At 67.9% G+C, this 57671-nt stretch carries 34 protein-coding genes and 1 riboswitch (2 of these 35 running past the window's edge); of the genes, 11 read left to right on the plus strand and 23 right to left on the minus strand.

The window, feature by feature from the left end; genetic code table 11:
• The 4 genes from IB227_RS09440 to IB227_RS09455 all read right to left on the minus strand — a co-directional run.
• On the minus strand, positions 1-534 hold the beginning of the coding sequence (locus tag IB227_RS09440) for a TonB-dependent receptor (RefSeq protein ID WP_192287131.1). The gene continues 2187 nt to the left of window position 1, outside the view; only the first 534 of its 2721 coding nucleotides appear in the window; its start codon is at positions 532-534; its stop codon lies beyond the left edge, outside the window.
• Positions 535-710: 176 nt separating this feature from the next.
• Complete coding sequence (locus IB227_RS09445; protein WP_132863955.1) at positions 711-2432, minus strand: cation acetate symporter; 1722 nt, start codon at positions 2430-2432, stop codon at positions 711-713.
• Complete coding sequence (locus tag IB227_RS09450; protein WP_192287132.1) at positions 2429-2746, minus strand: DUF485 domain-containing protein; 318 nt, start codon at positions 2744-2746, stop codon at positions 2429-2431. The genes IB227_RS09445 and IB227_RS09450 overlap by 4 nt, the downstream gene beginning before the upstream one ends.
• Before the next feature lie 150 nt (positions 2747-2896).
• Entirely contained in the window at positions 2897-4336 is a 1440-nt protein-coding gene (locus tag IB227_RS09455; protein WP_192287133.1) for a DcaP family trimeric outer membrane transporter, read from the minus strand.
• A 239-nt stretch (positions 4337-4575) separates the two neighbouring features.
• On the opposite strand from IB227_RS09455, the gene acs reads away from it, so the two are divergent.
• Together acs and IB227_RS09465 are read left to right on the plus strand one after the other, a co-directional pair.
• Positions 4576-6519, plus strand: a complete 1944-nt coding sequence (gene acs, locus IB227_RS09460) for an acetate--CoA ligase (protein ID WP_132863959.1) — start codon at positions 4576-4578, stop codon at positions 6517-6519.
• A gap of 174 nt (positions 6520-6693) precedes the next feature.
• Positions 6694-7359 carry a response regulator transcription factor gene (locus IB227_RS09465; protein WP_132863961.1) on the plus strand — a complete coding sequence of 222 codons (666 nt, stop codon included), beginning with the start codon at positions 6694-6696 and terminating at the stop codon, positions 7357-7359.
• A 192-nt stretch (positions 7360-7551) separates the two neighbouring features.
• On the opposite strand, the gene IB227_RS09470 is transcribed toward IB227_RS09465, so the two are convergent.
• Positions 7552-10044 (minus strand): methyl-accepting chemotaxis protein, encoded by a 2493-nt coding sequence (locus tag IB227_RS09470; RefSeq protein WP_192287134.1) that lies wholly within the window; start codon positions 10042-10044, stop codon positions 7552-7554.
• A gap of 206 nt (positions 10045-10250) precedes the next feature.
• Positions 10251-10407: riboswitch (yybP-ykoY riboswitch) on the plus strand.
• A gap of 11 nt (positions 10408-10418) precedes the next feature.
• Here IB227_RS09470 and IB227_RS09475 point away from each other — a divergent pair.
• Entirely contained in the window at positions 10419-10997 is a 579-nt protein-coding gene (locus IB227_RS09475) for a manganese efflux pump MntP family protein (RefSeq protein ID WP_192287135.1), read from the plus strand.
• A 223-nt stretch (positions 10998-11220) separates the two neighbouring features.
• Here the strand turns inward: IB227_RS09475 and IB227_RS09480 are convergent, their stop codons facing one another.
• From IB227_RS09480 to IB227_RS09505, 6 genes are all read right to left on the minus strand, one after another.
• Complete coding sequence (locus IB227_RS09480) at positions 11221-14670, minus strand: PAS domain-containing hybrid sensor histidine kinase/response regulator (RefSeq protein WP_192287136.1); 3450 nt, start codon at positions 14668-14670, stop codon at positions 11221-11223.
• 339 nt (positions 14671-15009) lie between these two features.
• A complete protein-coding gene (locus tag IB227_RS09485) occupies positions 15010-16035 on the minus strand; it encodes an OmpA family protein (protein ID WP_192287137.1) in 1026 nt (341 codons plus the stop codon).
• A 10-nt stretch (positions 16036-16045) separates the two neighbouring features.
• Positions 16046-19426 carry a hypothetical protein gene (locus tag IB227_RS09490; RefSeq protein WP_192287138.1) on the minus strand — a complete coding sequence of 1127 codons (3381 nt, stop codon included), beginning with the start codon at positions 19424-19426 and terminating at the stop codon, positions 16046-16048.
• The gene (locus tag IB227_RS09495) at positions 19423-27777 is read right to left on the minus strand and encodes an SdrD B-like domain-containing protein (protein WP_192287139.1); all 8355 of its coding nucleotides are present in this window, start codon (positions 27775-27777) and stop codon (positions 19423-19425) included. The genes IB227_RS09490 and IB227_RS09495 overlap by 4 nt, the downstream gene beginning before the upstream one ends.
• Before the next feature lie 336 nt (positions 27778-28113).
• The gene (locus IB227_RS18610) at positions 28114-28848 is read right to left on the minus strand and encodes a winged helix-turn-helix domain-containing protein (RefSeq protein ID WP_192287140.1); all 735 of its coding nucleotides are present in this window, start codon (positions 28846-28848) and stop codon (positions 28114-28116) included.
• 149 nt (positions 28849-28997) lie between these two features.
• Positions 28998-31142 (minus strand): S46 family peptidase, encoded by a 2145-nt coding sequence (locus tag IB227_RS09505; RefSeq protein WP_192287141.1) that lies wholly within the window; start codon positions 31140-31142, stop codon positions 28998-29000.
• A 210-nt stretch (positions 31143-31352) separates the two neighbouring features.
• On the opposite strand from IB227_RS09505, the gene IB227_RS09510 reads away from it, so the two are divergent.
• Together IB227_RS09510 and IB227_RS09515 are read left to right on the plus strand one after the other, a co-directional pair.
• On the plus strand, positions 31353-33038 hold the full coding sequence (locus tag IB227_RS09510) for an Hsp70 family protein (protein WP_192287142.1): 1686 nt from the start codon (positions 31353-31355) through the stop codon (positions 33036-33038).
• On the plus strand, positions 33035-34522 hold the full coding sequence (locus tag IB227_RS09515) for a hypothetical protein (RefSeq protein ID WP_192287143.1): 1488 nt from the start codon (positions 33035-33037) through the stop codon (positions 34520-34522). Before IB227_RS09510 ends, IB227_RS09515 begins: the two co-directional genes overlap by 4 nt.
• Positions 34523-34616: 94 nt before the next feature.
• Here the strand turns inward: IB227_RS09515 and IB227_RS09520 are convergent, their stop codons facing one another.
• The 4 genes from IB227_RS09520 to glyQ all read right to left on the minus strand — a co-directional run bounded on the left by IB227_RS09520 (position 34617) and on the right by glyQ (position 43559).
• Positions 34617-38396, minus strand: coding sequence for a translocation/assembly module TamB domain-containing protein (locus IB227_RS09520; RefSeq protein WP_192287330.1), 3780 nt, complete (start codon positions 38394-38396; stop codon positions 34617-34619).
• Between the two features lie 77 nt (positions 38397-38473).
• Positions 38474-40273, minus strand: a complete 1800-nt coding sequence (locus IB227_RS09525; RefSeq protein WP_192287144.1) for an autotransporter assembly complex family protein — start codon at positions 40271-40273, stop codon at positions 38474-38476.
• A 305-nt stretch (positions 40274-40578) separates the two neighbouring features.
• A complete protein-coding gene (gene glyS, locus IB227_RS09530) occupies positions 40579-42651 on the minus strand; it encodes a glycine--tRNA ligase subunit beta (protein WP_192287145.1) in 2073 nt (690 codons plus the stop codon).
• Entirely contained in the window at positions 42648-43559 is a 912-nt protein-coding gene (gene glyQ / locus IB227_RS09535; RefSeq protein WP_132863979.1) for a glycine--tRNA ligase subunit alpha, read from the minus strand. Before glyQ ends, glyS begins: the two co-directional genes overlap by 4 nt.
• Positions 43560-43666: 107 nt before the next feature.
• On the opposite strand from glyQ, the gene IB227_RS09540 reads away from it, so the two are divergent.
• From IB227_RS09540 to IB227_RS09555, 4 genes are all read left to right on the plus strand, one after another.
• On the plus strand, positions 43667-45457 hold the full coding sequence (locus tag IB227_RS09540) for a GspE/PulE family protein (RefSeq protein ID WP_318639538.1): 1791 nt from the start codon (positions 43667-43669) through the stop codon (positions 45455-45457).
• The gene (locus IB227_RS09545) at positions 45454-46182 is read left to right on the plus strand and encodes a glutamine amidotransferase (protein ID WP_132863981.1); all 729 of its coding nucleotides are present in this window, start codon (positions 45454-45456) and stop codon (positions 46180-46182) included. Before IB227_RS09540 ends, IB227_RS09545 begins: the two co-directional genes overlap by 4 nt.
• Before the next feature lie 5 nt (positions 46183-46187).
• Positions 46188-46721 (plus strand): 2'-5' RNA ligase family protein, encoded by a 534-nt coding sequence (locus tag IB227_RS09550; protein ID WP_192287147.1) that lies wholly within the window; start codon positions 46188-46190, stop codon positions 46719-46721.
• Between the two features lie 150 nt (positions 46722-46871).
• Positions 46872-47771 carry a BPSS1780 family membrane protein gene (locus IB227_RS09555; protein WP_132863982.1) on the plus strand — a complete coding sequence of 300 codons (900 nt, stop codon included), beginning with the start codon at positions 46872-46874 and terminating at the stop codon, positions 47769-47771.
• A 73-nt stretch (positions 47772-47844) separates the two neighbouring features.
• On the opposite strand, the gene IB227_RS09560 is transcribed toward IB227_RS09555, so the two are convergent.
• The 8 genes from IB227_RS09560 to IB227_RS09595 form a co-directional block, all read right to left on the minus strand.
• On the minus strand, positions 47845-48840 hold the full coding sequence (locus IB227_RS09560) for a diguanylate cyclase (RefSeq protein ID WP_243693976.1): 996 nt from the start codon (positions 48838-48840) through the stop codon (positions 47845-47847).
• Complete coding sequence (locus IB227_RS09565) at positions 48837-49418, minus strand: chemotaxis protein CheB (RefSeq protein ID WP_192287148.1); 582 nt, start codon at positions 49416-49418, stop codon at positions 48837-48839. The genes IB227_RS09560 and IB227_RS09565 overlap by 4 nt, the downstream gene beginning before the upstream one ends.
• Positions 49415-50281 (minus strand): CheR family methyltransferase, encoded by an 867-nt coding sequence (locus IB227_RS09570; RefSeq protein ID WP_132863987.1) that lies wholly within the window; start codon positions 50279-50281, stop codon positions 49415-49417. Before IB227_RS09570 ends, IB227_RS09565 begins: the two co-directional genes overlap by 4 nt.
• Positions 50266-53871 (minus strand): response regulator, encoded by a 3606-nt coding sequence (locus IB227_RS09575; RefSeq protein WP_318639533.1) that lies wholly within the window; start codon positions 53869-53871, stop codon positions 50266-50268. Before IB227_RS09575 ends, IB227_RS09570 begins: the two co-directional genes overlap by 16 nt.
• A gap of 101 nt (positions 53872-53972) precedes the next feature.
• Positions 53973-54725 (minus strand): twin-arginine translocase subunit TatC, encoded by a 753-nt coding sequence (tatC, locus tag IB227_RS09580; RefSeq protein ID WP_192287149.1) that lies wholly within the window; start codon positions 54723-54725, stop codon positions 53973-53975.
• Entirely contained in the window at positions 54722-55171 is a 450-nt protein-coding gene (gene tatB / locus IB227_RS18615; RefSeq protein WP_192287150.1) for a Sec-independent protein translocase protein TatB, read from the minus strand. Before tatB ends, tatC begins: the two co-directional genes overlap by 4 nt.
• Positions 55172-55186: 15 nt before the next feature.
• A complete protein-coding gene (tatA, locus tag IB227_RS09590; RefSeq protein ID WP_132863992.1) occupies positions 55187-55414 on the minus strand; it encodes a Sec-independent protein translocase subunit TatA in 228 nt (75 codons plus the stop codon).
• 73 nt (positions 55415-55487) lie between these two features.
• Complete coding sequence (locus IB227_RS09595) at positions 55488-56387, minus strand: YSC84-related protein (protein WP_132863993.1); 900 nt, start codon at positions 56385-56387, stop codon at positions 55488-55490.
• A 189-nt stretch (positions 56388-56576) separates the two neighbouring features.
• Here IB227_RS09595 and hemH point away from each other — a divergent pair, with 189 nt between their 5' ends.
• Positions 56577-57539: a ferrochelatase gene (gene hemH, locus IB227_RS09600; RefSeq protein WP_132863995.1), complete on the plus strand. Its 963-nt coding sequence runs from the start codon at positions 56577-56579 to the stop codon at positions 57537-57539.
• A protein-coding gene (locus IB227_RS09605; RefSeq protein WP_192287151.1) for an alpha/beta hydrolase crosses the window boundary here: on the plus strand, positions 57536-57671 show its 5' portion. 728 nt of this gene lie beyond the right edge of the window; only the first 136 of its 864 coding nucleotides appear in the window; the start codon lies at positions 57536-57538; its stop codon lies off the right edge, out of view. Before hemH ends, IB227_RS09605 begins: the two co-directional genes overlap by 4 nt.

Genomic DNA, 57671 nt, shown 5'->3' on the forward strand with positions numbered 1-57671 from the left:
GACCAGCTGGCTGTCCAGCTGCACGTTGACCACGCCGCTGACCGCACCCGAGCCCCAGGCCGCCGAGGCGCCGCCGGTGACCACGTCCACGCCACTGATCAGGATCGAGGGGATCGCGGCCAGGTCGTTGTCGCTGGAGAAGCGTCGCCCGTCCAGCAGCACCAGCGTGCGGCTGGTGCCCAGGCCACGCAGGTCGACCGGCGCGCGCGCCGCGTCCACGCCGGTGGTGTGGGTCTGCGGCGACACCGTGCCGCGGAACTGCGGCAGGTCGTTGAGCGCGGCGGCGATGTTGGTGTGGGTGGAGAGCTGCAGTTCCTCCGGCGTCACCTTCACCGTCGGCGTGGGCGCGTTGAAGCCGGGACGGTCGATGCGCGAGCCCGAGGCGGTGACCTTGACGCTGGCGATGTCCACCACCTTGCCGTCGGCCGGCGCCGGTGGCGTGTCTGCGTTCTGGGCCGATACGGCGGGGATCGTTCCGACAAGGATCAGGGCGATGCCCGTGGACAACGCGGTTCTGGCGATACGAGACGACATACGGTTCCTCGCAGACGGCTGGAAGTGGATACGACGGACCTGTGATGCGGAACTCCCCTTGTCCGCATCTTAGGAAGCCGTCTTCCGACCCCGCATCAGGGAAAACCCCCATAGCCGACCCATAAACGACAACGGCCGGCGCAAGCGCCGGCCGTTGTTTCAAACGTTACCAATTATCAGTGCTCGGCCGCCTTGCTGGCACCGATGCCGGTCTCGGCACGCACTTCCTGCGCCGGATAGGCCGCACGTTCCTGCTGTGCGTTGCGGCTCTTGTCCAGCACCGAGAACAGCCAGATGCCGACGAAGGCGATGGTCATGGAGAACAGCGCCGGGCTGGTGTACGGGAACGGCGCGCTGCCGGCCGGGTTGCCCAACGTGTCCACCCACACCGACGGCGACAGCAGGGTCAGCAGCAGCGACGAGGCCAGGCCCAGGAAGCCGCCGATCACCGCGCCACGGGTGGTGCAGTCCTTCCACAGCAGCGACAGGATCAGCACCGGGAAGTTGGCCGAGGCGGCGATGGCGAAGGCCAGCGACACCATGAAGGCCACGTTCTGCTTCTCGAACACGATGCCCAGCAGCACCGCGACCACGCCCAGCACCAGGGTGGTGATGCGCGAGACACGCAGCTCCGAACCCGGCGGCGGGTTGCCCTGCTTGAACACGGTGGCGTACAGGTCATGCGACACCGCCGAGGCACCGGACAACGTCAGGCCGGCCACCACCGCCAGGATGGTGGCGAAGGCCACCGCCGAGATGAAGCCCATGAACAGGTTGCCGCCCACCGCCTTGCCGACCAGCACGGCCGCCATGTTCGGGCCGCCCTGGATGGTGCCGGTCACCGGGTCGGCGTACTCGGGGTTGGTCAGCACCAGTGCGATCGCACCGAAACCGATGATGAAGATCAGGATGTAGAAGTAGCCGATCCAGGTGGTGGCCCACAGCACCGACTTGCGTGCCTGCTTGGCATCGGGGACGGTGAAGAAGCGCATCAGGATGTGCGGCAGGCCGGCGGTGCCGAACATCAGCGCCATGCCGAACGAGATCGCCGAGATCGGGTCCTTCACGAAGCCACCCGGGCCCATGATCGCCAGGCCGGCGCTGGCCGCTTCCTCGGCGCTCTTGCCGCCATTGGCCGCGATCTGGGTCTTCACCCGCACCGCTTCGCTGAACAGCGCCTCGAAGCTGAAGTTGAACTTCCACATCACCATCAGCGCCATGAAGGTCACGCCGAACAGCAGCAGGCAGGCCTTGATGATCTGCACCCAGGTGGTGGCGGTCATGCCGCCGAACAGCACGTAGACCATCATCAGCACGCCGACCAGCGCCACGGCCACCCAGTAGTCCAGGCCGAACAGCAGCTTGATCAGCGCACCGGCGCCGACCATCTGCGCGATCAGGTAGAACAGCACCACCACCAGCGTGCCGGAGGCGGCGAACATGCGGATCGGCTTCTGCTGGAAGCGGTAGCCGGCCACGTCGGCGAAGGTGAAGCGGCCCAGGTTGCGCAGGCGTTCGGCCATCAGGAAGGTCAGGATCGGCCAGCCGACCAGGAAGCCCAGCGCGTAGATCAGGCCATCGTAGCCATTGGCCATGACCGCCGCGGTGATGCCCAGGAACGAGGCGGCGGACATGTAGTCGCCGGCGATGGCCAGGCCATTCTGGAAGCCGGTGATGCCGCCGCCGGCGGTGTAGAAGTCCGATGCCGAACGGGTGCGCTTGGCTGCCCACTTGGTGATGCCGAGCGTGGCCAGCACGAACACGGCAAACATGGTGATCGCCGTCCAGTTGGTCGGCTGGCGCACGGTCTGGCCGATGTCGCCGCCGGCGGCCAGGGCTGCGCCGCTGGCTGCCATCAGCGCGAGCAGCGCGCCCGATCGCAGGAAGGAATGGCTCATCGGGTTTCCTCCACGATCTGCTGGGTCAGCTGGTCGAATTCCTTGTTGGCGCGGCGCACGTAGAAGCCGGTGATCAGGATGGTGAACACCATCAGGCCCAGCGCGATCGGGATGCCCACGGTGGTGATCTTGCCCGCGGCGATCGGCGTAGCCAGGAACGCCTTGTCGAAGGCGATCAGGCCGATGTAGCCGTAGTAGGCCAGCAGCATGAGCACGGTCAGGGTCCAGCCAAGCCGGTTGCGCACCTTGCGCAGGCGTTGGTAGAGCGGATTGGAGGCGATCCGCTCAACACGGGGATCGACGGAAGCATTCATCGGGATTCTCCAGACGTGGGAATACGAGCGCCCCGGCGCGGGGTACGCGCCTCGGCGGTGACATGAGTGCTCCCCGTGGGGGTAGGGAGATGGTACGGACTACATTCCTGCAGACGGTGCCGACATGGCCTGCATGCCGGCACCGCGGGATCAGAAGCTGTACTTGGTGGTGAACTGCAGGCGACTGATGTCGCCCTTCTGGCCGTTCTCGATCTCGCGCACGCCGTACATCAGCTCGGCGCCGATATCGACCTTGGGCATCGGGGTGTAGAACACGTTGCCGCGGATGGACTGCACGCTCTTGGTCACCAGGTTGCCGGTGATCGAGGCATCGTTGTCGTAGTCGCTGCGCGCGTAGATCAGGTTGGTGCGCAGCTTGGGCGAGAACGCATGGCGCCAGCCCACGTAGGCGGCGACCACGCCGGTCGGGTCGATCTCGTCGCGGATCGCGTCGTAGCCGCTGTCGGCGGTGATGCCCAGGCCGATGTAGCGCGAGATGCCTTCGCCACCGGTGAGCTGGTAGTGCAGGCTGTCGCTGTCGCCCATCACCCACTTGCCGCCCAGCGTCACGCCGCCGGCGACCTTGGTGGCATCGGCACCGGTGGCCTGGTTGTCGACCTTGAGCTGGCGCACCAGGCCAGCCACGCCGAACGTGCCCCAGTCACCCTTCCAGCCGTAGCGGGCGGTGAGGTCCGGCAGCGAACCGCGGTCGGAGTTGACTACCGACGGTACGTTCCACTTGCCGGTACCCGGGTTGTAGGTGCCGGTGAGGGTGGTGGTCTCCGGGTTTTCCAGGGCCACGCTGAAGCCGCCGTTGGTGTAGCGGACCTGGGCCTGGCGCACGAACACCACGCCGTCGGTCGGGCCGACGAAGTCCACCGCCTCGGGGATGGACGCGGCATCCATGAAGTTGGACCAGGTCTGGCCGGCCAGCCAGTTGTTCCAGTACATGTAGGCATGGCGCAGGGTCACGCCGTAGGTGTTGGTCGCGGTCTGGTTGCCCAGCGAGTTGCCGAAGAAGTCCATCTCGACCATGGCACCGGCCTTGTCGCCGTTCTCGGCCACGTGGTCCACGCCCAGGTTGAAGCGCGAGAACTTGGCGTGCGCGTTGTAGTCCACGTCCGAGGCCTTGCCCGAGCCGCCGGCACCGTGCACCGGCGTCTGCCCCGGCAGGTACAGCGCGCGGCCGGTGGCGTCGTCGGCGAGCTGGCCGTCGCCGGTGCGCGTGGCCAGGAAGTCGGCCTTGATGAAGCCGCCGAACTTGAACGTGGTGCCCGGCGTCGCGCCCGGGGTGATGCTGGTGACCTGGATCGGCTGCTTGCCGGCCGGCACCGTCGCCGCCGGCCGTGCGGCCAGGTCGGCCTGCGCGGCACGCACCTGGCCGACGTCGGTCTGGGTCTGCGTGATCACGCCCTGCTGTTGCTGTTGGGTGGACACCAGCAACTGCACCTGCCGTTCCAGTTCGGCCACGCGCGCTTCGAGCGCTTTCTCCCTGGCCGTCTCGGCCCACGCCATGCCCGGCGCAACCAGCGCAACCAGCAGCGCGGCGGCGAGCGGACGGCGGGCCGTCTTCAACACGGATGTATTCATTTTCAGTCTCTCTCCCGACTGGCGTTTGCGGCCGCACCAGCTGCACGGTCGCGGCCAGCGTGCGGTCGGCCGGCACGGGGCGGCTATTCGCCATTAGTCGTAAGTCGGCGTGCATTCGACCATCGTCTAATCCGGGGGGCAGCGCGCGGGGGGGTGGATACGGCACACTTGGGTTGTCCGGCCCTGTCGCGCAGACAAGGCCTTTTCATTGGTTACAAGTGCAAAGGTGAGGGGTTGCCATGACTGATGTTTATCCCGTTGATGCCGGGTTCGCCGCGAAGGCACGGATCAACAAGACCACGTACCAGCAGCAGTACCGCGAATCGGTGGAAAACCCCGACGCGTTCTGGGCCAAGGCCGCCGAGCGGCTGGACTGGTACGTCAAGCCCAGCAGGATCCGCAACGTCAGCTACCAGCTCGACGATTTCCGCATCAAGTGGTTCGAGGACGGCGAGCTCAACGTCAGCGTGAACTGCCTGGACCGCCAGCTGGCCACGCGCGGTGACAAGACCGCCATCCTGTTCGAGGCCGACAGCCCGGACAGCCCGGCGCAGAAGGTCACCTACCGCGAGCTGTACGAGCGCGTCTGCCGCCTGGGCAATGCGCTGCGCAACCTCGGCGTCAAGAAGGGCGACCGCGTCACCATCTACCTGCCGATGATCGTCGACGCCGCCGTGGCGATGCTGGCCTGTGCCCGCGTCGGTGCGATCCACTCGGTGGTGTTCGGTGGCTTCGCCGCCAACTCCATCGCCGACCGCGTCGGCGACTGCGGCAGCAAGCTGATCATCACCGCCGACGAAGGCCTGCGCGGTGGCAAGAAGGTGCCGCTGAAGGCCAACGTCGACGCCGCGCTGAAGCTGCCGGGCACCAACACCGTGGAAACCGTGCTGGTGGTGCGCCACACCGGCGGCGCGGTGGACATGCAGGCCCCGCGCGACCGCTGGTTCCACGACGTGGTGGACACCCAGCCGGCCGAGTGCGAACCCGAGCGCATGAACGCCGAGGACCCGCTGTTCATCCTGTACACCTCCGGATCGACCGGCAAGCCCAAGGGCGTGCTGCACACCAGCGGCGGCTACCTGCTGTACGCGGCGTACACGCACGAGGCGGTGTTCGACCTGCGCGAGGACGACATCTACTGGTGCACCGCCGACGTGGGCTGGGTCACCGGCCACAGCTACATCGTCTACGGCCCGCTGGCCAACGGCGCCACCTCGGTGATGTTCGAGGGCGTGCCCAATTACCCCAACACCTCGCGTTTCTGGGAGGTGATCGACAAGCACCAGGTCACCATCTTCTACACCGCGCCCACCGCCATCCGCGCGTTGATGCGCGAGGGCGAGGCGCCGGTCAAGCGCACCTCGCGCACGAGCCTGCGCCTGCTCGGCAGCGTCGGCGAGCCGATCAACCCGGAAGCCTGGCGCTGGTACTACGACGTGGTCGGCGATGCGCGCTGCCCGATCGTGGACACCTGGTGGCAGACCGAGACCGGCGGCATCCTGATCTCGCCGCTGCCCGGTGCCATCGACCTGAAGCCGGGCTCGGCCACGCTGCCGTTCTTCGGCGTGCAGCCGGCCCTGGTCAGCGCCGACGGCGAACTGCTGGAAGGCGCCGCCGAGGGCAACCTGGTGATCCGCGACTCCTGGCCGGGCCAGATGCGCACCGTCTACGGCGACCACCAGCGTTTCATCGACACCTACTTCCGCACCTACCCGGGCAACTACTTCACCGGTGACGGTTGCCGCCGCGACGAGGACGGCTACTACTGGATCACCGGCCGCGTCGACGACGTGATCAACGTCTCCGGCCACCGCATCGGCACCGCCGAGGTGGAAAGCGCGCTGGTCTCGCACCCGAAGGTGGCCGAAGCGGCCGTGGTCGGCTTCCCGCACGACATCAAGGGCCAGGGCATCTACGCCTACGTCACCCTGGTGGCCGGCGAGCCGCAGACCGACGAGCTGCTCAAGGAGCTGGTGACCTGGGTGCGCAAGGAGATCGGCCCGATCGCCGCGCCGGACCACCTGCAGTGGGCCCCGGGCCTGCCCAAGACCCGCTCCGGCAAGATCATGCGCCGCATCCTGCGCAAGATCGCCGAGAACGCCCCGGACCAGCTGGGCGACACCTCCACGCTGGCCGACCCCTCGGTGGTCGCCTCGCTGGTGGAAGAGCGCAAGGTGCGGTAACCGCGGGTACGGGAAGCTGCGTGGCTTCACCTTCTCCCTCAGGGAGAAGGTGCCCCGAAGGGGCGGATGAGGGGAGGCGCGCAGCGCACAACGGGCTTGGCCTGTGTACCCTCTCCCCTACCCCTCTCCCGCAGGGAGAGGGGTTTCACTACTCCGCCAACTCCGATTTCCGCCATGCCTACCCTGCTGATCGCCGATGACCACCCGCTTTTCCGCGAAGCCCTGAAGGGCGCGGTGCAACGCGTCATCCCCGGTGTGCAGCTGCTGGAGGCGGACAGTGTCGAGGCCCTGTACACCCTGGCCGAACAGCATCCCGACGCCGACCTGGTGTTGATGGACCTGAACATGCCCGGCGCGCAGGGTTTCAACGCACTGGTGCACCTGCGCTCGCTGCACCCGCAGCTGCCGGTGGTGGTGGTCTCCGCACGCGAGGAGCCCAAGGTGATGCGCCGCGCGCTCGACCACGGTGCCTGTGGCTTCATTCCCAAGTCCGCCGATTCGGACACCATCGGCCATGCCCTGGGCACCATCCTCGACGGCGAGCGCTGGGCCCCGGCCGAAGCGCACAACGTGCCACCCACCGACCATGAGGAATGCGAGGTCGGGCAGCGCCTGCGCGAGCTGACCCCGCAACAGTTCCGCGTCCTGCAGATGCTCGGCGCCGGCCGTCTGAACAAGCAGATCGCCTATGACCTGGGCGTCTCCGAGGCCACCATCAAGGCCCATGTCACCGCCATCCTGCGCAAGCTTGGCGTAACCAACCGCACCCAGGCGGTGCTGATGGCCGGCAAGCTGGCCATCGATGACGACGCCATCGTCGTCCCGCCGGAAGAAGACTGAGCCGCAACGCCGGTTCGGGGGCATTGCTGCGTTTGTGATCTGCGGCAGGTGATGCTGGGCTTGGGTGTGGAGCAAGAGCAAGAGCGACCCCTCCCCGGCCCTCCCCTTGGCTGCGCCAAAGGGAGGGCTGGGGAGGGGTGACGCCCGACTGCTCGACTGCTCACCGGCTCGCCCCCTCAACCGCTCAACTCTTCACGCTGACCGTCGCAGCCCCCCGTTCCCCGCGACAGTCTTCGCAGCCTCCCCCTCGCCCACCACCACGAAGCGCTCCGCCGCCGCGGCCAGTTCCTGCGCCTGCACGCGCATTTCCGCCGCTGCCTGCGAGGAAGCGCGTGCGACGTTGCCACTCTGCCGGGTGCCTTCGCCGATACGGCGCAGCAACCGTTCCACGTCATCGACCGCGCTCACCTGGCGCTCCGAGCCGGCGTCGATGCGCGCCATCGCCGTCACCACCTGCTGCACCCGGCCGCTGATGTCGTGCATCACTTCACCGCTGGTATCCACCAACCGCGCACCGGCCTCCACCTGCTGCAGCGACGCATCGACCAGCACCCGGATCTGCTGCGAGGCCTCGGCCGAGCGCTGCGCCAGCATCCGTACCTCACCGGCCACCACCGCGAAGCCGCGCCCGTGGCTGCCGGCACGCGCGGCCTCCACTGCGGCATTGAGCGCCAGCAGGTTGGTCTGGAACGACAAGCTGTCGACGGTGGCGACGATCTCGCGGATGTGCCGCGATGACGCGCGCAGCTGTTCCATGCCGCTGATCGCCGCAGCGGTGGCCTCGCTGCCGCGCGTGGCGGCCTCGCTGGCCGCTTCGGATACCGCCGCGCTGTGCCGCGCACTGCCGGCATTCTCGCGGGCCTCGCTGGCCACCGAGCGTACCCGCGCCAGCGCGTCATGCACGTCACTGACCTGCTGCTCGACCCGCCCGGACAGGTCGGCGGTGCCGCTGGCCATGTCGTCCACCGCGTCCTGCACGCTGCCGGCCGAGTGCTGGATGCTGGAGACGATGCCGCCCACCTGCCGCATCGCCACTTCCAGCCCCTGCCGCAGCTGCGCGTAGATGCCGCGGCCGTCATCGCGCATGCGCGCACTCAGGTCGCCGCGGGCGAAATGGCCAATCACGCGGGTGGCGTCGCCCAGCTGGGCCTGCACGCTGTCGAGCAAGGCATTGATGCGCTCGCCGAGCTGGTGGACGAAACCCTGCTTGTCGTCCAGCACGATCCGTCCCTGCAGCTCACCGGCAGCGGCCGCTTCGACCACCGCCGCCACCTCGTTGACGATCACCCGCTCCAGCCGGCGGTCCTGCCATTCCATCACCAGCCCCAGCACGCGCGACTGCTCCAGCACCGGGCTGACCCGCAGCAGGAAGCCGGTGTTGCCCAGCGCCACGTCGGCGTTGACGCTGATGCCTTCCTCCAGCGCCTGCCGGGCCAGTACCTCCACCTGCACGCCCAGTACCTGCAGTTCGCACCCGGCCTCGACCACCCACCCGACATCGGCCAGCGCGAACGAGTGCGCCAGCGCCGGATTGGCATAGACCACCCTGCCCTGCGCATCGGTGACCAGTACCGCGGCGCTGGCCACGTCCAGGGCCTGGCGCACGCGCTGGTTGGCCTGCGCGGCCAACCGCTCGCTGGCGATGCGTTCGCGCAGGCTGGACTGCATCTGCATCAGCGCGGTGGCCAGACGTCCGATCTCATCGTGCGAATTGCGGACCACCAGCCGCCCGTCCAGATCATCGTCGGCAATGGCGCGGGCGAACGCGGCGGCATCGGCCAGCGGTCGCTCCACCGCGCGCAGCAGCAGCACCAGCAGGCTCACCAGCAGCAGGCCGACCACCAGCACGGTGGCGGCGAAGGCGGCGTCCATCCAGCGGCGTGCCGCGGCCTGCTCGTCGCGCTGCCGGGCCAGGCTGCTGCGCTGCGCCTGCTGCAGGCCGGTGATCACCGGCACCACCTGTGCGGCGAGGTCGTCCATGGCCTGGGTTTCACTGTCCGCGCCATACCGCGCGGCGGCATAGGACAGGAATGTTCCCTGATACCGCTGCATCGCCTCGCGCACCTGCCCGCGCACGTCCTCGGGCATGCGCGTGGACTGCAGCAACAGTTCGAACGGCATCACCTGCGCGCTGAGTTCATCGGCGTATTTCTGCTCGCGGCGCAGGATGAAATCCTTCTCGTAGCGGCGCATGGTCAGCATCGACACCTGCAACGCCGGTGCCTGGTAGTCGGCGATCAGGTTCTCCACCTCATGCACGGCACCGCGCAGCTCGCCCTGCATGCCGCTGTCGGCGTCGTGGCCGAGTTCGGTGATGCGTTCGTCCAGCGCCTGCCCGGATTCGACGTAGGCACGCAGCGGCTTGGCCAGCGCCTCGCTCCACCCCGGACCGCCCTTGGCCGGCACCAGCGCGGCCTGCAGGCGGTTGTTGGCAGCGACAAAGGCCTGGCCGGCGGCAGTGGAAAACGACATGGCATATTCGGCCTGCGCGCGCCGTGCCTCGGCAAACGCAGCAGCCAGCGCTTCCAGTTGCGCGGCATCCTGCTGGTAACGTTGCAGGCGCTGGTCGGCGTTGCGCATGCCGACGCTGAGCCAGGCATAGGCCGAGCCGATCACGATCAGGCCGATCACCAGCGCCAACAGGCTCAGGCGCAGTTTCTGGGCGATACCGAGGGGGAACTTCATGGGCCGGTACTCCGGGCGTGGGGATGCCTCGAAATCGGCCAGCAGACGGGTTTCTTGAGCACCCGATGCCGCGGGGCAACCGGGCCGGCGCGCGGCACAGGGCCGGGCGCCCATCAGGCCACACGGCGGTTACAGGGGTATTGCATTGGCCTGTTCGGCCTCGCCTCACGGGCCCGGACGGTGGCCATGCTAGAATCCGCGCTCCCTTGGGGAGTAGCCTGCTTCCAGCGTTGGAAGCGCTCACGTCAACATACTCGGCCAGTGCGCCGTGGCGTGGGCAGCCAGACCCGGTTGGCGAGACCAGCGGCACGCGTGCGCAACGAATGGTTGGGCGCGCCGTGTGCCGTTTGAGTCCGCCCGGCCCGGTACTGAAGATGTCCCCACTTTCCATCCTGCTCGTTGGCTTTGCCATGTCCACCGATGCCTTCGCCGCTGCGGTCGGCAAGGGCGCGGCGATGAACAAACCCCGCTTTCCCGATGCGCTGCGCGCCGGCCTGATCTTCGGCGTGATCGAGGCAATCACCCCGATCATCGGCTGGCTGCTCGGCCGCGCCGCCTCGCAGTACGTGGAAGCATTCGATCACTGGATCGCATTCGTGCTGCTGGGTGCGCTTGGCATCCACATGATCGTCGCCGGCCTGAAGCCGGAGGAGGCCGAAGGCGAGGATTCCGCGGAGAAGCCACGCCACGGCTTCTGGGCGCTGGCGGTCACGGGCTTTGCCACCAGCATCGATGCGATGGCCATCGGCGTGGGCCTGGCCTTCCTGGACGTGCACATCGGCGTGGTCGCACTGGTGATCGGCCTGTGCACGATGACGATGGTCACCGCAGGCATCATGCTCGGCCGCGTGCTCGGCAACCTGGCCGGCAAGCGCGCGGAGATCGTGGGCGGCGTGATCCTGATCATCATCGGCTGCACGATCCTGTACGAGCACCTGACCGCAGTGGGTTGAGTCCGGTGCCGGTGCCGGTGCCGCAGCAACTGCAGGACCCTGCCCTTGCCTGCGGCAAACGGAAGCAGCTGGAGCGGCGTTGCCGTGGTCTGAGCGATCGCATGAAACACCTCCTCCCTTTGCCACAGGCAAGGGCAGGGCCGGTGAGGGGTTACTGCTCGCCGCCACGTGCCGGCACTGAGCACGGCACGGCGCATTCCGCGCTTCGCGGCCGAGGCCGGTGCTACGGCTGCTGGCGCTGGCGCGGGGCGTTCATCGCCATCAGGAAGGCGCGCAGCGAGGCCGGCTTCACCGGCTTGGTCAGCACGCGGTAGCCACGCTCGCGCGCCAGCCGCTTGAGCTCGTCGCGGCCGTCGGCGGTGAGCAGTGCGCCATGCAACGGCCGGCCGGCGGCCTCGCGCAGCGCAACCAGTGCATCCAGGCCGTCCATGCGGTCGTGCAGGTGGTAGTCCACCAGCATCACGTCCGGCCGTTCGGCCAGCTTTTCCAGCGCCATGTCCACCGTGCTGGCGGCGATCACCTCGACCTTCCAGCGCCCCAGCAGGGCGCGCATGCCGTCGAGGATTTCCTGATCGTTGTCCACGCACAGCACGCGCAGGCCGGCCAATGAATCATCCCCGCCGAACGCCGTGGCCTGGCGCGCCTCCACCAGCGGTGCGGCGGGCGCTGCCACGCGCGGCAAGGTGATCGAGAACATGCTGCCGTGGCCGGGCTGGCTGCGGGCATTCAGGCCATGGTCGAGCAGGCGCGAGATGCGCTGGCAGATCGACAGGCCCAGGCCCAGCCCCTGCTCGCCCCAGTCGAACGGCTGCTGGTAGCGGTGGAACTCGTTGAAGATCTGCTGCATGTGGTGCTCGGGAATGCCTGGGCCGGTATCCCACACCTGCAGCTCGACCTGTTCGCCGCGCACGCGCAGGCCCAGCACGATGCGGCCGGTACGCGTGTAGCGCAGCGCGTTGGCCATGAAGTTCTGCAGCACGCGGCGCAGCAGCCGGCGATCACTGCGCACCCACGCCGCGCGCGCGAACACATGCAGGCGCAGGCCGCGGCCGGCCGCGACCGGCGTGTACTGCGCGGCCAGCTCGCGCACCAGCACGCTGGCGTCGAACTCGGTGATGGTCGGGCGCAGCCCGCCGGCATCCAGCCGCGAGACATCGAGCAGGCCGTCCAACAGCTCCTCGGCAGCGCGCAGGGAAGCATCCACGCGTTCGGCCAGGTGCCGCTGCTCGTCGGTCTCGGGCAGGCTGTCGCGCAGCGCCGAGGCGAACAGCCGCGCGGCGTTGAGCGGTTGCAGCACGTCATGGCTGATCGCGGCCAGGAAGCGGGTCTTGGACTGCTGCGCGGCCTCGGCTTCCTGCGAGCGTTCGGCCACGCGCTGTTCCAGCGTCTCGTTGGCTTCCAGCAGCGCCTGCTCGGCCTGTTTGAAGTCGGTGATGTCGTTGTAGCTGGTGACGTAGCCGCCCCCGGGCAGGGCCTGGCCACGCAGCTCGATCACCTTGCCATCGGCGCCGGTGCGCTCGAACACATGCGGCGAACCGGCGCGCATGTAACCGATGCGGCGGTTGATCTGGATCTCGATGTCGCCCTCGCCCAGCTCACCGCGCTCGGCGTTGTAGCGGATCAGGTCGGCCACCGGGCGACCCACGTAGAGCATGCCGTCGGGATAGCCGAACATCTGCTGGTAGCGGCGGTTCCACGCGGTCAGGCGCATCTCCGGGTCGACCACGCTGACCCCGGCGCTGATGTTCTCCAGCGTGGTGGACAGGATCTCGCGGTTGAAGCGCAGCTCCTGCCCGGCTTCGTCGAGCACCGCCACCACTTCGCCCAGGTCCATGCCCGAACCACGCAGCAGGCTGGTCAGCAGCAGGCGCGCCGACGCCGCACCGATGGACGCGGCCAGCAGGCGTTCGGTGAACTGTACCCAGACCCGGTCGGCGGCCGCGGACGGCAGCAGTTCGCGCTGCAACACGATCGCCTGCTCGTTGAAGGCGCGCCGGGCGCGTGCATCACCGATCACGCGCGTGGCCAGCGCCAGCAGGTCGCGCACCTTGACGTGCGCCGGCCAATCGCCGGAGACCACCGGGCGCTTGGCGTAAGGATCCAGGAACGGCGCCGCGCGCAGGCGTTCGGCCACGTCCGGACGCCAGCGCACCGAGATCAGCAGCATGACGCCGGTGTTGAGCAGCAGCGACCAGAAGGTGCCGTGGGTGAGCGGATCCCAGCCTTCCAGCCCGAACAGCTGCTGCGGGCGCAGCCAGCCGATGCCGAACGGGCCACGCTGCAACAGCGAATCGTCCAGCCAGCCGCCGTGGCTCAGTGCCGGCACCAGCAGCGTGTACACCCACACCGCGAAGCCGACCACCATGCCGATCTCCACGCCGCGCCGGCTGGCACCGCGCCAGTACAGGCCACCGATCAGGCCAGGCGCGAACTGCGCCACCGCGGCGAACGCCATCAGCCCGTAGGTGGCCAGCATGGTGTCGTTGTTGCTGACGCGGTAGTAACCGTAGGCGACCAGCGCCAGCAACACGATCGCCAGGCGGCGGATCCACAGCACGCTGGAGGCCACGTCGGCGGCCTCGCGGTGGTCGCCACTGCGGCGCAACAGCACCGGCATCACCAGGTCGTTGCTGATCATCGTGGCCAGGGCGATCGAGGAGACGATCACCATGCCGGTCGCCGCCGAGAAGCCGCCCACGTAGGCGACCAGCGCCAGCGCCACGCTGCCCTCGGACATCGGCAGGGCCAGCACCAGGGTGTCGTCGGAGGCCAGCCCCGTGCCGAACAGCGTCGCCCCGGCGCTGGCGATGGGGATGATCATCAGCGAGATCAGCACCAGGTAGCCGCCGAACATCCAGCGCGCACGGCGCACGTCGGCGGCGCTGCCGCATTCCACCACCGCCACGTGGAACTGGCGCGGCAGGCAGATCAGCGCCAGGAAGCTGAGCAGGGTCTGCGAGACGAAGCCCACCGGCGGCATGCCTTCGAACAGCGTGCGCGCGGACTGCACCACCGACTCGCCGCGGTCGGCGATCAGCAGGTAGGCGAACAGGCCCACCGAGATCATCGCCACCAGCTTGATCATCGATTCCAGCGCGATGGCCAGCATCATGCCGTGGTGGTGCTCGGTGGCATCGACCTGGCGGGTGCCGAACAGGATGGCGAACAGCGCCATCAGCAGCGCCACGTACAGCGCCGGGTCGGTCAACAGGCTGCCGCCGCTGCTGTCGCCGCTGAGTACCTGCAGGCTCATCGCCACGGCCTTGTACTGCAACGCCAGGTACGGCACCACGCCGATCAGGGCGATCAACGCCACCAGCGCCGCCAGCCGCCGCGAGCGGCCGAAGCGCGAGGAGATGAAGTCGGCGATGGAGACCACGTTCTCGCTGCGCGCGATCAGCGCCAGCCGCTCGATGATGCGCCAGCCGAAGGCCAGCATCAGCAGCGGGCCAAGATAAATGGGCAGGTAGCCGATGCCGTAGCGCACCGCTGTGCCGACGCCGCCGTAGAAGGTCCACGAGGAGCAGTACACCGCCAGCGCCAGGCTGTAGACCACCGGGCGCAGCCACAGGCGGTCCGGGTACAGCGGGCGGCGGTCGCCCCACCAGGCCACGCCGAACAGCAGCGCGGCGTAGCCAAGCGATACCAGGAGCAGGATCCAGCTGGAGACCAAGGGCGTACCCGTTTGGAGAAGCCGGTCGAGTTTAGCGATTTCCGTGGGGGGTGGTTTTTCAGGTCATGCCGGAAGGGTTGCTGCGGGGATGGAGGCTACCCCTCCCCAGCCCTCCCCTTGCCTGCGGCAAAGGGAGGGAGCAACAGCGGTGCTGCGACGACCTGACCGTTCACGGGAGCCGCCCCCTCCCTTGCGCAGCAGGGGAGGGCTGGGGAGGGGTGCCGTCGCTCTGCCCGGCCCTGCCCCGTCCAATGCAGCGCCCGGCCAGGCACCTCGTCCAGAAAGCAGAACGCCCCGGCATGGCCGGGGCGTTCCACGTCACCTCGTCCGCGCGGGCGCTTACCGGCCCAGCTCGAAGCGTACTTCCACGCGACGGTTGGGCAGCAGGCATTCCAGCAGCGCGGCGCGCGGCTTGACGCCGTCGCACTGCTGCACCTGCTGGGTATCACCGCGGTACTCGTAGCGGATCTTGTCGGCGGCCACGCCACGACCGATCAGCAGCTCGCGCACGGTCTTGGCGCGACGCTCGGACAATGCCTGGTTGTAGTCGAAGCCGTTGCCCTGCATGCGGTCGGCATGCCCGACCAGGGTGACGCCGGCCAGCTCGCGCTGCTCGCTGCCGATCGTGGCCAGTGCACGGTCCACGCTTTCCAGCGAGTAGGTGCGGATGTCCTTGTAGCCGTCGCGGTCGAACTCGAACAGCACGTTGGCGATCAGCGGGCCCGGCGCCGGGGCCGGCGCAACCGGGCCGGTCGGGTCGGCGACGCCACACAGGCGCGCGGCGGTCTCCGCCTCGTTGACCAGGTCCTCGGCGATCTGGATGTACGGCTTGGAGTGACGCCACTGCTGCTGGTTGAACTCGTTGCCCGCGTGCACCAGTTCAACTTCACCGCAGGCCACCTTCTGCGCGGCGCAAGCAAAGCCCGGGGTGCCGTGGATGACCTTCAGGCGCTGCCACAGGTCGGCACGCAGGTACTTGGCGTTGTTGACCAACGCAGTGTCGGTGGGGATCGGCGAGACGCCGTTCTCCATGTCCACGATCAGCTTCTCCGACTCGGTCAGTGCTTCCTGCGGGAAGGCGCTGCGGTCGTTGCGGGTGTACTCGTGGAAGGAAACGTCCAGCCAGCACTGCGCCTTGGACAGGTGGTAGTCGCGGATCGGGCGACCGCCATCGTTGAGCGCCTGGATGCGGCCCTGGGTGGCCTCGTAGGACTCCAGGTCGGCATGGATGGCCTCGTCGGTGATGCGCTTGGCCTGCGGGTTGAGCTGGGTCTGCTGCGCGGTGGCCACGCCACTGACAGCGGTCAGGACAGCGGCGGCCAGCAGGGTGCGGAACGAGCGGGTTTTCATAGGCGAAAGGGTCATGGTGTCATCCTCAGCGGGCCGGATCGCGGTAACGAACCGGGTCCCGACGGAAAAGATCTTCATCGAACTTGAAGCGCAGGCGCAGGAACGCACCCTGCTGCGTGTACTCGTAACCGTTGAGGTCGCTGTCGCCTTCGAAGCCGGTCCAGTTGTAACCGGCCGACAACCACAGGTTCTGGCGCAACAGGCGGCCCACTTCCAGACCATAGGCGTACTGGTTGGCACCGTACTGGCCACGGAAGGTGGAACCCAGCACGCCGATGTCCCAGTTCTCGGTGATGTCGTAGACCACGCGGCCGGACACCAGCACGGCATTGAAGCTGCTGTTGACGCGGCCACCGTCGCTGTAGGCGAACTGGTCGCGCTGCCACTTGCCGGCGATGCGGCCGGTCAGCCACCACGGACGCGACGGGTGCCAGTCGGCATGCGCCGAGACGATATGCGCGCGGGTGCGCACGTCCTGGCTGGTGCCATCCACCACTTCACCGTCGAGCAGGGTCAGGCCGCTCTCGTCGCGCTCGAGCTTGTACTCATAGCGCATCAGCGCGTTGACCCGGTTGCGGTCGGTGTCGCGGTAGGCCAGGCCGAGCTGGAAGCGATCCTGCAGCACGTCACCACGGTCTTCGTAGTTGGTGGCCAGCAGGTAGTTGCGGCCCAGCAGCGTCCAGTCGCGGCTCAACTTGCGCGCCACCATGAACTGCAGCAACGTGGTGTTGAAGGCCTCGTTGGCAGTGGTGCCCGGCACGTCCTCGGAGATGCGGTGTTCACCGCGGATGGCGCCGCGCCACAGCGGATTGGCGGTGTAGTCCAACGCCAGCGCCAGGCCGGTGCTGTCGCCGGTATCACCGGCCACCACGTTCACCCGTTCGATCGAGCTGCTCAGGCGCAGGCCCTGGGCGATGTCCCAGTTGTTGCGGATACCCGAGGCCGCCTGCACGTCGCGGCCGCTGATCGAGTCACGCATGCGGTACTCGGAGAAGGCCTGCGTGTCGCGGATGTAGCTGCTGTCGATACCGAACACCAGCGCATCGGCCTCGCGGTCGGTGGTGGTGATGCCATAGGCGCTGGTCAGGCCGGTCTGCTTTTCGTAGCGACCGTACAGGCGGCTGCGCTCGAACACCTGGTAGTCCACGCCCGCGGCAACGCGGTTGCGGTCTTCGCCGCTGACGCTCTGTTCGTACTCGGCGCCGCCGCTGAACTTGTCGCTGAAGCGATAGCCCAGGCCGATGCGTGCGCTGTCCGATTCCAGCTTGGTGCCGATCGGCAGGTCGCTGGTGATCGGGCTGCCGCTCGAGGAACCGTTGATGACCATCAAACCGGTGGCCGGGTCCAGTGCCTGCTGGCCGTAGCCCAGCGCACCGCCGCCACCGCCCGTGGCGAAGCCACCGGTCAGTCCGCCGGTCTGGCCGAACGGCGCACCGGACGACCACGGCGAGGTCACGCCGATGGTCTCGCGGATGCTGCGCAGGCCAAAGTCCACGGTCAGACGCTCGGTGGCACCGATGCGCACACCCGCGCCGCCGGCGTCACGCTTGCCGCCATCCGGGTTGCGATCTTCGCTGCGCAGCCCTTCGACGTACAGCTCCAGGCGCGGGCCCACGGCGTAGGCCATGCGGGCGCTGTACTCGCCACGACCGCCATACAACGGCGAGGCGGCGTTGTTGAACTCCGGATCGGTGCGTGCGGCGAACAGGCGGGCGTCGAACTTGCCGCCGTCATGGGCGAATTCCACGCGCCATGCATCGCCTTCCACCTCACCCACCACGTCCTTCAACCCCTGCGAGGTGACCTGGTTGAGCGAGTTGGTGTTGACCTCGCTGCGGGTGTGGGCGAACTCGGCGACCAGCATCGTGTTTTCACCGAAGCGGTAACCGGCGTTGACGCTGCCCATCTTGAACTCGGCGTACGGGTTGCGGTCTTCCACCGCCGAGGCGCCCACTTCGAGCTTGTCGGTCAGCTTGAACTGGCCATCGGCGCCCACCACCCAGAACTTCTCGGTCTGCTGGTCCAGCTCATAGGTGATGCGCAGCGACACCGGGTTGAGGTCGCTGTCGAACGAAGGCAGGAACTGGTTGAGCAGGATGCGGCCGGAGAACGGCTCGAAGCTGTAGTCCACCAGCCGCGCCAGCGGCTTCACCGAAACGATGCGCGTGGGCTGGTTGCGGTCGCGCACGATCATCTCCACGCGCTCGCTGCCTTCCAGCACGGCGTTGTTGCGTAGCGCGTACGGGCCGCTGCCCTGGCTGCGGAACTCTTCGATGATCTGCCGCAGCGAGTCTTCGATGGCGAACACGTTGGTACGCACGCGCTCGCTTTCGAAATGCCAGCCCAGGCCGGTGGCGGTACGGTTGTAGGTGCTCAGGCTGCGCTGCGGGATCGGGCCGCTGCCACCGATGCCACTGGTGGTGGCCAGCGTGTCGCCGGTCTGGAAATCGCCGTACAGCAGGTAGCTGCGCTTGTTGTCGATGCGCACGTACAGGCGTTCGGCCGAACGTGCATCGAAGCCGCGCAGCGACGAGTCGCCGTACACCGGGTAGAACTCTTCCGGCTGGATATCACGCAGCAGGCGGCCCCGCACATCCTTGTCCGAATCGTAGGCGGCGGTGAGCAGGTACTCGCCCTTGATCTGGCCCTTGACGAAGAACGCGGTGCGCGCGGCGGCATTGGCCTTGCCGTTGTTGAACGTCTTCTCCCAGCGACGGATGTCACGGTCGAAGGCGTCGTTGTACTGCACCGGCGAGATCAGGCTGGCGTTGGACTTGTTGCGGAAATTGACGATGCCTTCGATCAGGCCGGTCGCCAGCAGGTCGCGCATTTCCGGCAGGAAGCCGATGGTGCCTTCGGCGGTCTGGCCGCCGGCGGTGATGCGCAGCAGCACATCCTGCGGATCATGCGGCGCGACCAGGTCGAACTCGGCCACGCCGTTTTCCACTTCCACCTGTACGCCCGGCATGACCTTGTCGGCATCGGCCGCGCCCGGACCGAATTCATCGGTGCGCGAACCCGGCAGACGCAGGCGGCCACCGCTGTTTTCGATGGTGGCGTAGCTCTTGCCGGCCAACGGCTTGCCGTCGGCACCGAGCAGGCGCACGGTGATATGCACCGGCGTCTGGCCATCGGCCGGGATGCCGTCGCGGTCCACTTCCACCGACACGCGGTCCACGCCGACGTTGCCGCTGTAGTCAGCCTGGCCCGAACGGGCGGCGACGACTTCCGGCGGCGTATCGGTGGTGACCAGCGAACGCGGATACAACGTGGTGGCATCACCCAACACCGGCGTGAAGCGCGAGCTGGTACCCACGTTCTGCGCCATGGCCGGCAGTGCGGCGGTGGCCAGCGCACAGGCCAGCAGGCTCATGCGCGGCATCTTGCGCAGGCAATGACGGCTCATGGCTGCACCTCCTGCGAAGCGGATGCCGAGGGCGGGTTGGGTCGCGGATGCACGATCGGTCTCTGGTTGGCCGAGTCCGTGGCCTGCTGCGGCGCACGGGCGGGCTTGCTTTCAAAACGCAGCGGCGACTGGCCGGCTTCGGTCTCCGGCGCACGCACCTCGCCCTGGGTACGACGGGCCTTGACCTGTTCCAGCAGCGGGTTGGAGCAGCTGCCTTCGATGAAGTCGGCGCGATGCAGCTCGCCGTTCTTCAGGTCCAGGAACAGGCTGTCGGCATCGCCCAGGTTGCGGTTGCTGCTGGTGGTCAGACGCGAGCCGGCCGGCAGGGTGGACGGATCCACCTTCAGCGTGTGGCTCTGCGGGGTCAGGCCGCAGTAGCTGTACTTGCCTTCCGAATCGGAGATCACCCAGGTGCCGTTGGAGAAGTACAGGCGCACGCCCGGGATGCCCAGCTCTTCGTTGTCCTGCACGTGGTTGTTGTTGCAGTCCACGAACACCTTGCCCAGCACGCAGGCTTCCTCGGTGAACACACCACCGGTGACGCGCACGCGGTACTGCGCCTGGTTGGACGGCACCGAGCCCGGTACCGGCGTCATCGAACCCGGATCGATACAGCCACCGGTGATCGAGCAGCCATGGGCCTGCGCGCGGTTGATGCCATCACCCTGCTGCGCACCGACGCCAACACGCACGCGGTAGGTCAGCACCAACTGCTGGCCGACGTTGATCGGGCCCAGGTTGAAGCCCAGGCGCGGGCCCGGCTTGCCGAACGGCTCATCCAGCGCGCGGCCGCCGACACGGGCAGTGCCGTCGATGTAGGTGAAGCCACGCGGCAGCGTATCGACGATGTTCACCGTCGCCATCGCACTGCCGGAGGTCTGGCGCACGGTGATGCTGTACTGCACGGTGTCACCGATCTCGGCCGTCTGGCGGTCACCGGTCTTGGTGATGACCAGGCCGGTGCCGGCGGAGGTGTCCAATGGCAGGTGGTTGTGGACGATGCCGGCGGTTGCCGAACCGGCAAACACGGTCAGCCAGTACTGGGTGGGCGTGCCCACCGCACCGGTCGGCGCATCGGCCTGCGGCTGCACCAGGTGGCTGGTGCCGGCTGCGCCCAGCGGCGACAGCGAACCTTCCTGCGGCGGAATCAGCGACGACACGAACTGGTAGCCACCCGGCGGCGTCACCGTCAGCTGGAACTCGCAACGTGCCGGCGCGGCAGGGCCGAACATGAACTGGTAGTAGCCGCTCGTACCCACGGTCATCGACACCGCGTTGCCTTCCACGCGGTAGCCACCGGCACCGGCGTTGAGGATGGCGGTCTTCGGGTCGTAGCCGTTGCACACGCCCACCGGGGTCAGGGTCACGATGGAGCCCGGCACCGGATCACGGGTGATGGCGTCGTAGACCACGCCCGACGGATCCACCGGCAGGCTCTGCTGCGGCAGATGCTGGCCGGCTTCGAGCACGACCTGCAGCTGGCTGGTGCCGTTCTCGGTGATACGGCAGGCGCTGCTGCTGCCATCGCTGATGGCACGCGTGGCGTCACAGGACACGCCCATGCCACCGGCGGTTTCCTGGTTCACCGGCCACGCCCACAACACGCCCGACGCAGGGTCACGGAACTGGATGTTCCACTTGATGCCCGGCACCACGTCGCCAAAGCGGTAGCTGCCGTCCACGGCGGTGGTGGTGGTCTTGGCAACCTGGCCGGTCGCCGCATCCAGCAGTTCCACGATCCACGACTGCAGGCGCGTATCGCCGCTGTCGAGGAAGGCATCGTCGCTGCCGATGTCGTACCACACGGTACCGCCGACCGATGCGGACAGCTGCACTTCATTGGGCACGCGGCACACGTTCTGGGTGATGGCCGCATCGCACACCGGCAACTGGGTCACGTCGCCTTCGAACGTGTTGCGCTCGGTGGTGGTCGGGGTGCGGAACTCGTTCTCACCGCCGCCTTCCACCAGCACGGCGTTGTTGACGGTGCCGGCCTGCGCGGCCTCGGCGGTGACGTTCACCTTGACGGTGATGTCCGAGGTGGAGGTCGCACCGGCGTTGACCACTTCCGAACTGCGGCATTCAAAGCGGGCATCGCCCACCGCGCCGGAACAGGTCCAACCATTGCCGGACGGAACTTCCGCTAGGTTCAGGCCAGCCGGCAGGCGGTCCTTGACGATGTACTCGCCCGTGGATGCCTGCTGCCCACCATTGCGCACGCGGATGGTGTACGTGGCGACGTTGTTGACGGTGAACTTCACCGTGTTGGACGACTTGCTCACCAGCATGTCCGGCGAATCGCCGATCTCGCCGAAGTTGTTGTCCACCGACTTGTCGCCCGGCTTGAGCACGATGCCGGTGATCTCCGAGGTGGTCGTCGACGGATTGCCGCCCGTGCCGCCCGTGCTGCCGGCGGTGGTCTTGCCGTTGAGCGTTTCAGCCGGCTGGTTCGGTTCGGTCACCACATAGGTGCCCGGACGCAGGTTCTCGAAGGTGTACTTGCCGTTGGCGTCGGTGGTGGTGGTCAGCGTGACCGGGTTGCCCAGGTCGTCGGTGCCGGTCAACTCGACGGTGACGTTGGCAAAGCCGCCTTCCTCAGGCTGGCGGATGCCGTCGTCGTTGCTGTCGTTGTAGACGTTGCCGGAAATGCTGGCCGCCGGCACTTCGCCGAAGTTGTTCTCGACCGACACCTGGCCCACGCCAACGGTGATCGTGCCGATGAACGACGGGTTCTGTGTGGTGGCGCTGCCTTCCACCGAGCCGGTGCCCATCGGCGTGCCGCCGATGTTGCCCGGCTTGGTCTTGCCGTCATTGGTGCCGGCCGGCTGCTGCTTCTCCACCACCTTGTATTCGCCCGGAGGCAGGTTGAGGAAGCTGTAGCTGCCATCGGCACCGGTGGTGACGGTGATCGGGGTGATCGGGTTGCCGTTGATGTCGGTGCCGGTCAGTTCCATTTCGACGCCGGCAATACCGTCCTCGCCCGGATCGACCACGCCGTCATTGTTGGCATCCATCCACACCTTGCCGGTGATGCCGCTGTTGGTCGGCACCTCGGCGAACAGGTTGTCGCTGGAGAAATCACCCGGCCGGGTCAGGTCGATGTTGGTGATCTTGCTCGATTCCGGTGCCGCACCATTGCTGGCGGTACCGCTGTTGCCCTTGGTGCTGTCCAGCTGGCCTGCCGTGGTCTTGCCCTGCGCGGTGCCGGCCGGCTGGGTCGGCTCGATCAGGGTGTAGGTGCCCGGACGCAGGCCTTCGAAGCTGAAGGTTCCGTCGGCGTTGGTCTGCAACGGCAGGTCAACCGCATTGCCCAGGTCGTCGGTACCGGTCAGACGGATATCCACGCCACCGATGCCGGCGTCGCCCGCTTCCTTCACGCCATTGTTGTTGAGGTCGAAGAACACCGTGCCGGAGACCGACACCGGGACCACTTCACCAAAGTTGAAGTTGGCGCCATTGCCTGCCAGCACGCTGATCTCGCTGATCAGGTCTACATCGGCCGCAGGGCCGGTCGTGCCTTCTCTGGAGACCACGCAGCCCACGCAGGCCGCGCCGTTCACGGTGCCGGCTTTGACCGCGCTGTGCAGGTTGAGATAGGTGGCCGGCAGTTCTTCGCGCAGGGCATAGCGTGCCGACGGCGTCAGGCCGGTGAACAGGTAGCTGCCATCCGGATTGGTCTGCACGTCCTGCGACAGCTCGTACCCCCCCTTGCCGGCGTTCCATACCAGCAGCTCCACCTTGGCCGAGGGAATCGGCGTATCGATCGAGCTGGTGACATAGATGTCATCGCGGGCACGGTCGGCGAACACAAAGCCGCCAATGCTGCGCCCGTTGAACTTCGGGAAATCGAACTGCACGCCGTCGGCTCCGCTGGCGATCACCACGCCTGCAATGCTGCTCTGGGTGGGGGTATTGCCCACGGCGTAGCTGCCGCCAGCCGGCGTGACGCCCGTGCTTATGCCGTTGCGATGCGTGCGCGGCGTGTTGGGCTGCGGCAAGCCATTGTCATAGCCGTTGGTGGTCGGGCCACGCACCTGGACGATGGTGTAGCCAGCCGCGTTGGACGGAGGCAGCGCCGCGAACAGGTAGTCACCGCTGGCATCGGTCTGGGTCTCCAGCGCGATCGGATTGTTGAAAGCATCCGTACCGGTCAACTTCACCGTTACCTGGCCGATGGCCGCGTCGCCCGGGTGCTGGTCGCCGTCGTCACCGACGTCCACGAACACGCGGCCGGCAATGCTGGCAGCACGAATCACCGGCACATCCGCATCGTCTTCGTTGTTGGTGGTAACCGTCTCATCGAAGGTCGGCTGGCCATCGCCGTCCAGACCCGGGCTTACCTTGGCGGTGTTCTTCACCGGCAGGTTGAACGGACCGGTGTACACGCCCGGCACCGGCATTGCCCACAAGGTGATGGCAACACTGTTGGCTGCCCCGGTGGGGAAGGTGCCGTGCAGGTCACAGGTCACTTCCTGGTGCTGGGAAGCATTGGTGATCTGTGCACTGCCGCCAGACAGGAAGCAGACGTTGCCGGTGCCCGCTGCGGGCACACCTGCGCTGACAGTCAATGGTGCATTGACGGCCGCACTGCCATTGGCTGCAGCCGTCGGCTGCTTGCCCGGTGTGGTCAACCACACAAAGCCCTTGGGAAGCGTATCGACCATGCGCAGGCGCGACACGGTGTCGCCCGCGCGCGAGCCACCTGCATCGGAGAAATCATTGTTCACCAGGGTGATCACGTAAGGCACGGCCTCACCTACCTCGATGGCCGTCTGTCCCGCAGGCAGGTTGGTGTCCTTGTTGATGGTCAGGTCCGCCCAAGGGAACAACGTGCCGTTCACACGCGCGGCGTTGTTGTTCTGGCTGCTGACCGTCGGACCACACCAGCCGTTCTTCTCGTAGCCATTGACGCTGCTGGCCGGGTTGTTGCTCTCTGCCGAACAGATCACGGCGATGTTGCCGTAAGGCACACCATTGCTGGCCGTGGCCGTATTGCTGCCCTGGTTGACAAGCTTGAAGCGCAGTTCGAAATCGACCTGCTCCTTGGCATCCAGGTGGTCTTCGCTCAGCGTGCACTCGACCTTCTGCTTGCCCGGGCCGGTGCTGCCTGAAAGCGCACAGGTCGCGTTACGCGCCACGCGGGTGTAGCCGGACGGCAGCGTACCCACGTTGTAGTTCTGACCACTGGTGGTCAACAGCTGGTACTCGTAGCCGATAGCCTCCTCCAGCAGGTAGTCGGTCATGACCACCTTTTCCGCGCGCGTCGGGCCGTTGTTGCGCAGCGTGAAGCGGAAGGTCATGACATCGTTCAGGCGGAAGTCGCGCTGGCCGTTCGGCACCACCTTGATCTTGCCCTGCTCCAGATCCACGTCCGGCGAGGTGACCTGGAAGTCCATCTCATGCCGGTTGTTGCTCTGCGCGCTGGGGTCATTGCAGGCAGCGCTGACGCTGTCGCCGTCGGCGCGCCACTCGCACAGGCCACCGCCCAGCACAGCCGATGCGCTGTTCTTGGCAACCGGGTTGTCGTAGATGGTCGCACCGACCGGATGCGTGATCGCGTTCAGGGCCGGACGCAGCACCCGTGTATTGACGACCACGGGATGCGCTGAGTTGGCGTCAATTTGCTGGGTGTTGATGCAGGACACGCGCGTGTAGTTCGCGCTTGGGGTATTGGCTTGCGTAGTGCATTGCAATGCCCCTGAGGTACCGGCAAACAACTGCGCGGGGGTCCCCGTCAGGTCATACGACGGCTGGCTCATGTCCGCCGTGCCGGTGTAGAAATCGTCAACTACCGTGAATTCGCCATCGTTGTAAATGTGGTACGGCCCACGGTTGGTCGCGGTGATGGTGAACTTGACGGGTTGGCCGATGGCCGGCCTGGACGGATTCACCGTCTTGTTGCTGATCGCCACATCCAGGCGCGGCGCCACTTCGGCCGCGGCTGAGTCACTGACTCGGCCGGTCAGCACGGCGTCCGGCGAGGAGAGCGATGCGGTGTTGACCAGGCGACGGTTGGCCCCGGTACCTGCGACGCTGTCGAGAACACCCAGCTCGCGCTGGACATGCAGACGGATGTTGATCACGGCGCCCGGCTGCACGTCCTTGAACGCACAGCTCAGGTTCTTCTGGCCCGCAGCGATGGTGGCGGGGCAATTGTGTGAGGCGTATCCCGTCGATCCCGCTTCGATCAGCACCGCGATGGCCGGGGTTTTCAGGTGCGGCAGGTTGACGATGCCGGGCACTGCGTCGGTCAGGTTCAACGTCGGAATCGGCAACAGGCCCGGTTCGGTCCCACGCGTGATGCTGATATGCCAGTACAGGTTGTTGTCGAGCTCGGACAGCGTCACGTTCTCGAGCGCAGTGGCGGCAACACCGTCCTTGGAAACGGTCTTGTTGATGGTGATCGCGCCGCTGTCGCCGGTTTCACCCACCGGGGTTCCGACCAGATTGCCGCCGGCTTCCCGGCAGTCGTTGCCTGCGTTGCTGTCAGCCGGATACGGGCGGCCAGCGGTGGGCACGCCCAGCAGGTCCAGCGCGGTGGTACCGGTGCAGGCCTTGTCATTCAACGTGACCGGCGTGGCATTCGGCGCCATGTCGGCAATCGTGGTGTCAAAGCGGACGACAAGCGTCCCGTCACGGACCAGCGTGTTGAAGGAGCTCAGGTCCGAGGCCAGCGCCGGGCCTGCCGCCACGCTTGGGCCGGTGGTCTTGCACACCACCATCTTCGTATGGTTGGGGGACGGCGCCTGGGCCATCTGCGCGCCGGATGCATTGGATACCGTGCAGACCCAGATGCTGGCGTCCGTCACATTGCTCAGCTGATCGTTCTTGATTTCCTCCGGACGGACGAAGTCCACCACCTGGAGCGGTTCGGCCCTGCTGTAGCGCAGGTCGCCGGAACTGCTGTTCTCGTTACGGATCGTCAGCTCCGTGCGGATGGTGGTACCCGGCACCTGGGGGCCGCTGAGCGGGCTGCCAGTGGCGCCCTGTTTGGCCTTGGTCAGCGACAGGTCCGCGATCGGCGGATGGACCGTGAAGTCCACGCTCTTGTCGTTGTTGTTCGGGTCGGCGTCCTGCAGGCTGCTGTCCGGAATCGCCTTCACCGTGATGGTGCCGGTCTGCGGCGCATTCGGATTGGTCAGCGGCGGCATTTCCACCTTGATGGGGAAATCAGCCTTCTGTCCGGGGGCAAGCGTGCCACCCGGAATCACGTCGGCAACCCGGCACACCACCAGTTGGCCCGGCGGTGGCACGTTCGGCACGGGCATGCTGCAACCTGCAGGCACGCTGACGATGGTCATGCCGTCGGGGATGACCGCCTGCACCACACCATTGGTGGACGTCACAGGGCCGTTGTTCCTGAAACTGATGGTCACGTCCGCCTGGTTGCCAGGCAGATAAGGACCCGGCAGCGGCGACACCAGCGCCTCGATGTCAGTACCCCGCTCGGTGGTGTACTGCACATCGTCAGTGTTGTTCGTGTTGACGCGATCAAGGTAGGTGAGCGTCGACTCCGGATAGATCTCAGCCTGGTTGATGAAGTCGCCATCCAGCATCTGCTTGCCGGCCACGCTGATGGTCGTGTTGTTGAAGCTGGCCGCGCTGAAGGGGCCTGCATAGGTACACACGACTTCATGCGCGGCAGCGCTGTACTGGCAGCTGCCGGCGGGGCCACCACTGGAAGTGGCCGTAACCTGCGCGAATTGGCCCTGACCGCCCGGCAGCTTGTCCTTGACCACGATGGTTGCGCCGGCCGGCACATCGGAATCGATGCCGGTGATGCGCGGTTTCAGCTCGAAATGGACCATGCCGCCGGCAATGGCGTTACCGACAGGAGACACCTTGGTCTTGGTGACGGACAGGTCACCGCTGTGGATGATCGAACCGGAATTGCTGGCAGTGGTGGTGTTGGCGTCATCGCCCGTCGCCACCAGGGTGAAGGTCCCCACCCTCAAGCCCCGTACCGGTACCGTCAGCGTGCCACCCGGAATGCCCGTCGCTACCGGGCAGCTCAGAATGGTTGCATTGAGTGAGCAACCCAGTGCCGCCAGGTCAGCCGGGTCCACGGTCAGTGCGTTACCCAGGTCCACCTTCAGTACACCGCCGGAACCGGCGGGCACCGCGGTCCAGTCGATGGTCATGTCTTCAACCATCTGCACGCCCATGTTGTTGGGCGGCTGGATCTCGTCCGGCCTGGCACCTGCCCATGCCGCTACCGGCAGGAACGATGCAGCCAGCAGCAGCAATGCGCCTGCTCTGTGCTTCCAGCACCACCGGGTGCCACTGCGACCCAGCCGCATTTCGTCCATGACGCCATCACTGGCAATGCACTGCTCGATTTGATTGTTCACCGGGAAAGCCTCTGCAAACACTGCGCGGCCGGGCCGCCATGCAGTGGCAGCCCGCGTGTGTACGTTCTTCTTCTGGTTTGGCGACCCGCCCCAAAACGGGTCGCAATTCAGCACCGTGAGGTGCGTGTGACGGCGCGGATTCTCACTGCGCTCTTACGCGGAAACAGTGCCGCCGCGTGACGGATACTTTCACTTCCTCACGTCACACAAATAATGTGATCTGGCTCACATCGCCATCATCTTGTTTTCACAGGGAAATCACGATGCATCCGCGGAATTCGGCTGAATGCGCGAAATTTCAAATCCGTGAATTTATTCTGAACGAAATTTATACATTCAGACCGTCAAGCGGTAGCCACTTCCCCGTACTGCGCGGATCGGCAGGGTATGGCCGGTGGCCATCCGCACGCGGTTGCGCAGCCGGTGGACGAGCACTTCGATGCGGTGCGGGTCGAAGCTCCAGGGCTGGTCGGTCAGGGCTTCGATCAGGCGCTCACGCGCCACCGTCTCAGAGGGGGACGAGAACAACAGGGACAGAAACGCCCGTTCTGCTTCGGTCAGGGCCAGCAGGCTGCCCCCCGGCGCGCGCAGGTCCCAGGCATCGGATTCCAGCATCCAGCCCTGTTCCGGCAGGCGGGCGGCACTGGCCTCCACCACCTGCGCCGGCTCGCCGGGCAAGCGACGACGCAGGCTATACAGCTTGGCCGCCAGCACGTTGGACGATGGCCGCTGCGGCAGGCAGGCGTCGGCGCCGGCCCACAGGCCTTCGGCCACCGCCTCGGGGGTGGCCGGGTCGACCAGCAGGACCACGCCGAGGTCATCGCGACGGCGCAGGTGGGCCACGGTGCGGGCCACGTCCTCGCGGATCTGCGAGGTGTCGATCAGCACGATGTCGCACGGCACGATGGCCAGCTCGCGGTACAGCGCGTCGATGCTGTCCAGCGCATGCACCTGCGCGCCATGCCAGACCAGCGGCTGCACCACATCCAGGCTGCCGACGATCCATATCCGCAGTGGCGCCAGGGCCAGCTCCCGCTCGACGCCCACCATGATGTTGTCCTGTTGCTGCACCGATCACTCCTGTTCGAAGGCATACCATTGCCTACGTATGTCGGATTCTAGCCCAGCGTAATACCAGTTACGGGAGGGTACATGTGTCAGAAGATTAAACAGTAACGGGGCCCGTAGGCCCCGTTACTGTTCTGCCGGTGCGGCCGGGCTTACTGCGCCGGCACGCCCATCTCCTGCAGCAGCGCCGGTGCCGGGTAGACCTTGGCCAGCAGCCAGCGCAGGTAGCGCATGTCCACGTGCACGGCACGCTTGTAGCGCGGGTCGAACCACCAGCTGGCGCTGACCGACTCCCAGTTGGAATCGAAGTTCAGGCCGATCAGCTCGCCCTTGGCATTGAGCACCGGCGAACCGGAGTTGCCGCCGGTGGTGTCCAGGTTGGTCAGGAAGTTGACCGTCTGCGTCTTCAGCGCCGGATCGGCGGTACTGCCGAAGTCACCCTTGGCGATGGCCGCCAGCAGCGGCTTGGGCGCATCGAACGGCACCGTGTTGGTGTTCTTCTCGACGATGCCGGCCACCGTGGTCACCGGCGAATAGCTGACCGCGTCGCGCGGGTGCAGCGCCTCGACCTTGCCGTAGCTGATGCGCAGCGTGCTGTTGGCGTCCGGGTATACCGCCCGGCCCTGCTTTGCACGCCAATCGAACAGGGCCTGCATGTAGGACGGCCGCAGGCGCAGCTGCTCGCCCTCGCGCTCCTTGCTTTCACGCTCGGCGTTGAGCTGCGCCATCACCAGCGCCGACGCCACCGACACCAGCGCGTCGCCCTCGATGAATCCCCCCTTGCGCGCGGATTCAAAGCGCGACAGGCGCTGCGCCTCGTCGCCCAGGCGGGTCTGCGCGTACATCTCGTCCAGGTGCCGGGCCAGCTCAGCCGGGGTACGGCCGAACAGGTTGTCGTAGTGCGCGTCGCGCTGTGCATCGGGCAGCTGCTGGTAGCGGGTCAGCAGCGCGGTGAGGATGGCCTTCTCCACCGTCGGGTCGTAGCGACGCTGCACCTGTTTGAGCACGCCTTCGATCAGCGCCTGGTCGCGCTGCTGGTAACCGCTCTCGCGCTCGGCGTCGGGCTTGGCCGATTCGATGCGCAGGCGTTCGAGCAGCATGGCCGAGCGCAGCAGCTGGGTCTGGCTGGACATCAGCGTCACCAGGAACTCGCTGGCACCGGCCTGCTCACCGGCCGCCAGCGAGGCGAACAGCGCGTCGATGTCGGCGTTGTACTTGCGATCGGTGGCGGCCAGCATCGCCTGCTCGTCCTGCGCACGCTGGGTCTTGGCATCGCTGCGCAGCAGCCCTTCCAGCTCGCCGGCGGCGCGCTTGCGGTTGTTCTTCAGCGACTGCAGCTGCGAGGCGTAGCGCGTGCGTGCATCGGCATTGTCCTTGCCGATCGCCTCGATGGTGTCGATCAGCTGCTGGAACACCGCCACGCGGCGCGGCAGCACCGTATCGATCTGGTTGGCGAACTCGGCGGCGGTGCGCAGCCGGTAGGTGGTGCCCGGGTAACCGGCCAGCATCGCGTAGTCGCCTTCCTTCGGCCCGTCCAGCGACATCGTCAGGTGTGCCGGCGGGTGGTACGGCACGTTGTCCTTGCTGTACGGCGCCGGCTTGCCGTCCTTGCCCACGTAGGCACGCAGCAGGGTGAAGTCACCGGTGTGGCGCGGCCACATGAAGTTGTCGATCTCGTCGCCGTAGTTGCCGATCGCGCGCGGCGGCGCATAGACCAGGCGGATGTCGGTCAGCTCCAGCTGGCGGATGCGGTAGAAGTCGCTGCCGTAGTACATGTTGGCCACCGAGCAGCGCACGCCGCCTTCGGCCTCGCAGTCGGCGACGATGCGCTTGCGCGCATTCTCCACCGCATCGTAGTAGGCGCGACCGGTCTTGCCGCGCGCGTCCTTGAGCACGTCATCGGTGACCTTGTCGAAGCCCACCGTCACCAGCACGCGGTAATCCGGGTTGGCCGCGCGTTCGTCGGCGCGCCCCTGGGCGATGAAGCCCTCGTCGATGATGTTGTGTTCCTTGCTGGCGTTGTACTGGATCACGCCATAAGCCACGTGGTGGTTGGTCAGCAGCAGGCCGTCGTCGGAGACGAACGAGCCGGTGCCGCCACCGACCCGCACCACCGCGCTCAGCGGCGGCGCGGTGACGTCGGCCAGTTCGGCCGGATTGCCCTTGAAACCCGCGTCCTTCAGCGTGCCGGCCAGGTCAGGCAGCTGCGTCGGCATCCACATGCCTTCATTGGCATGGGCAGCGGTGGCCAGGGACATGCCCAGCGCCAGGGCGGCGGCAAGCGGTTTGCGGGTCATGGGTACTCCAGCGGAATGCAGAACAGGGCCAGACAGTAGCCGTGCCAGCCAACAGCGGCAACCGCCAGCGGTCATGGTCGGCGCCCCGATGCCAGCGCCGGCATGCAGGCCCGTGCCGCATGCCGATCCATCACCCGGTTGCGCGGCGTGTTTCCGCATGGCGGTGGCTTGCCTACAATCGCAACGACAACTTGAACAGGGGCATCAGGGATGATCGTCGGCATTGATCTGGGCACAACGCACTCGTTGATCGGCATGCACGGTGCCGACGGCCCGGTCCTTTTTCCAAACCCGCACGGCCAGGTGTTGACGCCTTCGGCGGTCAGCGTCGCCGATGGCGCGGTGCTGGTCGGCCAGGCCGCACGCGACCGGCTGGTCAGCCATCCCGGCGACAGCGTGGCGCACTTCAAGCGCTGGATGGGCACCGACCGCGAGACCCGGCTGGGCAGCCACCGCTTCCGCCCGGAGGAGCTGTCCGCGCTGGTGCTGCGCGCACTGCTGGCCGACGCCGAGGCCGCGCTCGGCCACAAGGTCGAGGAGGCCGTCATCAGCGTGCCGGCCTATTTCTCCGACGCACAGCGCAAGGCAACCCGCACCGCCGGCGAACTGGCCGGCATCCGCGTCGAGCGCCTGATCAACGAGCCGACCGCCGCGGCCCTGGCCTATGGGCTGCAGGAACGCGAGCGCGAGGGCCGCATCCTGGTGCTGGACCTGGGCGGTGGCACCTTCGACGTATCGATCCTCGAGCTGTTCGACGGCATCGTCGAGGTCCATGCCAGCGCCGGCGACAACTTCCTCGGCGGCGAGGACTTCCTGCAGGTACTGGCGCATGCCTTCCGGCAGGACATGAAACTCGACCCGGCGATGCTCGACGGCAGCGAGCAGGCGCAACTGCTGCACCGCCTGGAGCAGCTCAAGCGCGAACTCAGCGCGCGCAGCGCGGTTGACCTGCAACTCACGCTGGGCGGCCGCGAGCTGCACTGGCACCTGGATGAAGCCCGCTATGCGCAGCTGTGCGAACCGCTGCTGCAACGGATGCGCACGCCCATCGAACGCGCCATCCGCGACGCGCGGCTCAAGCCCGAGGCACTGGACGACATCATCCTGGTCGGCGGCGCGGCGCGCATGCCGATGGTCGTGCGCCTTGCCACGCGCATGTTCGGGCGCCTGCCACTGCGCCATATCCACCCGGACCAGGCCATCGCCCTCGGCGCGGCCGTCGCCGCCGGCATGAAGGCGCGCGACAGCGCGCTGCGGGAAGTGGTGTTGACCGACGTCTGTCCGTACACGCTGGGCACGCAGGTGTCGCGGATGGGCCCGGACGGCAAGGAGCGCACCGGCTACTTCCATCCCATCATCCAGCGCAACAGCGTGGTGCCGGTCAGCCGCGAGGACGTGTTCCATCCGGTGCATGCCGAGCAGAAGGTCCTGCGCTTCGATGTCTACCAGGGCGAAAGCCCCACGGTGGACAGGAACATCAAGCTCGGCGAACTGCAGATTCCGCTGACCAACCACGGCAATGAGGACCGCTCGGTCACCACCCGCTTCACCTACGACGTGGACGGCATCCTGCAGGTCGAGGTCACCGAGAACGCCACCGGCAAGCGCCACGAGCTGGTGCTGGAGCAGAACCCCGGCGTGCTGGCCCCGGACCAGATCCAGCAACGCCTGCAGGCACTGCAGGCGTTGAAGGTGCACCCGCGTGACCATCAACCCAACATTGCGCTGATCGCGCGCACCGAGCGCCTGTACTCCGAACACGTGGACCAGCGCGAGCAGTTGCAGGGCTGGCTGCTGCAGTTCCGCGAGGCGCTGGAAAGCCAGGACACGCAGCGTGTGGAGCGCCACCGGCGCGAACTCGGCCGGGCGCTGGACGAACTGGAGGGGCTGCAGTGAACTGGGCGCTGGAAGTACTCGAGCTCGACGCCAGCGCCGACGAGCGCGCAATCAAGCGTGCCTATGCCCGGTTGTTGCGCAGCAACCGCCCGGACGATGACGCCGCGGCCTTCCAGCGCCTGCACGAGGCCTACCAGACCGCCCTGCACTGGCAGCGCCATCAACAGGCGTTGGCGACCACCGACGCCGAAGCACCGGACGATGACCAGGACCCATGGCCGACGGCGCAGCCGGATGCACGGGAGATCATCATCGAGCCGCAGTCGTTGGCCGACGTGCTGGCCGGTGCCGCACCCGCGGCCGTCGCGCCCACCCACCCGTACGCCGAACCGGCCTGGTTGGCACAGGACAATCTGGTCCTGCCGCCGGCCATCGACCTCGACGCGCTGGTCGCGCGCATCATCGACGCCGCCGGCACGCAGCCACCGGACCGCTTCCAGGTTTGGCTGGACACGTGCCCGGAGCTCTGGTCGTTGAGCGGCAAGGCCGATGCCGGTGGCGAGCTCCTCGGCCGCCTGTACCACGGTGGCGACGCCATCGGCGGCGCCAATTTCGATCTGCTTGCCACGGCGTTCGGTTGGGACCAGGTGGGCACGCATGTCGACCCGGACACGCTGGCCGGCATGCGCGAGACGCTGCGCCAGCGTTGGATCTGGCAGGCGGGCAACGAAGCGGCGTTGGCACTGGAACTGCAGACCGACCAGGACGCACCGGCGACACTGCCCGACACACGGCGATGCCGCACGCTGCTGACCCGTCCGTGGCGCCACCTGCAGGCGCTGCTGAGCGCGGCAAACCCGGCCCGCCTGCACATGATGCGCAATGCGCTGCGGCACCTCGGCGACGCGGCCGCTTTCCTGCCCTGCCCGCCGTTGCACGAGATGCAGGTCAGTTTCTGGCGCGCGGTCACCGACGACGGGCGGCTCAGCCAGGATCGTGTGCTGCTGGGGCTGATCCGCGGCATCGGCCTGTCCGCACTGTGGTTGCTGCTGCCCGTCGCGGTGTACGTGATGAAAGCCAGTGTCGACCTGGATGCAGGCCTGGGCTGGCCATCGCCAGGTGAGCTGATGCCCTTGGCCCTGACCGGTACGGCGGTCACGCTGCTGCTGGGCATGGGCGTGCTGCCGTGGAAGTTGCTGATGCATTGGCTGCCCACGCCTGCAGCGATGCGGCTGTGGCTTCCGCTGCTTGCCGTGGCCGCCATCGCGCTCAGCTCCACGCCACTGGGATTCCTGGGCATGCTGTTGGGCGGTGCCGCGCTGTGGCTCGCCGTGCGGCGTGCGCTGCGCGCCTCGGCGCGGCTCAACCAGATGCTGCCCCTGCTGGCGATCGGCCTGTTCTTCGCCGCGCCGTTCATCATGCGCGGCTTGAACCTGTCCTACGGCGCGCTGAGCGGCGGCCTGACGCTGGGCCTGTGCCTGTTCGACCTGGGCCGCCTGCATCGCACGCGCGGCGAGCGGATACCAACGGAAGACGCCCCGTAGTGCCGAGCCACGCCCGGCACGCATTTCCCCCGCAACGCCCCCGCGCGGCATGGCTGCGCGCCCGGCCCATCCCCGGCGATGCACGGCCGGGGGCTTACTTCTCCGTACGCCAGTTCACCGAACCACGGTTTTCCACCGTGGACGATTCCACTTCGATGTCGAAGCCGCGGCGCAGCAGGTACTTGAGCGTGATCACCGAGCCGCTGCCGACCAGCGAGACGCCGTAGCCGACGTAGAGCTTGGGCGTGATGTACTTGCCCACGCCGATCACCGAACCGCCCAGCGCACGCGACTGGCTCACGCCGGCGTCGTCCAGGCCCAGCTTGGCACCGACCTGCGCGGCCAGCAGGCCGCTGCCGGCCGACAGCGCCGCCGAGGCCGCGTTGACCTGCTGTGCCTGGTCACTGCTGGCCATGCTCAGGCTGCGGCCCAGCACCAGGTAGGCCAGTGCTTCGGACTGGGACATGGCCGGCTCCGACCACACGTCCACCTTCGGCGCCTGCGCGCGGCCGGTGACGTGGATGCCGGCGGTGACGTCGCCGATCTCGCGCTGCGCCTTGATGTTGATGCGCGGGTCCGAAACGATGCCGTAGTTCCACAACAGCGTGCCGTCGGTGATGGTCAGGTCCTGGCCGTAGGCCTTGTAGCGACCGCTCACTTCCAGCCCGCCGTTGGCGGTCATCTCGCGGCCCGGGCGCGCGCGCACCTGCATGCGTCCGGTCAGCGCGCCCTTGAGGCCGAAGCCGTTCATCCGGACCTTGTCGCCAAGGCTCACGGTCAGGTCCATGTCCAGCGGCGAGGACGGCGCTTCCTCCGGGTCCACCGGGTCCAGCACCACGATGTCCTCCGACACCGAGGTGCCGCGGTCCAGGCGCTCCAGGTCCAGGTCGGCCTCCGGCACGTGCACGCTGCCCCGCAGTTCCATCGCGGTGCCGGCCAGGGTGAAGTTCAGGTCCGGGTTGGCCACCACGCGCATCTCGCTGGTGTTGGCGAGCAGCACGTTGTCACCGTGGATATGCAGCTGCAACGGCTGGGCATCGCCGAACCACGACAGCCCGCCGTCGATCTTCAGCGCGCCTTCGCCGCCGGTCTTGGCCGAGGCGCTGATGCGCGCCGAGCCATCGGGCTGCGCGGTGAAGTTGCCCACGCCTTCGCTCAGGGTCAGGCCAAGCGCGGGGAACTCGCCGGTGAAATCGCTCAGCTTGGCCTCACCGCCCAGCGTGGGCTGCGAGCGCGTGCCGCGCAGGCTCACGTGGCCTTCGACCAGGCCCTTGGGCCGCACCAGGTCCGGCGAGAACAGCTCCATCCAGTACAGCCGCGACATGTTCAGGTACAGCTCGCCGTTGAGCGCGGCGTTGGGCTCCCAGCCGGTCTGCACCTTGGCGTCGATGAAGCCATCGCCCTGGAAGCCGACACCGAGGTAGCCCTTGATGCTGTTGGGCTGCATGTCCACGTTGATCGAGAAGTGGTCGTAGCGCACCAGTTCACCGCGGGCGTTGTCGCCCAGGCGGATGCCACCCTCGGCCGAGGCCACCTTGAAGCTGCCTTCCCAGGCATTGCCACGCGGGCGGATGTTGCCGTCCAGGGTGATGTCGCCACGCAGATGGATGCGGCGGCCCGAGTTCGGCGGCAGCCACGGCTGCACCAACGCCAGCGGCAGTGCATCACCGCGCAGCAGCAGGCCCTCGCGCGGCCAGTTGGCGGCCACGCACAACGCGCCACCGGTGTCCGAGCCCAGGCAGGCATCACCCAGGGTGAAGGCGCTGCCCTGCACGCTGAACGCCGCGGGCTGGCGCAGCTGCCACGGTGCGCCCTTGATCGGCGCGATCCGCAATGCCCCCAGTTCGCCACGCCACGCCTGCCCGGCCTGGCGCACGCTGCCACTGAGCGCGAGCGCGCCCAGGTCGTTGCGCGTCTCCGCGTCCAGCTGCAGGTTCTGCACGCTGCCGCGTGCGTCCACGCGCACGTGGTCGAGCAGCATGCCCACCTCCAACGCGCTGCCCTGCACCTGCAGGTTGCCGTTGTCGCCGGCCCACGGCAGGCGGCCGTTGATGCTGACCTGGCCGGCCTTCCAGTCGTCCCATTGCAGGCTGCTGCCCTGCAGGTTGGCGGTGATGTCCGGCTGGCTGGGCGTGCCGCGCAGCTGCACGGTGCCGGCCAGGCTGCCGCTGCCGCCGGGCAGCAGGTCGGACAGGTGCAGCGGCTCCAGCCGTGCATCCACGTCGATGCGGTCGCCGACCTTGCCCTTGGCCTCGATGCGGCTCTCGCCCAGCACCAGCCGCACGTCGCCCTCGCCCTGCGTCCCCTGCACGGCCAGCTTGGCGCGTGCGTCGACGCTGCGGCCACGCAGCCGGCCGCTGATCTTCGGCGCATCCAGCGTGGCCTCGAAACGCAGGTCCTCGGTGCCGGCCGGCGGCGGCAACTGCTTGCCGCGGGACGCCAGCGTGCCGGACAGGTCGCCGTCCCAGCCCGGTGCGAAATAACCCGGGTCGAAGTTGGCCAGCCGCGCATCCACGTCCCACGCCAATGCGGGGGCCCAGGCGGCCGAGCCGGCCAGCTCCAGTGCACCGCCCGGCGTGGTCGCCTTCAGGTGTTCGATCTGCGCCTGCTGGTCATTGCCGCGCACGTCGAAATCCAGGCTGGCGTCCTGCTGGTCGCGGGCCACGTCGGCCTTGCCGATCGCCGCCCATTGCTTGAGGTTGCCGGCCACGCCCAGCCGCGCTTCCTTCAGGTGCATCGGCACCGGCGTGCTGTCCGGTGCGGTCGGGTCCGGCGCGGGCGTCCAGGTCAACTGGTTGGCCACCACCGAGAAGCGGAAGCCGGGGTTCTGCGCATCGGTGAAATCGGCCTTGCCCTGCAGGCGCACGGTGCCGCCGAAGGCCTCGGCCACCAGCGGCGCGACGGTCAGCACCTGGTTGTCGATGCTGACATTGGACGGCGCCAGCACCAGTTCCTGTTCGCCCTGGCGCACGCGCCCCTGCAGCTGCGCGTTGCCGCCACGGCCCCGCGCGGTGAAGTCCAGCGCCAGCGGTGCGGGCGCTTCGGCCATGAACTGCGCGGGCACCAGTTGGCCCAGGTCCAGCTCCTCGCTGCGCGCGGCCAGCTTCCAGACCGGGTCGTTGCGACCGTCCAGCACCAGGCTGGCGTGCAACGGCTTGGGCGCGTAACCGGCCAGGGCCACTTCCATGTGCGCCAGGTCGCCGCGTGCCACCAGCCCCAGCCGCGCCGCGGCCTGGCCCGGTCGCGGCGGCATCAATGCACGCACGGTCAGGTCGGTCCGGTAGTCCTTGCGCGGCAGGTAATGGCCGTCGATGCGGAAGTCACCCAGGTTGCTGTTGACCTTGAGCTGGGTGGCGGTGAATTCGCCATCGGCCGCCTCGATGCCACCACGGACGCGGGTGATGTCGATGATCGGTTCCTGCAGCTGGGTGATGCGCAGGCCATCGACCACGATGGTGTCCGCCTGCAGCGCGAGCGGCAGCTCGATGGCCGGCAGCACGTCCGGCCAGCGCGGCAGTTCGAATGGCTTGTCCTCCGACGGGCCCAGCTCCAGGTGCGCGTCGCGGATGCGCAGTGCGTCCAGGCGCAGCTTGCGGCCCAGCAGCGGACGGATGTCCGGGTCCAGGTAGGCTTCGGCGGCGCTGAAATGCAGGTCGTCGTAGCGGAAATCCAGGTCGTGCAGGATCAGCGGGCCGGCCAGCGGACCCTCGGCCTTGCTCCAGGTCAGCGACGAGCCGGCCGGCAGGCGTGCCACCACCTGCGCCAGCAGCACTTCGCGGCCGGCCACGGTCTGCAGCAGCCAGTACAGGCCGAACAACCCCAGCAGCACCAGCACGGTGAGGGTGATGCCGCTGCGCACGGCCAGCGTGCGCATGCGCGCCCTGCGCCGCGCCCGCAGCTCGGCGATGCGCGCCTCGCGCTCTTCCGGGCTCACCTCTTCCGGACGCCGGCTCACAGGTCCGCTCCGATGTTGAGGTACAGCTGGAACTGCGAGTCAGGGCTGTTCAGGCCGTGCGCGATGTCGATGCGCACCGGGCCCACCGGTGATTTCCAGCGCACGCCCAGGCCCACGCCGGTATGCAGGTCGATGGTGTTGTCGAAGGCGCTGCCGGTATCGACGAACACCGCCGCGCCCCACGGGCCGCCGCCGAAGTAATGCTCGTACTCGGCCGAACCGACCACCAGGTTCTTGGCACCCAGGGCGAACTTGTCCGGGGCCGGCGTGCGCGGGCCCACTTCACGGTAGGCGTAACCGCGGATGGAGCGGTCACCACCGGCGAAGTAGCGCAGGCTGGGCGGCATCGCCACCAGGTCGCTGGTCCAGGTGGTGCCGGCCTGGCCGCGCAGGATCAGGCGGTCACTCTCCCCCACCGGCACGTACCAGCGCACGGTCGCATCGGCCTGGACGAAGCTGGTGTCCGAGCCGACGCCCTCGATGCCGGCGCGCATGGTCGCGTTGCCGCTCAGGCCGCGGCGCGGGAAGCTCTTGTCGTCCACGTCCACGTAATCGGCGGTCAACTGCGGGTAGACCAGCGTGGAGTACTGGTACACGGCGCTGTTGAACTGGTTGCCGGAGCTGTAGCGCCAGCGCTCGCGCAGGGCGTTCATCGAGACGATGGCATTCCAGTGCTCGTTGATCTCGCCGCTGCGGCTGGCGATCAGCTTGAAGTTGCGCAGGTCGATGTAGTCGGTCTGCTCGTCATAGACGCTCACCGCGTAGGTGTACCAGCCATCGAGCCAGCGGAAGCCCGGCACGCGGTAGCTGGTGATCAGGCTCTTGCGCTTCTGCGCGTAGTCGACCTGGGTGTTGAGCTTGTGGCCGCGGCGGTTGACGTAGCGACGCTCCACGCCACCGCGCACACCGGCTCCGCTCTCGCTGCCGTAGCTCAGGCCCGCGGTGTAGATGGTGCGCTTGGCACGGGTCAGCTTCACGTCCACCGGCACCTCGCCGCTCTCGTCGGCCTGCTCCGGGTGCGGCTGGATGTCGATGACGCTGAAGTAATCCAGCTTGGTCAGCGACTCGCGCAGGCGGTCCAGCTTGCCTTCGTGCCAGTAGCTGCCCTGCTCCCAGTACACCAGCGGCTCGAACAGGTCCTGGCGGAAGTAGTCCTGCTGGAAGTTGATCGGCCCCATGTTGTAGCGGCGGCCGCTGTCCCAGGTGAGGAAGATGTCGGCGGCGTTCTCGGCGCGGGTGACTTCCACCTTGCGCTGGGTGAAGTCGGCGTCGAAGTAGCCACGTTCGGCCAGGCGGCGGGTGATGGTGATCTTGCTGGCTTCGTAGTTGACCGAGTCGAAGGGCTGGCCGCGCTTGGGCTGGAACGCCTCCAGGTCCTCCATCAGGTAGCGGTCGCGGCCGGCCGGGCCGGTGATGGCCAGTTCTTCCTGGCGGACCCGGATCTGCTCGCCCTTCTCCACGCGCACGACCACGCGCACGTTGTCGCCCTCGCGCGGGCTTTCGATGGTGATGTCGGGGTTGTAGAAACCGAACGGCTCCAGCGCCTTGCGGGTCTGGCTCTCGGCCTGGGAGAGCAGGTATTCCAGCCGGGACTCGCCCTGCTGCTTGCCGATGACGTCATAGAGCGAGAGCGAGGCCTCGATGTTCTCGATCATCTCGGCGTCGTCGCCCTTGTCCAGGCCCTTGATTTCGACTTTCTGGATGGTGCCGCGGGCATGGGCAAGGGACGCCGCCAGAAACAACGCGGCAGACAGGAGAAAAAGGGTGATTCGGGAAGGCTGCATGCACGCCAGCATACCGGGCTGGAGATGACTGGCAAAATCACAATGTGGCGGTTTTGCCACATGTGAAAGCGATGTAAATCCCCGACGCGCTTGTGCCGGACGTCGCCCGTGGGCCTGCACTGCCGATCAGGCAGGAGCGGCCCCGGCCGCGAAGTCAGCAGCCCCTGCAACACCGACAACGGCCGCAACTTCATCGGCACACCGGCCCTTGCATGGACCGCATTCGTGCGTGCTTCGCGGCCGAGGCCGCTCCTGCCGGGGGAAGAACGACGAAGGCCCGCTTGCGCGGGCCTTCGTCTGCGGCATGTCGCCCGCGATCAGCTGGACAGGTGCTCGATCGCCGCGACGCTGCCCAGGCGGTCACCCAGCGTGCGCAGCAACGCCAGGCGGTTGCCACGCAGCACCGGGTCCTCGGCGTTGACCATCACCGCATCGAAGAACGCATCCACCTGCGGACGCAGGCGGGCCAGGCGGCCGAGCACAGCCACGTAGTCCTTGTGGTGCAGGCTGGCGCCGGTGTCGTCGATGGCCGCGGTCACCGCCTCGGCCAGCTCGCTCTCGGCCGGCTCGCGCAGCAACGCCGGGTCGATCATGCCCGGGATGTCGCCCTCGGCCTTGCGCAGGATGTTGCGGATGCGCTTGTTGGCTGCGGCCAGCGCCTCAGCTTCGGGCAGCTGGGCGAAGGTGCCGATGGCATCGATGCGGCGGTCGAAGTCGTACAGCGAGGCAGGCTTCAGCTCGGCCACCGCGTTGAAATGCGTGGCCGGCACGCCCTTGTCGGCGTAGTAGCCCTTCAAGCGGTCGATGATGAAGTCGTACAGTTCGCCCGCATCGGCCTGCACCTTGCGGTCGACCAACCCAGCATTCGCGGTGGCCAGCAGTGCGCGCAGGTCAAGGTCGAAGCCGCTCTCGATGATGGTGCGCGCCAACCCCAGCGCATTGCGGCGCAGTGCGAACGGGTCCTTGTTGCCGGTCGGCTTCAGGCCCGCGGCAAAGCCGCCGGCCAGCGTGTCCAGGCGCTCGGCGATGGCCAGCACCTTGCCCAGCGGGCTCAGCGCGATGTCGTCACCGCCGAAGCGCGGCTGGTAGGCCTCGTCGATGGCCAGCGCCACGGCGGGCGATTCGCCACCGGCCACGGCGTAATGGCGGCCGGCGATGCCCTGCAGCTCCGGGAACTCGTTGACCATGCGCGACTGCAGGTCGTTCTTGGCCAGCTCGGCGGCACGCCGTGCCTGCGCCAGGTCCACCTCGACCTGGGCGGCGATGTGCTGGGCCAGCGTCGACACGCGCTGCACCTTGTCGGCCACCGTGCCCAGCTTGGCCTGGTAGGTCACGCTCTTCAGGCCCTCGCCCATCGCGGCCAGGCCCTGCTTGAGGTCCTCGTCGAAGAAGAACTTGGCATCGGAGAAACGCGGACGGATCACGCGCTCGTAGCCCTTGGCCACCTCGGCCACGTCCCTGGACTCGATGTTGGCGATGCCGATGAACTTCTCGGTCAGCTTGCCGCCGTCATCCAGCACCGGGAAGAACTTCTGGTTGATCTCCATCGTCTCGATCAGTGCTTCCTGCGGCACCGCCAGGAACTCGCGCTCGAAGCTGCACAGCACCGCCGACGGCCACTCGACCAGGTTCACGACCTGCTCCAGGTTGTCCTCGGTGATGCGCGCCACGCCGCCGGCCTGCGCGGCCGCGGCATTGACCTCGGCGACGATGCGCTCGCGGCGCGCGTCGGCATCGACCAGCACGTTGGCGGCCTTCAGCGACTCGACGTAGTCGTTCGGGTGGCTCAGCCACACCTGCTTGTCGGCCATGAAGCGGTGGCCACGGCTGAAACGGTCCGATTTCAGGCCCAGCAGTTCGGCCGGCACCACGTCATTGCCATGCAGCACCACCAGCCAGTGCACCGGGCGGGCGAAGGCGTACTCGTGGTTGCCCCAGCGCATCGGCTTGGGGATCGGCATCGCGGCGATGGCCTCGCGCACGATCTCCGGCAGCAGCGCGGCGGTCCGTGCGCCCGGGCTGACCGAGCGCAGCACGAAGCGCTCGCCCTTGGCGTCGGTGGTGCGCTCCAGCGCGGTCCAGTCGATGCCGGCCTTGGCGGCGAAGCCCTGCAGCGCCTTGGTCGGCGCGCCGTTGGCATCCAGCGCGATGTTCAGGTACGGGCCGAACACCTCCGAATGCTGCTCGGGTTGTTCGGTTTCCACGCCTGGCAGCAGCACCGCCAGGCGACGCGGGGTGGACAGCGGCTTGGCGCCCTCACGGTCAAAGGCGATACCGCGCCTGGCCAGCCCATCGATCACGCCATCGAAGAATGCCTGCGCCAGGCCCGGCAGCGCCTTGACCGGCAGCTCTTCCACGCCCAGTTCGATCAGCAACGGCTGCATGCTCATGCCTGCACCTCCTTGGCGGCCACTGCTTCGATGCGCTTGGCCTCGTACAGCTTGGCCACGGCCTGGGCCAGCGCGCGTACGCGCAGGATGTAACGCTGGCGCTCGGTCACCGAGATGGCGCGGCGCGCGTCCAGCAGGTTGAACGAATGCGAGGCCTTGCAGACCTGTTCATAGGCCGGCAGCGGCAGGCCGGCCTCGACCAGCTTCTGCGCTTCCTTCTCGCAGGCGTCGAAGCGATGGAACATCTCCTCCACGTCGGCGTACTCGAAGTTGTAGGTGCTCTGCTCCACCTCGTTCTGGTGGTAGACGTCGCCGTAGCTGACCGGCGTGCCGTCCGGGCCGTAGGTCCAGACCAGATCGTAGACGTTGTCGCAGTTCTGCAGGTACATGCACAGCCGCTCCAGGCCGTAGGTGATCTCGCCCAGCACCGGCTTGCACTCCAGGCCACCGGCCTGCTGGAAGTAGGTGAACTGGGTGACCTCCATGCCGTTGAGCCAGACTTCCCAGCCCAGGCCCCAGGCGCCGAGGGTCGGCGACTCCCAGTTGTCCTCGACGAAGCGCAGGTCGTGCACCAGCGGGTCGATGCCCAGCGCCTTGAGCGAATCCAGGTACAGCTGCTGGATGTTGTCCGGGCTCGGCTTCATCGCCACCTGGTACTGGTAGTAGCGCTGCAGGCGGTTGGGGTTCTCGCCGTAGCGGCCGTCGGTGGGACGGCGGCTGGGCTGCACGTAGGCCGCGTTCCAGCTTTCCGGGCCGATCGAGCGCAGGAAGGTGGCCGGGTGGAAGGTGCCGGCGCCCACTTCCAGGTCCAGCGGCTGGATCAGCACGCAGCCCTGTTTTGCCCAGAAATCGTTGAGGGTCTGGATCAGGCCCTGGAAGGTGATTGGAACGGTGGGGGTCGCGGACATGCTGCCTGAGCCATGCGAAAGGGGTGCGCTAGTATAGCGAGCGGCCGCTCTTTGGCCGCGCCAGCAAGGGGTTCGGGGTGGAGCAACAGGCTGCAGGCAGCGCGCAGATACCACCGGTTCCGGTGCCGATCACGCCCGGTAAGCTGCAATTCTCCAACGTCGCCGCCGCCCTGCTGGGCGATGGCCTGGTGGCCGCGCACGACCAGGAGCGGATCCGCTTCTCGGCCCAGGGCGCGCGCAATCCCAGCGAGATCCATCCGCTGGTGCTGCTGGCCAACCTGAAGCTGGCCGCCGCGCCACCGGCCCGGGGCGAGCTGGCGCTGGAGCGGCTGACCGAATGGCTGGCCGGCCGCACCCACACCCGCTACCTGCGCATCGACCCGACCCGGGTGGACGTGGCCGCCGCCACCGCCGTGGTCTCCCACGCCTATGCCCGCCGCCACCGCATCCTGCCGCTGGGCGTGGACAGCGAGCGCGTGCTGGTGGCCACCAGCGAGCCGCTGGCACGCGACTGGGTGCCGGACCTGCAGCACCTGAGCCGGCGCCGCATCGAGGTGGTGCTGGTCAACCCGCTGGACCTGCATCGCTACACGATGGAGTTCTTCGGCGTCACCCGCTCGATCCGCAATGCCCGCAACGACTCACGGGACGGTGGCAACGCCACCACCCTGCCCAGCTTCGAGCAGCTGGTCGAGCTGGGCAGCTCCGGCGACGTCAACGCCGACGACCACCACGTGGTCAGCATCGTCGACTGGCTGCTGCAGTACGCCTACGAGCAGCGCGCCAGCGACATCCACATGGAACCACGGCGCGACATGGGCCGGGTGCGGTTCCGCATCGACGGCGTGCTGCACAAAGTGTTCGAGATGCCACCCTCGGTGATGACCGCGGTGGTCAGCCGGGTCAAGGTGCTCGGCCGCATGGACCTGGCCGAGCGCCGGCGCCCGCAGGATGGCCGCATCAAGACCCGCTCGCCGGGCGGGCGCGAGGTGGAGATGCGCCTGTCCACCATGCCCACCGCGTTCGGCGAGAAGTGCGTGATGCGCATCTTCGACCCGGACTCGGCCTTCAAGAGCATCGAGCAGCTGGGCTTCAGCCCGGAGGAAGCGGCCGGCTGGAATGAACTGGTCGCCCGCCCGCACGGCATCGTGCTGGTCACCGGCCCGACCGGCTCGGGCAAGACCACCACGCTGTATTCCACGCTCAAGCGGCTGGCCACCCCGGACGTGAACGTGTGCACGGTGGAAGACCCGATCGAGATGATCGCGCCGGAATTCAACCAGATGCAGATGCAGGCCAACATCGACCTGGACTTCGCCGCCGGCGTGCGCACCCTGCTGCGCCAGGACCCGGACATCATCATGATCGGCGAGATCCGCGACCTGGAGACCGCGCAGATGGCGGTGCAGGCCTCGCTGACCGGCCACCTGGTGCTGTCCACCCTGCACACCAACGACGCGCCCTCGGCGATCACCCGCCTGCTCGACCTGGGCGTGCCGCATTACCTGATCGGCTCCACCGTCAACGGCGTGCTCGCCCAGCGCCTGGTGCGCACCCTGTGCCCGCACTGCAAGGTGCCCGACACGCTGGAAGCGGCCGATTGGGCCCCGCTGCGTGATGCCCATGACGCATTACCTGATGTCATCACCGCATATGCGCCGGTCGGCTGCCTGGAGTGCCGGCGCACCGGCTACATGGGCCGGATCGGCCTGTATGAGCTGCTGCCACTGGGTTCGCGGCTGCGCGCCCTGATCACCCGCGACATGGACCTGGCCGGATTCAGCCGCGCCGCACGCGCCGAAGGGCTGCGTACCCTGCGCCGCACCGGGCTTGAAAAGGTGGCGCAGGGGCTGACTACAATCGAGGAAGTCCTGTCAGTACTGCCTCCCGCGGAATGAAGTCCCAGCCGTTCCTGATCGTTGAAACCGGGCAACCGTTCCCGACCCTGCGCCGTTACGGGCGCTTTCCGCACTGGATCCGCGTCGCCGCCGGGCTGGAGGAAGCCGAGACCGTGGTGGTCAACGTCGAGCACGGCGAGGCACTGCCGGACCGCGGCGGGTTCGCCGCCACCATCGTCACCGGTTCGGCCGCCTTCGTCACCGACCGCGCCGACTGGAGCGAGCGCAGCGCCGACTGGCTGCGCGATGCCGCCCATGCCGGCATGCCGCTGCTGGGCATCTGCTATGGCCACCAGCTGCTGGCCCACGCACTGGGCGGCGAGGTGGCCTACAACCCGGCCGGGCGCGAGTCCGGCACGATCCGCCTGGAGCTGGAAGCACCGGCCGCGGCCGATCCGCTGTTCGCCGGCCTGCCGGCCACCTTCCCGGCCCACGCCACCCACCTGCAGACGGTGCTGCGCGCCCCCGAAGGCGCCACCGTGCTGGCGCGCTCGGTGCAGGACAACTGCCACGCCTTCCGCTGGGGCGAGCAGGCCTGGGGCCTGCAGTTCCACCCCGAATTCGCCACCCACCACATGCGCGGCTACGTGCGCGCACGCGCCGACTGCATCGCCCGCCATGGCGGCTGCGCACGCAGCGTTGCCCGCGAGGTCAGCGCCGCGCCGCTGGCCCGCCAGCTGCTGCGCCGTTTCGTGCGCCACGTGCGGCGCAGCGAGCACCATTGAAGCCCATGTTCGAGCGCCCCTGCTACGTGGTGCTCGAACTGCCCGACCCGGTCGCCGCGCAGGTGCTGGCGCTGCGTCATCGCTACGACACCCGCCTGGCCGGCTACCCGGCCGAGATCACCCTGGCCGGCTCCTCCGGGCTGGGGACACTGGCGACGGGGCAATCGGAACTCGGAGTGTTCGACCGGCTGCAGGCGCTTGCCCATGCGCACCTGCCACTGCCGGCGCGGTTCGTGGCCATCCGTCGTTTCGCCACCGGCCCGGTGATCTGGCTGCAGCCGGAAGATCCCGCCCCGCTGGAAGCCTTCCACCGCGCCTTGGCCGGCAGCGGGCTGGCCTTCCAGCCGCACCGTTTCGCCTACACGCCGCATTGCAGCCTGAGTACCACCACGCTTGCGGCGGAACAGCAGGAACACCTGCTGGCCGAAGCGGTCCCCGCCGAACGCTTCATCCTCCGCCGCCTGGCGCTGTACGAAGTGGTCGAAGGGCGCCCGGCACTGCTACGCCGCTTCGAGGCCGCCCCTTCCCGGGCCGGATGAATTCCGGCGTTCCGCGCCGGTCCTTCGGCGCACCGCCAGGCCGGGGCCAGGAAGGGGTCGTTACCTGCGCCTCATAACGCCACGACACGTTTCAAGCGATAATCCGCATACGTCGGCATGACCGACGCTCCCCCCTGTTTCGGAACTGCAATGAGCGAGATTCGCAAGGTGTCGGCCTCCGCCGGCGCGGAATGGCTGCTGACCGGCTTTGGCCTGCTCAAGCGCGCGCCGCTGGCGCTGGGCTCGCTGGGCATCCTGTGGGGTCTGGGGACCTCGCTGGTGCTATCGCTGTCGCTGCTGGTGCCCGCGCTGGGCACGCTGCTGCAGTTCCTGCTGCTGCTGGCCGGCCCGTTGTTCATGGGCGGCCTGCTGTGGGCCGTGCGCGAAGTCGACCAGGGCCGCCCGGCCCGTCCGGCACACCTGCTGCAGGGCGTGCAGGAAGGCCGCGCGCCGCACCTGCTGGTCGCCCTGCTGCCGCAGCTGGTGGGCGCGTTGCTGCTGGGCACGCTGCTGCTGGTGCTGGTCGGCGGACCGTCCGGCTTCCAGCACCTGTCCGAGGTGATGCTCAAGCTCAACGAGCTCAGCCAGTCCGGCACGCAGCCGGACCCGGCGCAGATCGAGGCGCTGGTCGCCACCCTGCCGGCCGGTCGCATCCTGTTGTGGCTGCTGCTGATGCTGGCCACCTTCGCCGCGTTGACCCTGGCCCTGTTCGTGATGCCGCCGCAGGTGATGTTCCAGCGCGCCACCGGCGTGCATGCACTGCGCCAGAGCCTGCGCGCCAGCATCCACAACCTGCCGGCGATGCTGGTGTTCTTCGTGCTGGCCTTCATCGCCATCTTCGCGATCTATTTCGCGGTGATGATCGTGGCGCTGGTCATCGGCCTGATCGCCGGCCAGGCCGCGGCGATGGCCGTGGCCCAGCTGTTGTTGATGGCGGTGCTGATGCCGGTGTTCGCCGGCGCGGTCTACGCCGCCTGGAAGCAGATGCTGGCCCCGGCCGATGCCGGCAGCACGCCGCCGCCGTCCAGCGGCCACGTGTTCGAGGCCTGAGTTTCGACCCGCCTCCCGGCCCGGCAACGGCGGGAGGCATCCGCGGCGCCGGGGGAACCCCGGCCGTGCACGATCACGCCGTGTCGCGGCTGCGCTTGGTCAGGTACATGGCCTGGTCGGCGGCATGCAGCAGGGCATTCACCTCCGCGCCATCGGCCGGGTAGGCGGCCAGCCCGATGCTGGCGGCAATGGTCAGGGCCACGTCCTCGCCATCCCGCAGGCGATAGCACATCGGCACCTCCAGCGCCTTGCCCAGCCGTTCGAGCAGGCGGTGCGCGTCGCTGATGTCGTCCAGTTCCTCCAGCACCAGCGCGAACTCGTCGCCGCCGAGGCGGGCCACGGTATCGTTCTCGCGCAGCGTGCCGCGCAGGCGCGCGGCCAGCTCCACCAGCATCGCGTCGCCGGCGCCATGGCCCCAGGTGTCGTTGACGTCCTTGAAGCGGTCCACGTCCACGTAGACCAGCGCGAACATGCCGTTGTGGCGCGAGGCGCGGTGGTGCGCGCTCTCCAGGCGGTCCATGAACAACGCGCGGTTGGGCAGGCCGGTGAGCATGTCGTGCATGGCCAGGTGGCGCATCTCCTGCTCCATCTGCTTGCGCTGTTCGACCTCGATCTCCAGCTGCCGGTTGCGCTCGGACAGCTCGCTCAGGGCATCGCGCAGCGCCACCCGGTGCCGGTACAGCTCCAGGAACACCTGCACCTTGGACAGCAGGATGGTCGCCTCCAGCGGCTTGGCCATGTAGTCCACCGCGCCGAAGCCGTAGCCCTTGAGGCGGTGCACGTCATCGGCGTAGGTGGCGGTGACGAAGATGATCGGGGTCTGCCGGGTGGTCTCCTCCTGGGACAGGATCTCGGCCACTTCGAAGCCGTTGATGTCCGGCATGTAGACGTCCAGCAGCACCAGCGCGAACTCGTCGTCCAGCGTGGCCTTGAGTGCTTCGTTGCCGGAGGACGCCTCGATCACGTCCACGTCCAGCTTGGCCAGCACGCGGCGGATCACCAGCAGGTTGGCGGGGTTGTCATCCACCGCCAGGATCTTCGGGCGCTGCGGGGCAGGCGGCTTGGTCACGAACATAGGGTTTCCAGCAATTTGGGAATTCCGGGCAGCGGCAGGCAATGATCGGCCCCCGCCAGTTCCAGCGCGGCGGCCGGCATCACCGGTACCTGCGCGGTATGTGGATCCTGCACGATCACCGTACCGCCTTGGCCGCGGACGCGCAGGCAGCCCTCGGCGCCATCGGAATTGGCCCCGGTGAGCAGCACGGCAAGCAGGTGTTCACGCCAGACGCCGGCAGCAGATTCGAACAGGACATCGATGGAGGGGCGGGAGAACGACACCCTCGGATCGACACTCAAAGCGAAACGGCCGTCACGTTCCAGCAGCAAATGATAGCCCGAGGGCGCGACATAAACCGTGCCGGGCCGGGGCTGTTGGCGTTCCTCGGCCTCCACCACGGTCTGGCCGCTGCGGCCAGCGAGCAGTTCACAGAACAGCCGCATGTCCTCCGAACCGCTGTGGCAGACCACCACCATCGGCACCGGCAGCGGCCCGGACAGCCCGCCCAGCAGGGCGTGCAGGGCCTGTAGCCCGCCCGCCGAGCAGCCCACCACCACGGCCTGCGGCTGCGGGCCGGCGGGGCGGTTCACAGCGTGCCCCCGGCATTGCGGTAGAGCCGCAGCTCGGCGTCCAGCGGCACGAAGTCGCGGGCGCTGGGCGCGAACCGGATCGATTCGCGGTTGCCCAGGCACAGGAACCCGCCGCGGCTGAGGCTGCTGCGGAACAGCCCCAGCACCCGGTCCTGCAGGGCGTCGGAGAAATAGATCAGCACGTTGCGGCACAGGATCAGCTGCGCCTCGCAGAACACCCCGTCGCAGACCAGGTTGTGGTTGGCGAAGGTGACCCGCTCGCGCAGCCGCGCGTCGAGCTTCATGAAGTCGTAGCGGGCGTGGTAGTAGTCCGACAGCGTCTGCCGGCCACCGGCGGCCAGGTAGTTCTCCGAGTACAGGCGCGCGTCGCGGATCGGGAAGATGCCCTCCTGCGCGCGCGCCAGCGCCTCGTCGCTGAAATCGGTGGCGTAGATCTGGCAACGGTCGTACAGCCCGGCCTCCTTGAGCAGGATGGCCAGCGAGTACACCTCCTGCCCGTGCGCGCAGCCGGCCTGCCAGATGTTGATCTGCGGGTAGGAGGCCAGCACCGGGAACACTTCGTCGCGCAGCTTCCGGAACACCGCCGGGTTGCGGAACATCTCCGACACCGGCACCGACAGGCGCGAGATCACCTGCGAGACCATCTCGTCGTCGCGCAGCACGCGCGCGGTCAGCTCGCCGATGTGCGGCATCTCCAGCGTCTGCACCAGCGCCTGCACCCGGCGCTTCAGCGAGGCCGGGGCGTAACCGGAGAAATCGTAGCCGTGCCGCCGCGCCATCGCCTGGATGAAGGCATCGACTTCGATGTCGTCGATCTCATCGCGACTGGCAAGGGGAGCATCGGGGCCTACTTTTGCAGCCATACGCGCATCATCGACAACAGCTTGTCCAGGTCCACCGGCTTGGTCAGGTAATCGTTGGCACCGGCATCCAGGCACTTGTCGCGGTCACCGTGCATGGCCTTGGCGGTGACCGCGATGATCGGCAGGTTGGCCCATTCCGGCCGCTTGCGGATCTCGCGGGTGGTCTCGTAGCCGTCCATGCCCGGCATCATGATGTCCATCAGCACCAGCTCGATGGACGGGTTTTCCTGCAGCTGCTGCAGCGCCTTGTAGCCGTCCTGGGCCATGATCACGTTCATGCCGCGCGCGCGCAGCGACTTGGACAGGGCGAACAGGTTGCGCATGTCGTCGTCGACCAGCAGCACCTGGCGGCCGCCCAGGTTCTGGTCGTCCGACGGGGTGGCGTTGGCGCCACGCGAACCAATGCTGTGCAGGAACAGGCTGACCTCGTCGAGCAGGCGCTCGGGCGAGCGCTGGCCCTTGATGACGATGCTGTCGGTGTACTGGCGCAGCTTCAGGCTTTCCTCACGGCTGAGGTCCTGGCCGGAATAGATCACCACCGGCGGCACCGCCACCAGGGTGGCGGCCTTCTCCAGGAACTCCACGCCCGAGATCCCGCCCAGGTTGAGGTCCAGCACGATGCAGTCGTAGCTGTGGGTGGCGATGCGCTCCAGCGCTTCCTCGCCGGAGGCCACCTGGTCGATCTCGACGTTGTCGGCCTGCAGCAGGCGGGTCAGCGCCAGCCGTGAATCGGCATCGTCATCGACCAGCAGCAGCTTGCGCACGATCTTGCCGGCCACGTCGAGCAGGTGGTCGAAGGCGGCGATCAGCGCCGGGCGGTCCACCGGCTTGGTCAGGTAGCCGACCGCGCCCAGCGCCACGCCCTTGGCCGCTTCGTCCACGGCCGAGATGAAGTGGACCGGGATCGCCGCGGTGACCGGGTCGTGCTTGAGGTGCTGCAGCACCGACCAGCCGTCCATGCCCGGCAGCATCACGTCCAGCAGGATGCCGGTGGGACGGTAGCGACGGGCCAGCTCCAGGCCGCTCTCGCCGTCGGCGGCGGCCAGCGCGCGGTGGCCCTTGCGGCGGATCAGGTCGACCAGGATCCGCGCGAACGCCGGGTCATCCTCGACGGTGAGGATCACCGTCTCGCCGGCGGCGATGTTGTGGCGGTCGTCCGGGATCCAGTCGATCAGCTGCGCGGTGGCCGCACGCGCCGGCGTCGCCGCCGGGCGTCGCTCGAGCGGTGCCGGCGCCGCGTCGCTGGTGGCGGCGGCACTGCTGACCGCGGTCGACAGCAACGGCAACACCAGGGTGAAGCAGCTGCCCTTGTCCGGCTCGCTCTCCACCACCAGGTGGCCGCCGAGCAGCTGCGCCAGGCGGCGGGCGATGGCCAGGCCCAGGCCACTGCCGCCGTAATGACGGCTGGTGCTCGAGTCGACCTGCTCGAAGGCCTCGAAGATCGAATCCAGGCGCTCCGGCGGAATGCCGATGCCGGTGTCCTGCACCGACAGCGCCATGTACTGCTCGCCGGCGGCCACGCCGATGCGGGTCAGCATCGCGTGGTCGGCCAGCGCCAGGCGCAGCGTCACCTTGCCCTCGCGGGTGAACTTGAAGGCGTTGCCGAGCAGGTTGTTGAGCACCTGCTGCAGCTTGGAGCGGTCGGTGACCAGCACTTCCGGCACCGACGGGTCCAGGTCGATGGCGAATTCCAGCCGGTTCTCCACCGCCATGTGGCGGAAATGGCGCAGCACCTCGCGGGTGACGCCCTCGATGCGCACCTCCTCGCGGTGCACGTCCATCTTGCCGGCCTCGATCTTGGACAGGTCCAGGATGTCGTTGATCAGGCGCAGCAGGTTGGAGCCGGAGTCGTGGATGACCGCGGCGGCCTCCACTTCCTCCACGTCCAGGTGGCCGCTCTCGTTCTCGGCCAGCTCCTTGGACAGGATCAGCAGGCTGTTGAGCGGGGTGCGCAGCTCGTGCGACATGTTGGCCAGGAAGTCGGTCTTGTACTGGCTGGCGCGTGCCAGTTCCTGCGCCTTGAACTCGGTCTCGCGCTGCAGCACCTGCAGCACGTCCTTCTGCTCGTTGAGCACCTCGGTCTTCTGCCGCAGCTCTTCGTTGGAGGCCTGCAGTTCCTCGGCCTGCACGCGCAGCTCCTCCTCCGAGGCGGACAGGCGCTGTGCCTGCTCCTCCAGCTCGACGGTCTTGCCCTGCAATTCCTCGTTGGTGGCACGCAGTTCCTCTTCCTGGGCCTGCAGGGCCACCTGCGAGCGCTGCAGTTCCTCGGCCTGGGCGCGGGTGCGTTCGAGCAGGGTGCGGGTGCGTTCGGAGGCGCGGATGTTCTCCAGGCCGAGCGCCGCCTGCGGCAGCACCGCGTCCAGGAAGGCTTCCTGGGTGTGCGTGAACTGGCCGAAGGTGCCGAACTCCAGCACGCCGAGCAGGCGCCCCTGCAACAACAGCGGCACCGCCACCAGCTGGCGCGGCTGCGCTTCGCCCAGCGCCGAATGCACGCCGAAGAAATCATCCGGCACCTGCTGCACGCTGATGCGCTTGCGCTCCAGCGCGGCCTGGCCGATCAGGCCATCGCCCATGGCATACCGCAGGCCCAGGTGCTTGCGCCGCTGGAAGCCGTAGCTGCCCTGCAGGCGCAGCTCCTGTTCGTCCTCGTCCCAGAGGAAGAACACGCCGATCGGCGCGTCGATGCGTGGCGCGATCTGCGACACCAGCGCCTGGCCGTAGGTCTCGGCCTCCTGCATGGCCTGCAGCTCGGCGCCGACCTCGCCCACGCTGAGCTTGACCCAGTTGGCATCGCGCGAGGCCACCGAATTGCGCCGGAACACCTCCAGCGCGCGGGCGATGGCGCCGATCTCGTCGCCCCGCTCCAGCCCGCCGATCTCCACCTCCAGGTCGTCGTCGGCCAGCCGCGTCATCTTGCCGGTCAGGCTGTTGATCGGGGCGACCACCACCCGCGCGATCATCCACAACGTGCCGACGATCACCGCGAAGCCGATCACCAGCAGCAGCAGCGATACCTTCTGCGCGCGGTCGATCCACTTGCTCATTTCCTCGCGCTCGGCCAGCAGCGTGCGGATCTCGCTGTCGTAGATGTTGCCCAGCATCACCACCAGCGCATTGGCCTGCCCGGTATTGACCCGCTCCAGCTTGCGCCGCGCCTGTTCGAAGGTGTCCGCATCGGTGGCCGGCTCGGCCAACACCGACTCCACCATCTGGTCCCAGTTGTTGGCGGCCTGGGTCGCGGTGCGGATCTGCTCCACGTGCGCGGCGTTGCCGGCCTTGCTGGCCGCCTCCAGCGCCGCGTCGCGCCGGTCACCCTGCTCGCGCAGCGCGACCCGCTCGTCCTCGCCCTGCCCCAGCAGGTAGTTGCGCAGGGCCAGCTGCTGCAGGCGCACCGCCTGCATGGCGTCCTCGACGTGGCGGATGACCTCGATCTGCTGGCTTTCACGTTTCCGCGCCAAGTCATCCTCGCTGGCGGTCCGGTAGCTGATGCCACCGGCGACGAGGAAGCACAGGAACACCAGCGCAAACGCCGCGACCATCTTCCCGAGTAGCGGCAAGTTATTGATCCAGCTTTCTTTTTTGTCCGTCACTATCAATTCCCCCGGCGCCGTCCCGGCCACTGTAACCGGACCTGGCCTGTATTCATCGGGAAAGGTATCGCAGAACCTGTGCCAGCGCGGTGAGGTAGGACTCAGGAGGCCGCGCGCTTGCTGTCCTGGTCACGTGGCTGCAGCCAGCGCGCGGCATGGATGCCCAGTTCGTAGAGGAAGCACATCGGGATGGCCAGCATCAGCTGCGACACCACGTCCGGCGGGGTCAGGATCGCGGCCAGCACGAAGATGCCGACCACCGCGTAACCGCGCCCTTCGCGCAGCTGCTGCGGGGTCACCCAGCCCAGCAGCACCAGGATCACCATCGCCACCGGCAGCTCGAAGCTGGCCCCGAAGGCAAAGAAGATCGCCAGCACGAAGTCCAGGTAGGCATTGGCATCGGGGGTGATGGCGATGACTTCCGGGCGGAACGTGGTCAGGAAGTGGAACACCGCCGGCAGCACCAGGAAATAGGCGAAGGCGCAGCCGATGTAGAACAGTGCCACCGCCGAGGCCAGCAGCGGCACCGCCAGCCGTTTTTCGCGGGCGTACAGGCCCGGGGCCACGAACGCCCAGGCCTGGTAGAGCAGCCACGGCACGGCCACGAACACCGCGGTGAAGAAGGTCAGCTTCAGCGGCGCGAAGAAGGCGCCGGCCGGATTGGTGGCGATCATCGTCTGCCCGGCCGGCAGCTGCGAGATCAGCGGCGTGGCCAGGTGGCTGTACAACGTGCGCGAGAACGGCAGCAACGCCAGCAGCACCACCCCCAACCCCAGCAGGCCGCGCACCAGCCGCGCGCGCAGCTCGATCAGGTGCTCGATCAGGGGGCTTTCGTTGAAGTCGGTCCCGCTCATCGCGACGGCTCCTGCGCGGGCGACGCCGGGCCTTCCTGTATCAGGGCACGGTCGGCCGCGTCCTGCGCCGGTGCTTCAGCGGTGGCTTCCGCGGCAACCGGGCGCGGCGCGACCGGCCGCGGCTCGATGAACGTTTCCGTTTCCGTAGCTGGCGCCTGTTCGACCTCGCGGCCGAGCGCATCGGCGCCGTCCTGCACCTGTCGGGCCTGATCGCGCAGCCCGCTCTCGGCCTGCTGCATCGACTGCCGCACGTCCTGCAGGTTGCGCTTGAGTTCCTCGGCGTGCAGTTCGCGCTCGAGCTCCTGCTTGACCGAATCCCACTGGTTGCGGGCGCGGCGAACCCACAGCCCGGCGAACCGCGCGGCCTTGGGCAGGCGCTCGGGACCGAGCACCACCAGGGCCACCACGGCGATCAGCAACAGCTCGCCAAAACCGATATCGAACACGCCCGGAACTCCGGATCAGCGCGCTTCGCGGTCGTGCTCGGCCTGCGTTTCGGCGCTCTTCTCGGCCTTGCGCGAGTCATCGCCCAGCTGTGCGGCGGGCTTGTCCTCCTCGCGCATGCCTTTCTTGAATTCCTTGACCGCGCTGCCCAGATCCTTGGCGCCGCTCGTCAGCCGCTTGGTGCCGAACACCAGCAGGACGATGACCAGCACGACCAACCAGTGCCAGATGCTGAAACTGCCCATGATCCGCTCGCGTTATGTGTGGAAGGTTGTTGAGCATAGCGCACCGGGCATGACCCGATCGCTATGCCGAAGGTCAGTTGCCACCGTCCAGCGATTCGGTGCGGATCTCGCCCTCATTCACCGGCTGGAAGCCCTGCTGCGGCGCGGTTTGAGCCGGTGCCGGCTGGATCGGGGCGGTGGTGGCGGTATCGCTGCCCGCTGCGACCGGTGCCGGCACGCTGACCGCATCGGCGCGCGGCGCGGTGGACGCCACCGGTGCCACCGTGCCCTGGGTGCCGCGCTTTTCGCGAGCGGCATAGGTGGATTCCTCCAGCCGGTCGCGGAAGGCGACCACGTCGCTGGACGGCGCGCTGGCCAGACGGCCTTCGATGATCATGCGCGGGGTGGTGCCCTGCCCGTAGGCATCGAGGTTGGCGGCATCGTCGATCTGCAGCGCCGCGCCATCCAGCGCCACGCCCGCGAACAGGCCGCGCGCGCGCGACCACGACCAGATCTCGGCCTTGAGCTGGCCATCGGTGGCGGCGGCGGCATTGCGGCCGACCGGGCCGGCGGCCACGCCGGCGTCGGCGCCGAGGGTGAACTTGCCGTTGACGATGTTGTCCAGGCTGCGGTCGTTGCGGAACACCAGGATCACGTCGGAGGACTGCACGCCGGCCTGGAAGCCGATGCTGCCGCCGGTGAGCTTGATGAACACCGGGTTGGACCAGCTGCCATCAGGCGTCTTGACCGACATCAGGCCGTGGCCACGACGGCCACCCAGCACCAGGCCAGCCTTGATCGTGTCAGGGATGACGATGATCGCGCGACCTTCGTCGAGCAGCTTGTCCGGGATCGCCTGTTCGGGGATGTCCTGGATTTCACTGAGCACGCGCACGGCATTGCGTGCGCGCTGGTCTTCCTGTGGGCCGGCAACGGCGTTGGCGGACAGGAGGCTGGCGGACAGCAACAGGGCGAGGCACGGCAGGCGGCGCATGGTGAACTCCGTAGGTCGGTGCACAGAAAGATAACGCAAGTGCCTGAAATTAGGCGCGGCGGGATGAATCGGTGGTGAGCGGAAGCCTGTGGAGGGTGCGTGCAAGCCGGCGCCATGGCTTCCCGCTCCCCACCCTCCCCGGCCACCACGCGTCGTCCCCAACCGCCCAAGACCTGCGAAAATACCCGGATGTCCAACGCCCCCACCACCGCGTTGCTCGCGGTCAACCTAGGCACGCCCGACACCCCTACCGCGCCGGCGGTGCGCCGTTACCTGGCCGAGTTCCTCGGTGACCGGCGCGTGGTGTCCATTCCCCCCCTGCTGTGGAAGCCGCTGCTGCATGGCCTGATCCTGCCGCTGCGCGGGGGCCGTTCGGCGCACAAGTACGCGCAGGTATGGCTGCCGGAAGGCTCGCCGCTGGCCGTGCATACCCGCCGTTTGGCGCAGGGCATCCAGCAGCTGCTGCCGGACTGGCGCGTGCGCGATGCGATGCGCTACGGCAACCCGGCGCTGCGTCCGGCACTGGATGCGCTGGCCGCCGAAGGCGCGCGCCGCATCGTGGTGCTACCGCTGTACCCGCAGTACTCCACCACCACCACCGCCTCGGTCGAGGACGTGGTGCTGCAGTGGCAGCAGCGCCACCCGAAGGTGAAGGTGCAGCTGGTCCGCGACTATGCCGAAGACCCGCAATGGGTCGCCGCCGTGGCCGCGTCCATCACCGCCTACTGGCAGCAGCACGGCCGCGCCGAAAAGCTGGTGTTCTCCTTCCACGGCATCCCGCAGCGCCTGGCCGACGCCGGCGACCCCTACCCGCAGCGCTGCGAAGCCAGCGCCCGTGCCATCGCCGCCGCGCTGGGCCTGTCCGACGAGGCCTGGACGCTGGCCTACCAGTCACGCTTCGGCCGCGAACGCTGGCTGCAGCCGTATGCCGAGCCCACCCTGTGGGCCATGGCCGAGCGCGGCGTCCGCCAGATCGACGTGGTCTGCCCGGGCTTCGCCACCGACTGCCTGGAAACGCTGGAGGAAGTCGCGCTCGGCTTCACCGCCACCCTGGCCGAACGCGGCGCGACCATGCGCTACATCCCCTGCCTCAACGACAGTGCCGCCCATGCCCGTGCCCTGGCGGCACTGGCCACGGCGCAGACGGCATGAGTGCCACCGCGTTCGAACTGCGGGTCGACGGGCAACGCCTGGCCGGCCTGCGCAGCGGCCCCCCGGGCGGGCTGAAGGTGCTGGCCCTGCATGGCTGGCTCGACAACGCCGCCAGCTTCCTGCCCCTGGCCG

It is taken from the genome of Stenotrophomonas sp. STM01 (assembly GCF_014852135.1).
Lineage (GTDB): Bacteria > Pseudomonadota > Gammaproteobacteria > Xanthomonadales > Xanthomonadaceae > Stenotrophomonas > Stenotrophomonas capsici.

Excerpts from the sequence above, each read along its gene's own strand:
- IB227_RS09445 (WP_132863955.1), bottom strand. The coding sequence starts at position 2,432 with ATGAGCCATTCCTTCCTGCGATCGGGCGCGCTGCTCGCGCTGATGGCA.
- IB227_RS09450 (WP_192287132.1), bottom strand. The coding sequence starts at position 2,746 with ATGAATGCTTCCGTCGATCCCCGTGTTGAGCGGATCGCCTCCAATCCG.
- IB227_RS09455 (WP_192287133.1), bottom strand. The coding sequence starts at position 4,336 with ATGAATACATCCGTGTTGAAGACGGCCCGCCGTCCGCTCGCCGCCGCG.
- acs (WP_132863959.1), top strand. The coding sequence starts at position 4,576 with ATGACTGATGTTTATCCCGTTGATGCCGGGTTCGCCGCGAAGGCACGG.
- IB227_RS09465 (WP_132863961.1), top strand. The coding sequence starts at position 6,694 with ATGCCTACCCTGCTGATCGCCGATGACCACCCGCTTTTCCGCGAAGCC.
- IB227_RS09470 (WP_192287134.1), bottom strand. The coding sequence starts at position 10,044 with ATGAAGTTCCCCCTCGGTATCGCCCAGAAACTGCGCCTGAGCCTGTTG.
- IB227_RS09475 (WP_192287135.1), top strand. The coding sequence starts at position 10,419 with ATGTCCCCACTTTCCATCCTGCTCGTTGGCTTTGCCATGTCCACCGAT.
- IB227_RS09485 (WP_192287137.1), bottom strand. The coding sequence starts at position 16,035 with ATGACCCTTTCGCCTATGAAAACCCGCTCGTTCCGCACCCTGCTGGCC.
- IB227_RS09490 (WP_192287138.1), bottom strand. The coding sequence starts at position 19,426 with ATGAGCCGTCATTGCCTGCGCAAGATGCCGCGCATGAGCCTGCTGGCC.
- IB227_RS09505 (WP_192287141.1), bottom strand. The coding sequence starts at position 31,142 with ATGACCCGCAAACCGCTTGCCGCCGCCCTGGCGCTGGGCATGTCCCTG.
- IB227_RS09510 (WP_192287142.1), top strand. The coding sequence starts at position 31,353 with ATGATCGTCGGCATTGATCTGGGCACAACGCACTCGTTGATCGGCATG.
- IB227_RS09520 (WP_192287330.1), bottom strand. The coding sequence starts at position 38,396 with ATGCGCACGCTGGCCGTGCGCAGCGGCATCACCCTCACCGTGCTGGTG.
- IB227_RS09525 (WP_192287144.1), bottom strand. The coding sequence starts at position 40,273 with ATGCTGGCGTGCATGCAGCCTTCCCGAATCACCCTTTTTCTCCTGTCT.
- glyS (WP_192287145.1), bottom strand. The coding sequence starts at position 42,651 with ATGAGCATGCAGCCGTTGCTGATCGAACTGGGCGTGGAAGAGCTGCCG.
- glyQ (WP_132863979.1), bottom strand. The coding sequence starts at position 43,559 with ATGTCCGCGACCCCCACCGTTCCAATCACCTTCCAGGGCCTGATCCAG.
- IB227_RS09545 (WP_132863981.1), top strand. The coding sequence starts at position 45,454 with ATGAAGTCCCAGCCGTTCCTGATCGTTGAAACCGGGCAACCGTTCCCG.
- IB227_RS09550 (WP_192287147.1), top strand. The coding sequence starts at position 46,188 with ATGTTCGAGCGCCCCTGCTACGTGGTGCTCGAACTGCCCGACCCGGTC.
- IB227_RS09555 (WP_132863982.1), top strand. The coding sequence starts at position 46,872 with ATGAGCGAGATTCGCAAGGTGTCGGCCTCCGCCGGCGCGGAATGGCTG.
- IB227_RS09570 (WP_132863987.1), bottom strand. The coding sequence starts at position 50,281 with ATGGCTGCAAAAGTAGGCCCCGATGCTCCCCTTGCCAGTCGCGATGAG.
- tatC (WP_192287149.1), bottom strand. The coding sequence starts at position 54,725 with ATGAGCGGGACCGACTTCAACGAAAGCCCCCTGATCGAGCACCTGATC.
- tatA (WP_132863992.1), bottom strand. The coding sequence starts at position 55,414 with ATGGGCAGTTTCAGCATCTGGCACTGGTTGGTCGTGCTGGTCATCGTC.
- IB227_RS09595 (WP_132863993.1), bottom strand. The coding sequence starts at position 56,387 with ATGCGCCGCCTGCCGTGCCTCGCCCTGTTGCTGTCCGCCAGCCTCCTG.
- hemH (WP_132863995.1), top strand. The coding sequence starts at position 56,577 with ATGTCCAACGCCCCCACCACCGCGTTGCTCGCGGTCAACCTAGGCACG.